Origin of the sequence: Paenibacillus tyrphae (assembly GCF_024158745.1) — a bacterium.
GTDB classification, from domain to species: domain Bacteria; phylum Bacillota; class Bacilli; order Paenibacillales; family NBRC-103111; genus Paenibacillus_G; species Paenibacillus_G tyrfis_A.
Genome location: NZ_JAMZAW010000027.1, coordinates 57,672 through 102,771 on the forward strand (window position 1 = coordinate 57,672; position 45,100 = coordinate 102,771).

Consider the following 45,100-nt stretch of genomic DNA (forward strand, 5'->3'; position numbering starts at 1 on the left):
TGCGCTTTGCCAAGTCCCGTGAAATCGAAGGACGGATCTTGTCTGCTACGGTGCGTCGAAACGGCACAGGCAAGTACTTCGTTTCGATCCTGTGTGAAGTAGACATCCAGCCGCTTCCTCACGTTGATACCGCCATCGGCATAGACCTCGGCATCAAGTCGTTTGCCGTTTGCAGCAGCGGAGAAAACGCTCTGAGTCCCAAGCACCTGCGCACCTACGAAAAGCAACTTGCGTTTTGGCAGCGACGTTTGTCTCGTCGACTGAAAGGTGGATCGGGCTATCTAAAAGCGAAGCAAAAAGTCGCTCGCATGCATGAGCGAATCGCTAACGCTCGGCAAGACTTTCTACATCAGCTCTCAACCAAGTGGATCCGTGAAAACCAAACGATCTGTCTGGAAGATTTGCAGGTTCTAAGTCTAATGAAAAATCACAAGTTAGCAAAGTCCATTGCCGAAGCAAGCTGGTCAACCCTTCGCACGATGCTGGAATATAAAGCAACGTGGTATGGTCGCACGATCAGCATGGTCGCCAAAAACTATCCAAGCAGTCAGCTTTGTCATGTATGCCAATCGCGCAACCCCGAAGTGAAAAATCTAAACTTGCGAGCGTGGACCTGTTCAGAATGCGGGACGCACCATGACCGTGACCACAATGCCAGCATGAACATCTTGCAAGAAGGACTGCGTTTGTTGGCGAAGGCCAACTGAACTGCGGGAACCGCAGGGATCGCTTGCTCAAGAAGAGAAGGATGCTTCTCTGTTCGCAAGAATCCCCCACCTCAGTGCCATTAGCGCAGGTGGTGGGAGTGTTCAATTTGACGTTATTCCCTAATAGGAGAGAAACTTAGGGAAAGCATTAGGGGAGAATGCGGATTTCGAAAGTACCACTCGCATATTTGAGAAGACGATCGTAGATTCGGAGCTTTTCTTGATCGCTATCGATGTGATTCATCGTATGAAAGAGGACTTCAAACAATTGGATCGGACCGATGACTTCGTTGCCTACGTATCTGCTGCGGATGGCGTTAGCGGAGACAATGAAAAACGCCGTTGGCCGTTTCTGCAACGGTTAGCGTCTTTAGGGCACGACACAGATAGAGGGGATGAGTCGATTAGACGGCTTGTAAAAGCCAAAGAGGGCATCAATTTTAATAGTGTTGCAACTGATTCTGGCGTAAGCAAAGCAACACTCTATAACAATCCTGAGATACGTGTGCGCATTGAATCGCTTCGTTAGCAGCAAGCTCAAGTGCCGACACCAAAACAAATTAAGCGAGAGATGGATGAAAACAACAAGGACGCCATCATTGCGTCGTTAAAACGAAAGATGAAGAAGCTCGAAGAAGAAAATAAAAAGTTGCGAGAACAACTTAAGTTTTCCTATGCGGAGGTCTATCAAAAGATTTGAGGGAATGTCTGTTAGCTTATTCAGCTAACGGGCAGCTTAGTTTAAGATCATACTCGGTGAACCGTATCACAAGTTGTGGTAAAGCAGAAAGTTGAGTTGAGAGTAGAAGCCGCAATGTTAAAAATTGCAGATTGTTGTTTAAGTTACGGGAGTCGACACACGTTGAATGCTACGTGAGGATTGAAAGGCTGAAAGATTGATGAATAAAGGGATGCAGGCGATTCGCAAAGCTAATAATTTAGTGCGATCCTAATAAAAGCTGAGGTATATGTGATGCCAAAAAACGATAATATGCTGGCAATCCTATGGATGCTGAATTCGGGTAAAATGACCGCAAAACAAATATCCGAAAAGTTAGAAATAAATATAAGGACAGTCTATCGGTATATTGATGCGCTAGGTGCCAGTGGAGTGCCTATAATATCCGACACTGGTCATAATGGCGGGTATAGCTTGTTGAATAATTTTATCAGAGCACCTCTGCTATTTGATATTGAAGAAAAAAAAGCACTTCTTCATGCTGCTGTTTTTGCAAAAGAAGCCGGATACCCTTTGAGTGAGGCATTAGGTAATGCGACATCCAAATTGAAAATGTATTCGAATCAGGAACAGGAAAGTGTTCTCAGCCGTCATTTAGCCGGATTTGAAGTTATAAACCGTATGGGAGACCCTTCTATTCAGCCAGTATTGGCGGAATTGGAGCAAGCTGTAGCAAACGAATTCTCTGTAGAAATTGATTATCGCACACGCCGTGATGATCAACCCAAGACTAGGGTGATAGATCCCTATGGAATGGTTTACTGGAACAATAAATGGTATATTGTTGCATTTTGCCACCTGAGAAATGAGATCCGCAGCTTTCGGGTAGAACGGATTTTACAAATCAAGCGTACTCAAAACATATTTAAGCGTTCCGAAGCTTTTTTGGCCCGGGAATTTTTTTTGCGAAATCTATTACCTGATTTAGTCGGCAAGGACGGGTTAATTGCTTTAATTATCGAAGGTAGGTCAGAGGCGTTGGATGACTTATGCCTGCATTGGTTTTTGGGGCATCATCTGAAAGAGCGTACATCAAATCAAGCAATCTTTTTACTTGAGGAAAAATCAATTCATACCTATGTTCCTTATTTTCTCTTATCCTACGGGAAATCCATTCAAGTAATCGAACCACAGAGTTTGAAGGAAAAACTTGTTGGTGTTGTGTCGGAGTTAATGGAATATTATCAACTTTAATAGCTTCACTGACAGCGGATGTCAGTGAAGTCATTTTATAATGATGATAATCATTGATTACCGATGGATGGTTGGTATCACTTGATGAATTGTAAAATAAGGAGAACTTGCAAATGAATAATACGGTATATCTTTATGTGTTTGACACAATGGCAGACTGGGAAATAGGCTACTTAACTGCCGAACTGAACTCGGGAAGATATTATAAAAAGGGGCTGGCCCCATCAAAAATAGTTACCGTGGGAATTGATAAGACTCCAGTAACTACAATGGGCGGATTGAAAATACTGCCTGACATCAAATTGGATGAGTGCAGCATTGAAAGATCAGATCTATTGATTTTACCCGGTGGAGATACATGGACAGAAACCATTCACCACCCCCTCTTAAAAATCGCTGAGAGGTGTTTAAGGGAAGGTATATGGGTTGCAGCGATTTGTGGTGCTACAATGGGACTTGCCCAGACAGGATTGCTGAATTCACGTGGGCATACAAGCAATGATCTGGAATACCTTAAAATGATCTGTCCCACTTATACAGGAGAAAAGTATTACAAAATGGAGTCTGCTGTAACTGATGGAAAACTGATCACAGCATCTGGAATAGCTCCGTTGGAATTTTCTGCACACATCTTGAAAGCTTTGGATGTGTTTTCTCCAAAAACATTAGACGCCTGGTATAGCCTTAATAAGACTAGTGATTCTAAATATTACTATGAGTTGATGAATTCAATACAATGAAGGTATCAGCATTTAAGGAGGAGTAAAAATGACTGAAAGCATAAAAGATATGGGAGTGTCAGGTAAATATACAAGAATGGAACACCCAACGGCTTTACATCTATTACACCATTTATAACAGTGAAGAATCCTTCTGAAGCAATAGAGTTCTATAAAACTGTTTTCAATGCAAGGGTTAAGGATATTACTGAATATCCTGATGGAAATGGGAAAAAAATAATTGTTCATGCGGAATTAGATTTTGGAAATGGTTTTTTACAGGTGGGAGCAGCGAATCCGACTTATAAATTGGCCTTGCCGCCAGATGAAGACAATGCGTGTTATTCTTTAGGAATTTACGTAATTAATGTTGACCAGGTATTTGAAAATGCGGTAGCAAGAGGAGCAAAAGTAAGGGAACCGGTTGCAAGCTTTGTTTCAGGTGATCGATTCGGAAGTATATTGGATCCTTTTGGAGTAAGATGGTCTATTATGACTAGGATTGAGGATTTGTCAGAAGAAGAAAGTAGTCGTAGGGTAGCTGAATGGGCCAAAAGCTTTAGTGGAGAATAAATGCAATAACTGTATTAAATAGTTGGCGAAAATAGAAACTTCAAAATTTTGAGGTTGAAAGCTTACTGTTGACCAATACCAATGTAAAGGAGAATTACTATGACCAAAGAATTATGGATCAATCTTCCAGTCAAAGACCTGAGCAAGTAAAAAGAGTTTTTCAGCAAAATCGGTTTCTCGCTTCATCCGCGTCATATGAACAGCAGTGAGATGGCCGGCCTAGTCTAGTCATAGGCGATAAAAAGGTGATGGTGATGCTTTTTCCAGAGTCCGCTTTCAAAGGTTTTGCGGGAAATGAGATTGCCGATACAACGAAGGGAACCGAGGTGTTGTTTTCCATTGATGCGGCAAGCCCGGAAGAAGTAGATGAAATGGTACGCAAGGCTGTTAACGCGGGTGGTACTGTATATGGAGAGCCCGGATACAAGGACGTGTGGATGTACGGTGCCGGATTCGCCGATTTGGACGGCCATCGATGGAATGTGTTGTATATGGATATGGACAAGATGCCACATGAGTAACAATGTGACTTAAAATATTCGTTCCACAGGAATTCTAACGGAGTACGATAGTTAAGCATAAAGGGTTCCACATATTAGTCATGTATAATATGTGGAACCCTTTATTATATCTGACTTTCCTAAATCTAGGTCTTGATAAACTCGGGAAATAAAGTATTAGACTGGCAACGCCCCGCTAAGCGAACGGGCAGTTTAATGAAACTTTCTAATTAATTGAATCGTATAATATTTAATTTGTTTGTGCCAGAACAACCAATTCTGGTAGGTTGCGAATGATTGTCGAGACTTTTCTTAATTAAGCAGGCGGTAAGTCGGATGTAAAGTACTATAGAATTGACTGATCATGAAATTACACTCATACAAACTTTACTGGGCAATTTCACATAATCAAAAAATGTAGGGGGAGCTGAATGAAGACAAAGCGCGAGCACTTGGAGGCCTTTTTGACCTCTATTCGTGAGCAGAATGCTGTTAACGGTGCATTTTTAATCGCAGATCAAGGAGAAGTGTTGCTGAAGCAGACGATTGGACTGGCGGACTTTCGAAACGGTCGAATGCTTACTGTGGACTCTGTTTTTGAGCTGGCGTCACTTTCGAAGCCTATAACTGCCTTAGGGATTGTACTCCTATGGCAGAGCGGTAAGGTTGAACTTGATGATTTGGTGACGGCATGGATATCCAATTTTCCTTATTCGGATATTACGATACGACATTTGTTGGGGCATACATCCGGGCTGCCGGATTACATGGAATTGTTTTCTGAGCATTGGGACCGTTCTATCATCGCCACGAATCAAGACGTGTTAAACATGTTGATTCGGTATAAGCCTGAGTTGTTGTTCCCGTCTAACACTGGATGGATGTACAGCAATACAGGGTACGTCATACTGGCTTTATTAATTGAACGAATTTCTGGACAGACGTTTGCGGGTTTTTTAAAGGATCAACTCTTCGTACCCTTAGGAATGAACCAAACGAGAGTATACAATCGGCGCAGCGAAGAAGAGGAGATTCCCGACTACGCCTACGGTTTTGTCTATTCCTTTGACGAGGCGGCTTTTGTATTACCCGATACTCTGAAGGAACTGGATTATGTACGGTATTTAGACGGAATTCAAGGTGACGGCACAGTGAACAGTACTCTGAATGATCTTCTGAAGTTAGATCAGGCTTTGTACAGGGACGATTTCCTGGATGTTTCGTTACGTGAAGAGTTGTTTACACCAGTATTGATGAACAGCGATCAACCCTTCGAGTATGGATTGGGATGGATTATTGAGAGAAAAGAGGGAATTGGTCGCGTCGTAAGCCATAACGGAGGATGGCCGGGCTATGCTACCATCATGAAACGATATATTGATCAAGACATGACGCTTATTGTTTTGTTAAACACGGAGAAAGACCTTCAGTATAACCAGCAAGTGGTTGATGCGATGGAGCATATCCTGTGCGGTGAGGATTACGAGATTCCGCTGCCCTCGGCAGAGAGAATCATCGCTAAAGTCGATTCCTCTGTATACAAGCGTTATGCTGGGAGGTACCGGTTCAACAATGAATTGGCGGGGCAAGTTATATTCGCTGATGTAGTCGTGGAGGACGACCGGCTTTATATGCGACTCAATAACGGTATGCCTCTCGCAATGTATCCCCTGAACGACACTCGCTTTTTCTTTCGTGAGGACTTAGCGGAAGTGGAATTTGTGGGGGAAGAGAACGGAAGAGTTCAGTATTTATACTTTGGCAGCAATGATGAGATGGAACGGGCCGATCGCGAGACCTGACTAAGACCGTCGTTATGCTAATCGTTGAATATAATGATTAAACTAACGGAGTACTATATTTGAATGATAACAGCGGCAGTCTAAGACTTTATTTATCAAGTCTTGGTCCGCCGCTGCTTCGTTTTATGGATCAGTCTAAAACTTATTATTCAAAAGCTGACGATTTTTCAATTTTAAAATCGCATTAAATCAACGACTCCAGTCTAATACTTTATTTTCACCGAACACCAGTGCATGGTGTGGGGAATCCTTTTTTTGTTCGCTTAATGAAAGGGTACCTCCCACTGTATAAGCCAAGCAGTTTGGTAAAGCGAGAATGTTTTAGATAAATTGAGGAATGGGTTTACGACTCCTCTTATTTCTAGAAGGCAATAAGGCGTATGTTGTCGAATAACTCATAGACCACATTGTAAGGAGCGAAATACAGTGACCTTGATAAGAACTTTTACTGAGGGTGACGAAATCATCGGATTTTATTTGCTGAAGAAAGCCGATGTAAAGCAAACCAATTCAACACCTCCGAAAGATTATTTTGATTTGGTCTTGGCTGATACTAGTGGAGAAATCCCAGCGAAGCTCTGGGATGTTTCTCCTGTCGATAAAGAGACATACTTCCCAATGATGCTGGTGAAGGTGCAGGGACTTGTTCAAATGTATCGTGAAAAGCCTCAGATGAAGATTAACCGAATTCGGAAGGTAACGGAAGAGGATGGGTATAAGTTGACAGACTTTATCAGATCAGCACCGATTCAACCGGTTGATCTGGTACATATGATCAAGCAAACTGCGGCGAGCATTCAGAACAGCGAAGTTAGAAGCGTGGTAGAGTTCTGTATCTGCAAGGTAGAAGAGAGGCTTATGCATTATCCGGCTGCTAAGGGAATGCATCATGCTTACTATGCGGGGTTAGCTTATCATATTTGTCGGATGCTTGAGCTCGGTGAATTTGTGGCAAAGCAGCGCCCTTTCCTTAATCTCGATCTAATCAAAGCCGGCATTCTACTGCACGACATAGCGAAACCTGAGGAGATGAATGCTGAGCTTGGGATTGTGACGGATTATAGCTTTAAAGGGAAGCTGCTGGGACATATTTCATTAGCGGCAAACTGGATTATTGAAGCTGCTATTGCTTTGGGTATGGATATCTCGGATGAGAAAATCGTTATACTCCAACACTTGGTTCTTTCTCATCACAATCTCGGGGAATGGGGCAGCCCGGTGCAGCCGCAAATACCTGAGGCCGTAGCGTTGCATTATATCGATACACTGGATGCAAAGCTTCAGGCTGTTGAGGATGCATTGGATTCGATGCCTGATTCGGAGGAATGGACGCAGCCACTAAGGATCATTGAGAATAAACAAATTTACCGGATGAGAATATAAAGTTTTTTAAAATTAGAGAAGTGATTGACATATTTTTGGAAAATCATCGTTTTTGATTCATGGATAACATGAAGTCCACTATTAAGGAAGGGCGTGCCTTTCGTGAAGAAGCTACCGTCTACAGAGGCCGATACGAGGTCAAAACAAAAGAACAACGCCGGGAATGATCGGAGCAGAACCATCGAGCAAACCATGGACCTTCACTCCATACAGCAAAGGGGCATGCTTTCTTCCGGTTCCTCCTTGACGCGGAATGTCGCTTACCTGCAGCGAACTTTTGGCAACCGGCATACAGCACAGCTATTAAAGGCTGCGACAGAAGGACATCGCAACGGCGCCAACTCCGGAGCATCTCATTCCAATGCATCACAGACGGACACCATACAAAGACTCGTAACGTATAAGGGAGCCCTTGCCAAGCTGGACGAGGAGGACGATGATTTCAAAAACCTTCCCCCCGATCAACAAACAAAAGTTCGGGACCAGCATGAGGACCGCACCCGAACTTACGATTATGCGGATCAGGCTTCTTTTTATGCCCATGTTGGCGGAGATACCGACCCTGCCAAAGCGCCGAAAATCAAGGCCGTAGATCCCAAAAATCTGGAAAAAGCCAAGCGTAGGAAAAACCGGACAGCTTTCTACCGAAATCACAAGAAAATCGGCGCCGTCACCGATAATGCCCATTTCAACAAGCCTGAAAACAAGGGAATGCTGCCCGTCTTTTATCCAATGTCCCATGAAGGCCTGGATGAAAAATCAGTGCAATGGACCAGGAACCCGATGACCGATCAATATGAACTGTTTAGGAGCAACGATCTCACCGCATCCCAAGAACAGGAACTGGACGAAATGTCGTTAACCGTCATTGAGGAGAAAAAAAGCGGTAAAGTTCACTGGACCGCCCACGCCGGTTCCAATCCGGTTTCCAGCTTCACCGATACGGATATCAAGAGTCGCCCTTCCGGCAAGCGTAAATCGGAATATGGAGGAGCAACGCTAGAAGATTTCGCTCAAGATTCCATTGGAACTTCCAGTGCGCACCTTACGGATCGGAATAACCACTACAAGAAAAAGAAGACTAAGAAAGCGCCTCAAGCGACCCGTGGCCATCAACAAGCCTATGAAGATACCATCACGAAACCAAGCGAGAAGACAAGATTGATCTTGGGGTCGGGCGAGAAGCAAGTTTTCAAGGCGAGCAAAAGCAAAAAAATTCGCACAACCGACCAAGAACAGGAACCACTTCCAAGTGGAACGATTCCATCTGCCATGAGTCCGGAGCAGTATGATATAGGGCAGCATGGCAGACGTACGCAATTTGAAACGCCGACCCGTAAAGAGAAAGGGGTATATTTCGAGGTCAATGAACTTACTTTGGACTCCGGTACGACCGAAGGCGGGCTGGACATTCCAGGCAAAAAATATTATGCCTCCGCTTCCCAGGATCGTAAGACTTCAAAGGCCGCCTCATTCGATCAATATGCTCCGGTTTACAGTGAAAAAGAAGATGCCGGCGGTTGGAATGATTATACCGACGAAAACAAAATCGATCCGGACGATTTGCCTCAGCAGCATTTTTTCGCAAGCGACGAGGAAGTGGACTTTTCCGATTCCGACACGGAACCGGGAACACCTCAATTTTTGCCGGAATTTGAAGAAGAAATAGACTTTTTTTCACCTGGCGAGCTCCAGCTTGGTCGTGCGTTAGGACAGACCTGGCAAGGTCATGACGATTGGATTGTTAGCGAATATCTGGCAAATACCACGGCAGGCTTTAAATATAAGTTGACCCGAACCCGGTTTGCCTAAAGGGTGGAACGGCCTTGGCTTGTAAAATAGCCATCGATATAGCAAAAGAAAAGAGCGAGGTTCGCGGTCAGGTTTTCCACGAGCGCTCGCTCTTTTTGCTACGTTAAGGTGAAAATTGTTATTGTTTCTTCAATGAACCGCTGCTCCCGTCTGCCAATTCGACAAGCCTTCGGATGCCTTCTCTCAATAGCTGCTCATTCAGATAGGAATAGCTGAGGCGTATCCATGATTTGTACTCCTTGAGCGGATCGCAAATCGCTCCGGGCACAAAGGTGATGGATTGCTTGATGCATGTACTGAGCAAACGTTCAATCTCCACCGATTCCGGCAGCTTCACCCATAAGTTGAATCCACCTGCAGGGGAGTTCCACTGCCAGTCGGTAGCGGACAATTCCTGTTCAACGATATCCTTGCGGACCGCAAGGGCAATGCGAAGCTTCTCCATATGCTGCTGCAGCCGCTCGGAGAAAAAATAATGCAGAAAAATTTTCTGATTCACCAAAGGCGTCCCGCTGTCCGACAACATTTTGGCTTTTATCAGGTAGTTCATGATGGAAGGGCGGCACGCAACGATGGCGATGCCGAGGCCGGGAGCGATATATTTGCTGAAGCTGCGAAGATAAATGACCCATCCTGCCGTATCGTAAGCAAAAAGAGGCAGTGGCGGCTCTTCGCCAAAATAAATGTCGCGGTAAGGATCGTCCTCTAGTAGCAGACATTGATACCGCTCGGCAAGCTCAACGAGCCTTTTCCTTTGTTCGGCGGATACGATATAGCCTGTTGGACTTTGAAAGGTGGGATTGAGATAAAACAGCCGCGGCTTGTAGGCTTGCATCAGCTTCTCCACCTGCTCCAGATCGTAGCCGTACGGGTGGATCTCGACCGGAACGATAGCTGCGCCTTGTCTTCTGAAAATATCAATCGCCGTGCTGTAGGTAGGACGCTCCAGCATAACGGCATCTCTCGGCTTAACCAGCGCTCTTGCCACCAAATCCATGGCCTCCTGCGATCCGCAAGTGATCAACAATTCGTCTGCAGACAAGTGAAACCGATGGCAGTCGGTAAAGTAACGGCACAACGCATCCCGCAGCTCCTCGTCTCCTTGTGCGGTAAAGTAGGTGCCGAGCATTTTGGGATACAAACCGAACACTTGCTTCACATATTCCGAAAAATAAAGATTTGGGAGCAGGTTCGGGTCGAGCAGCGATTTTGACAGTACATATTCGGCTTGCACCTGATGGATTTCAGAAAGATGGCTTTCATGCACGTAAGCGGAAATGATCGGATCATGCAGCGAATCTACAGGAAGACTGCTGTCTGGTCTCACATAATAGCCGGATTTATCCTTCGCTTCAACGATCCGATTTTCCTTCAGTAGCTGATAGGCTTTATAGACCGTCAGTCGATGCACATTGAATTCCGTCGCCAGCGAGCGGATGGAGGGGAGCTTCTCATGCGGCTTCCATTCACCGCGACGGATCCGATCCAAAATATAATCATAGATTTGTTCAAACAGTTTGCCTGCATGTCCGCTTGAAACAACTGTTTTTTTCATAGGTTTTGCCCCCAGGCCCATTATCCCGCAAATAAGCAATTACGCGCGTGCCTCTATTATACAGGAAACTCCTGCCTTCTGTTCTAGTCCATTCGATCTGTTCTATTCACCTTCGTTTAGAATGGGAAAAAAGGAGGTTCTGATCAAGTCCACCGGAAAATCCGCGTAGCACAAGAAAGAAGGTTTTGAGTATGAACAGAAACACTTTACTAACGGGTATCACCTATTGTTTGATTCCTGTGCTGGCGTGGGGAGGCATGTTTCCCGTCATGCAAGTTGCCTTGAAGGTTCTCGATCCGTTCTATTTCACAACGATTCGCTACATATGGGCTGGCCTCATTCTTCTGGGAATGCTGATCGTTTTCGAAGGGAAGGACGCTCTCCGATTGGAGGGGAAATCGTGGAAGCTACTATTTTTTGGCACTGCAGGGTTTTCGGGCTTCGGCTTCCTTACCTTTGTCGGACAACAGCTCAGCGGACCGTCAGGCGCAATCATTGCCTCCGTTATCATGGCGTTAATGCCACTAATGACGACGTGCGTAAATTGGGCTTTGAATAAAAGTAAACCCAAGCTGTCTACTTTTATTTCAATTTTCATTGCGCTTTTAGGCGCGCTGTTGGTCATAACGAATGGAGATCCCTCCTTAATCGTTCAAGCCAAAGATCACATTGGCGCCAGTCTGCTGATTATGCTCGGTGCTCTATGCTGGGTCGTTTATACGATGGGTGCTAGTCAATTTGCAGGCTGGTCGCCACTTCGCTACACCGCTTTGACAACATGCTTCGGATCCTTGATGAATATTTTAATCGTGCTGTCGGCAACGGTTTTCGGAGCCTTGACGATGCCAAGCGCGGAGAGGATTGGAAGCGCAGGGTCGGAACTGCTGTATATGATTCTGATCGCAGGCGTACTTGCCGTGTTCACATGGAACGTCGGCAATAAAATTTTGAAGCCGGAGAACGGTATGCTATTTATGAACATCGTCCCTGTTACGACAGTCACGATCAGTGCCCTCCAGGGCGTTGAAGTCGGTAGGTTGCAGTTGGTAGGGACCCTCATCGTGATCGTCGCGCTGGTGATGAATAATTTGATTCAGAGACAGAGGAAAGAAGCAGGTGAATATGCGAAATGACCATTCTTGAGTATTATCGGAAAGTGCTGAACGGAGAATTGGAGCAATCCCCCGTTGAGCGCCTTATGGGACTGAAGTTAATTAGCGTAGAAGAGGGCGAGGCCACGTATGAAATGCAGGCTTCGGAACAACACGCGAATCCGCAAGGCACATGCAACGGCGGCATCATCGGCATTCTTGCCGACATGGCCATGGGTATTGCCTACGGTTCCTCCTTGCAACAGGGCGAAACCTTCACTACGATCGAGATGAAAGTAAACTTTTTTAGACCTGTGTGGAACGCCAAAATAATAGCCTATGCTACGCTGTACAAGTGTGGACAGACCATCGGGTTCGTCCAATGCAATATTACTGACGAGAACGGTAAACTCATCGCTCATGCCTCAAGCACTTGTATGACATTAAGGGGCGATAAGGCGCAAGGCAGGTAGGCCCGCGGGAAAAACACAAATGGTGCTAATTCAACTAAATTAGGAGTCTTAGTTGAAGGTGATTCGTTGGAAGACAGGCTTCGGTACATTGCGCCGAGGCTTTTTTCTTTTGAAAAATTACATAATGTAATTAAATGGGGAATTGGAATAAGGCTGTATGTGCGGTATATTAATGAGGTTGACACGACACCAAATGGTGACCTATAATCAAAATGTTACTAAATGGTGTCCAATTAGCAGTTAGTCATTTGGAAAGTTTGGAACCTGAATAAGTTTCACTTGCAACAATTACGAGGAGGTGGTGAAATTAACGGCTGTCCCTTGGCAATAATATTTAGGAGAGAGTGTTGTGAACGAGAACAACCCGTTGCGGGATGTGTTTGACGCAATTGCAGATCCAACTAGGCGCCGACTGATTCGTCTGTTAGCAGAGAAAGAGGAGATACCGCTTCATGAGTTGACGGCACAGTTTCAAATGGGCCGTACAGCGGTATCCAAGCATTTGACAATCCTTAAAGAGGCCGGGCTGGTCCTTGACCGAAAAGTCGGCAGAGAAACGCGATTTAGGCTTAATGCCTCTCCACTCAGAGAAATTCAAGATTGGGTGGCTTTCTATAGCAAGTTCTGGAGTGCGAATATGTTGCGCTTGAACCAACTATTAGAGGAGGAAGAAGAATGAGCTTAACATTATCCTTGGATTTTCAATACACGACATCGATTGAGAAGCTTTGGTCCGCCTTAACCGATTCAAGCAAGCTTGCCAAGTGGGTGGTCAATATCCACACCGGTCAGGCGATGGAGAATGATTTTAAGCCCGTCGTAGGACACCATTTTCAGTTTCGCACTCAGCCGACCGAATGGTGGGATGGGATTGTTGACGGCGAAGTGCTTATCGTGGACGCACCAAATCGGTTATCCTATACTTGGGCCAGCGGAGGAGAGAAGCACACGGTCACCTGGACGCTGCAGGACTTAGGGGACGGAAAGGTTAACCTTCATCTCGAACAAACCGGAATCTCCAATGCTCAAGCACTCAATGGAGCTAAGTATGGCTGGAGTAATTGGTGCGGCCAGCTTGAAAAGGTATTGGAACAATAACCGCATTCGGTGCTTTGAACCTTGCTTGACCCGAATCAACATAAGCCGGCTGCATGTAGTTTGCAGCCGGTTTATGTTGATTCGGACAAACTGACAAGCGCACGACGAATGATACAATGTGAATATGAGTAAAAATTAATACGATCGGAAGGATGTTAAGCATGAGCGAATCGAATCAGGAGTATATCGTAATCTCGGGTGCGAGGGAAAACAACCTCAAGAATGTATCCTTGCACATTCCCAAGCGGAAGATCACGATCTTCACCGGAGTATCCGGCTCCGGTAAGTCATCGATCGTTTTCGATACCATCGCCTCCGAATCCCAACGTCTGCTTAACGAAAACTTCAGCATGTTCGTCCGCAACTTTCTGCCGCGTTTTCCGCAACCGGATGCAGACGCGATCGAGAACCTGAGCATGGCTGTTATTGTGGATCAGAAGCGGTTGGGAGGCGGTTCCCATTCCACGATGGGCACGATTACCGATATTTCTCCCATACTCCGTCTTCTCTTCTCCAGAGTGGGTCAGCCCTATGTTGGACAAGCGCACATGTTCTCGTTTAACGATCCGCAAGGCATGTGTCCCAAGTGCAACGGGATCGGTCGCAGCCTGTGCGTCGACATGAGCAAGGCGCTAGACAAGTCAAAGTCGTTGAATGAAGGGGCAATCATGCTGCCGGGCTATACCGTGGACAGTTTTGATTGGACGATGATCGTGCAGTCGGGGCCCTTCGATCCCGACAAGAAGCTGAGCGATTATTCGGAGGAAGAACTGGAACAACTGCTGTACGGCAAGGCGAGGAAAGTGGCGACGCAGTTCGGCGGGAAGACAGTGAACATTACGGTGGAAGGCTGCATCGAGAAGTTCACCAACAAGTACATCAAGCGGGATGTGAAGACGATGTCTGAGCGTACACAACAAGCTGTTGCGCCGTACATCACCGAGGGTAGCTGCTCCAGCTGCCACGGGGCGAGACTCAGTCAGGCCGCGCTTAATTGCAGAATCAATGGACACAACATTGCGGAGCTCTCCTCCATGGAGGTCGGACATCTCATCCGCGTCATTCGGGAGATTGACGATCCTGTCGCCGCGCCTGTCGTTAAGTCGCTGACGGAGCGGCTGCAGCATCTGGTGGAGATCGGACTTGATTACTTGACGCTGGACCGTGAGACGGATACACTGTCCGGCGGCGAGTCGCAGCGCGTCAAGATGGTAAAGCACCTGAGCGGCAGTCTGGTGGATGCCACTTACATCTTCGATGAGCCCAGCGTTGGCTTGCACCCCCGTGATGTACACCGGTTAAATGGATTGCTTCAGAAGCTGCGCGACAAGGGCAATACCGTGATTGTCGTCGAGCATGATCCCGATGTGATCAAGGTGGCGGATCATATCGTCGACGTCGGGCCTCATGCCGGCAGCCGCGGCGGTACCATCGTATATGAAGGAAGCTTCCAAGGCCTGCTGGAGGCAGGTACGCTGACAGGTAACTATATGAAGCGGCCGCTCCAACTGAAGCACGATTGCAGGCAGCCGTCCGGCAAGCTGTCCATAAAGGATGCCACACTGCACAACCTGCGGAACGTGAGTGTAGATATTCCAACTGGAGTGCTGACAGTAGTTACGGGTGTCGCGGGCTCGGGCAAGAGTACGCTGATTAACGAAGTATTCCTCAGCCAGCATCCGGATGCGATTGTCATCGACCAATCGGCGGTAGGCGTGTCAACACGCTCGAATCCCGCGACCTACACGGGCATTATGGATGATGTACGCAAGGCGTTTGCTTCCGCGAACAAGGTGAGCCAAGGCTTGTTCAGCTTTAACTCCAAGGGGGCTTGCGAAAACTGCCAAGGGCTAGGTGTTGTGTATACAGACCTTGCATTCCTCGACAGCGTGAAGCTGCCGTGCGAAGTATGCGGAGGCAGACGGTTCAAGGAAGAGGTGCTCGCGTACAAGCTGAACGGCAAGTCAATTGCAGAAGTGCTGGAGATGACGGTGGAGCAGGCATTGGATTTTTTCCAGCTAAAGGAGGTTGTGCGCAAGCTCCAGGCGATGAGTGATGTGGGACTGAACTATATTACACTCGGCCAGCCGCTCAGCACGCTCTCGGGCGGGGAATGCCAGCGCATCAAGCTGGCAAGCGAGCTGCATAAGAAGGGGAGCATCTACGTGATGGACGAACCGACGACCGGCCTGCACATGTCAGATATCGGTCACCTTCTGGGGATCATGAATCGCCTCGTGGATGCCGGCAATACGGTGATCGTCATCGAGCACAACCTCGATGTGATCAGCCAAGCGGATTGGATCATCGATATGGGACCGGACGGAGGCAGCAAGGGCGGCCAGGTGGTGTTCGAGGGCACACCTTCGCAGATCATTCAGGCGGAGCAATCGATCACGGGAAGATACTTGGTGTAATGCATCAAATCCACTTTAGTATGCTCAGCCAGGGCTGCCAGCAGAATCGGCAGCCTTTCGCTTAAGCGTTTTCCTTAACGATCGCAAAGAGCGAACAATCCCTGTTCGTCATCGAACTACCGCCGTATCGTATTCCGCAGTGGCGAACGTTGGTTCGTCGTCTCGACGATGGGCATCATTTATGCTGCTCCGGCATCAACTACTAGCAATCTGTAATTATTGAACTTAACGAAAAAAAACGCTAAGCCTTCGGATGTCACCGACTTAGCGTTTTTTCTTATTCTAAGGCCAATGTTCGGGCGGCATAGCCCGGACCACTGATCATTCTTCCTGTTGTTTCAGCGGTCGTAATGAATTGATACTGTTTCTACAATAATCTGTCTGGCTTAACGGTCGCGAAAATCAGCGGCCTTTTGTATTATTGGGGTAGTCTTCCATCATGGCTGCGACTTCGAAAGGCAATTCTTACGAAAATGTAAGCGAGAAGATCAAAATGGTTAGACAAGAGTCATTCATTTGCATGAAAGTCTCGTTTATAATCCAGACATAACTAATTTATTAAGGAGCAGTCAGATGAAAAAGATTATAGTTTTCGCGTTGGTTATCGTTATTTTTGCAGGTATAGGATTTGGAGTAAAACGTTTTGTAGAAGGTCCATCTCAATCGGTCAATGGTATTGTAGTTATCGGCACAGAAAAAGATGCGAATAAAGTCAAGCAGTTGTATAAAGATAACACCAAACAAACGATCGACTACAAAATGAAATTGGTTACAACAAAAATAACCACTAAATTGTCAGAGCAAGATCAAAAAGAAACTGGTCAACAATTTGATACCCGAGAGATCAAGTATTCGGTTGTTAATCGATCCACAGCCGAGCAATTCGTCAAGAAGGGGATTATCAGAGCCAGAAAAGATCCTAACAGCTCGTCCATTATTTCAGAGCCTGTTACCAGCATAAAAGAACTATCTACTGGTCATAATCTGTTCTACTCTTTAAGTGATTTCGAAATGAAGAATGGTCAAATCGATTTGAACGGTCAGATGGTACCCGTACAATATGTTAAACATCAGGCATGGATCGGGTATAGACCAACGATGGACCTTGTTATTGTTAACGACCAAACTTACAACAAATTAACCGAAGCCGAGTCAATGATCACATTGATTCATTTTCAAAAGGGCAGTTTCGATTATAAGAATAAAGGTGAGACGAACAAGATTCTAAAGGAAATCGAGAACGTCTATGCAGGCAGCGAAGACAAAGTGAATTTTGTAGATGTGCAAGAATGAGCCGAATGTTGAAAGGACGGACGGAATGGAAATCGTACGGATGGAAAATGTAGATAAAAGTTATGGTGAAGGCAATAATAAGGTGTATGCCTTAAAAGGGATTAGTCTTTCTATTCAGCAAGGAGAGTTTGTCTCCATCGTAGGTGTTTCCGGCTCTGGAAAAAGTACACTCCTGCATATTTTAGGAGGGTTGGATCGGCCAAGTTCAGGACAAGTATTTATTGGGGATCATAATATTTATAATTATACAGATGATGAGCTTTCGATATTCAGAAGAAGAAAAGTCGGGTTTATATTTCAATTCTTTAATTTGATCCCCGTATTGAATGTTCAGGAAAATATCGCTTTGCCTACGTTATTGGATGATGAACCGGTAGATATGGCGTATTTGAATGAAATTATTGAAATCCTGGGGCTTCTTGAACGTAAGAATCACTTGCCTTCTGAATTATCTGGCGGTCAGCAGCAACGGGTTTCCATTGGCAGGGCGCTTATAAACCGGCCGCATTTGATTCTGGCCGATGAGCCCACAGGTAATCTGGATACGCGAAATACGAAGGAAGTCATGGATTTATTAAGATTAACGGCCAAAAAATACAATCAAACCATTGTATTGATTACGCATGATCTAACGATTGCATCGGCTTCTGACCGGATCATTACGATAGAAGACGGTAAAATCATTTCCGATCAACGGCAGCTGAGAAAAAGACATAGGCTGGAGGAGAATGATTTTGATCAGCAGCTATAAACAATTAAGCAGCAAATATTTAAAGGGGAATATCAAACGAACCATTTTGACCTTGGTCGGAATCGTACTCTCCGTAGCGTTAATTTCTACGATCGGCCTGTTTATGAAAGGATCACAGCTCTCCCAAATTGAGAGAATCAAGAAATTAAATGGAGTTTCTTTTCATGCCATCATTTCAAATTACGATGAAGCGATATTAAATAAAATCAGATATAATCCCCAAATTGCATCGTTTGGTTTGATGTCTCAGGGTGGCATCGTTCCGGTTGGAGACATTTCTGTGCAAATGAATTTCGCTGATCATCGCGCCTTGGGGTTTTTAACCTACAGTCTCAAGGATGGCAAATTACCGGCCAATGACCATGAAGCTGTTGTCGATTCGTGGGCGCTTGCTTATATCAAAAACGATCTTCAGATCGGCGGCTCCTTTGAATTGGATGGAAAAACATATCAACTGGTTGGTTTACTGGATAATCGCGAGTTTACACAGAAAAGCAAAATGGGCCGGTTATTAACATATAAAGCCGATTTTGCTCCTGGAGAAGGCAGGATATTAATTGAAATAAACCAGAAAGCGAACTTTAACGAGGTTTTAGAGGAAATAAAGTCACTTACTGAAGACAAAAATATTGTGATCAATGATGAATTGATCAGAGTTTTGAAACCGGAATCGAATCAATCGATTCTGGCCATGCTAGTCATCGTCGTCAGTATTGTGGTGATCGCGACGGTTGTTGTCATCTACAACGCCTTTCAAATTAGCGTCGTAGAGCGGATGAAGCAGTTCGGCTTGCTCCGAAGCATCGGCGCTACGCGAAAGCAAATTAGACAAATCGTTATAAGAGAAGCTGCCGTACTGGCTGTTATCGCCATACCGATCGGGATTGTATGCAGCTTATTGGCGCTTGCTGCTCTCCAATCCGTTTTCTTGATTTTATTAGAAGATGGCGCAGGTGTTTCGTTCTTTCATATCGATTGGCCAATTTTATTGATCAGTTCGATCATTACCCTGATGACCGTATTAGCGTCAAGTTATTACCCGGCCTTTTTTGCGGGCAGAATATCCCCATTGCTGGCAATCAGCAGCAGGTTATCAATTAAGAAAGAAACAATCACAAAACAAAAGAGTACCGCGCTGAGAAAGCCTGTATCTTTTCCCTTAAGCCTTGCCTTGAAAAACGTAAAAAGAAATAAAAATCGTTATACGATTACGATCCTATCCATCATTATAAGCAGTGTTTTGTTTATTACTTTCTCGTCTATAATGGATATCGCCTTTGCATCCAAATATGTGAACGATTCATCCACGAAATCGGATCTAACCATCGTTCTGAAACATGTTGGTCCTGATTCTTCAGTAGAAAGACAGCAAACCGGGGAACTATTGAAGTCGGTTGACAATGTATCCGAAGTTTACGAACAGGACTCCAGTATTAGAATCAATTTGAAGGATACGACTCAATCTCTCGCGACCGTTGCGAACATCCAGAAGACCGTTGGAACAAACCACGACATTACAATCGTTAATCACCTGGATGAGAATAAAGCTAAGGATGAATCAAAGCTTGTTATTAAAGTGCTTGTATATGGTTTTATTGCGGTCATTTCTTTGATTGGAAGTCTCAATATCCTCAATACGATTACGATCAGCATCATTATCAGACGAAAAGAACTGGCCGCGTTAAAATCCATTGGCATGTCACAAAGAGATTTGAAAAAAATGATCATCTATGAAGCGCTTATTTACGGATTTTCCGGAAGTTTGCAAGGGATCTTTTTCGGTTGTATACTTTCTTATATTATATATTTGGCTGCTTCCGGTATTCTGAAGATCCAATGGACAATCCCCTACGAGGCTTGTTTCATAACGTTTGTTTCCGCTTTGTTCATCAGTTACTTATCTGTTCTAGTTCCGCTGAGAAAAATCCAAAAAGATAATCTCATTGATGTTATCAGGGAACAATAATACCGAGGCCTGGCTATATTATATAGTCGGGCTGTTCTGATTTGTCCGTCGATGGCTGAATAGGGAAGAGGAAAAGGAGAGAACCTACTTGAATAAAATATTGCTTGTTGAAGATGATGAGGCTCTTGGTCTGGCCATTGAATTTTCATTGATTAATGAAGGTTATGAGGTGGTTAGAGCCTCTAGTGTAAAAGAAGCGAAACAGCAGTTTGATCGTCATACTTTTGATTTATCTATCCTGGATATCGGCCTTCCAGATGGAAATGGCTATGATTTATGTTTGCATTTCAAAAAACAAAACGATTCGTCCGTTATTTTCTTAACCGCCCTTGATGAAGAAGCAAATGTGGTGATGGGACTGGATATCGGCGGGGACGATTATATAACGAAACCTTTTCGAGTCAAGGAACTCATGTCCAGAGTGAAAGTGCAATTGCGGAAACAAGCGCGGCTGGATACTTCTTCAGCGATCTTAACATCTGAGAACATAAAAATCGATACGAGCCAAGTCAAAGTTTATAAAAATCATGAAAGCATTCCATTAACGAATTTAGAATATAAGCTTCTGCTAACATTCATGATGAACGCCCACAAAGCATTAAAAAGAGATGAAATCCTGCTAAAAATAACGGTAGGAGATGATGTTTTTTTTGATGAAAACACGTTATCTGTATACATTAAGCGTTTAAGAGACAAAGTTGAAGATGACCCCAAAAATCCGCAGTTTATCGTCACCCAAAGAGGATTGGGTTATCGGTGGAATAAAGATGTGAGCAGGGAGTAAGATGATGAAAATTACCGAATTCAAAGCTTATATGGCGATACTGGCTGTCCTAGTATCTCTGTTTACAATCTACCAGTTTATTGAACACCAACTGTTTTATGATCAATTGAAGACCGATTCTATTGCAGCCTGGGGCGAAATTACTGCCAGATTGGTTGAACAACATCCCGAGAATGAAGCGGAAATTATGAAAGTCTTAACAAGCCACTCGTCCGATTCAAGCAAGTATCAGGAAAAAGGAAGAGAGATCTTCAGACAGTATGGATTGTATGAAGATTTGGAGACGGAGCTTTTTCCCCTTTTAAATAACCATATTTTCGGCCATAATCAATCTATTTTGTGGGGATTGATTTGTTTCGGATTGATGTTGTTTGGGGCAACCTATATGCAATACAAGATGATCTTCAATAAAATTAAACAACTCGCTTCGGCGGCAAAAAAAATAATCGATGGAGATTACTCGGTTGTCATAAATGAAAATAAAGAAGGGGATCTCGCCAAACTGGCGGCTTCATTTCGATCCATGAAAGATATTATTAGAAAAAGCATGCAGGATCTGCTGGAAGAGAAAGAGTTTCTAGGAAAAATGCTGCAAGATATATCCCACCAATTAAAAACACCGCTTTCAACAATATCCATCTATAATGAAATGATGTTGAATGAAAATTTGCCCCGCCAGCAGCAAGTTCGACTATTGCAAAATAATGATGTTCAAATCTCCAGAATGAATGTCTTGATTCAAAATTTGTTGAAAATCGCGAAAATCGATGCCAGAGCCATATCATTCGATAAAGAACCAGTAAATTTGGTGGAGACCATAGAGGAAGTTTTGGAGCGTCTAGCAAGCATGATCAGTGATAATCATATGTCGGTTGATTGGGATGCGCCAGAAGAAGTAGTCGTTGTTCACGATAAAATGTGGATGCAAGAAGCTTTGTTGAACCTGCTGAAGAATGCGATCGAGCATTCCAAACCCGGCGGTAAAATCATGATTCAAGTCAAAGATACACCGATCTATACGGAACTGATGATTCAAGACTTTGGAGAAGGAATTGAAGCCGAGGAGCTGCCGTATATCTTTGATCGATTCTACAAAGCGAGCGGTTCTAAAAAACATAATTCGGTAGGAATTGGCTTGGCGCTTGCCAAAGCCATTATCGAAGCACATCAAGCCTTGATTAAAGTTGAGAGTGAGAAATATGCCTATACAAAATTTACGGTTACCTTCATAAAATTTTAACTTGAAAATTGAATTTTATTATATAGAAAGTTCCCCTAGAATTTAATTGGCACTTTTCGGTAAAATGGAAAAAACTGAAAGTAGTGATGTATCAATGTTAAACAAGGTGGTTATCATATTATGAATTATAACGAAGTTGTTAAACTCGCCGAAAAATATTTACTTCCATTAATATCAGAGTTGTACGGGTTGGAAGGTTACGAAACCAAGCCGGTTAAAGCACATACCAGGGGGCGTAATGTCGTATATACCTGTGAGAAAGAGGGCGCTGACGCAAAAATCCTCAGAATCGCTTTCTTACCTGACAGGAACCGAGAAGATTTTCTAGGAGAAGTTGAGTATGTCAGGTATTTATTCGAGCATGGAGGAAGTGTCTCGGATGTAGTCAGCTCCAGGAAGGGAAATCAGCTGGAAGAAATCACTCATAACAATCATACCTTTTTTATCTGCCTGTTTAAAAAGGCCAAGGGAAAAATGCTTGTAGAAAATCATTATCGGTACCGGGAAGGAGCTCCAATTACCGAATATTATTATAATTGCGGTAAAGTCCTGGGAAAACTGCACCAATTATCGAAAGAATATACACCTGTCCATCGCCGGTATAGTTTTTTCGACAAATACAATGCCGAATATATCGATAAACTGATACCTGATTCCCTTTCTCTGCTTAAGGAGAAGCTGGTACAACTCCTTCATACCTTAAAAGGATTTGACAGGAATCAGGAGACTTTCGGTATGATCCATTTTGATTATAACGATGGGAATTATTCGATAGATTTTGATACTGGGCAAATAACCGTATATGATTTTGATAATTCTTGTTTCGGTTGGTATATGTATGACCTAGCAGATCTCTGGACACACGGGGTGGGCTGGATAGCAGCTGAACCAGACGCCGGTAAACGCAAAAAGTTTATGGATGATTATTTTAAAACAGTCCTCGAGGGATACAGATCCGAGACCGGGATCGATAATACGATGTTGGATAAGTTGCCCTTATTTATCAATGCAACCCTCATGGAAAATATTGTAGATGCATTTGAGGTGATGCAGAATAATGGCGAAGAGCCGGAGTGTGACGAGGAGCTATCGTATCTCATAAAATGCCTGGAAGACGATATCCCGTATAAGGGATTTTTCCATGAAATTTACTCGTGTGAAGAACCCTTTGAGTATGAGGAACGAAATATTTAGTCTGAACGGAAATCAAAAAAAACCTGGACAGATTTACCAGGTTTTTTATATTGCACATAAACAGACACGATGATATAATCAGATTACGACTGTGTATATTTGAATGGGTAAAGTCATTTCATCTTACACTTTAAGTGTACCATGCCGGTAAGCTCTTGTCAAATGTTTTTTCTCATTTTAATGATTAGGAGAGATGTCGAATGAGTTCTTTGGTTCTCGGTTTTCAGGAAATGGAAAAAACACAGCTTTTGCTCGTTGGCGGAAAAGGGTTAAATTTAGGGGAATTATCAAAAATTGAAGGAATACAAGTACCAGAAGGATTTTGTGTTACAACCGTGGGATATCAACAAGCCGTCGAACAAAACGAAACGTATCATGCTTTGTTGGATCGACTATCCGTGCTAAAAGCAGAGGATCGAGATCAAATTGGCGAAATCAGCAGGAAGATTCGACAAATCATTATGGAAGCAGAAATTCCTTCCGATGTTGTGAAAGCAGTTGCTCACTATCTTTCCCAGTTTGGCGAGGAACATGCTTATGCAGTGCGTTCAAGTGCGACTGCTGAAGATTTACCACATGCCTCTTTTGCCGGTCAACAAGACACCTATTTAAATATCATCGGCAAGGAAGCGATCTTGCAGCATATCAGCAAATGTTGGGCTTCCCTATTTACGGATCGCGCGGTAATCTACCGTATGCAAAACGGATTCGACCACAGCCAAGTTTATTTATCCGTTATCGTTCAAAGGATGGTTTTCCCGCAGGCTTCTGGGATATTATTTACCGCTGATCCGATTACCTCCAACCGGAAGTTGCTATCAATCGATGCCAGTTTTGGACTTGGAGAAGCACTGGTCTCTGGCTTGGTATCTGCCGATTGTTATAAAGTACAGGAAGGGCACATCGTCGATAAGAGGATAGCAACCAAAAAATTGGCTATCTATGGACGAAAAGAAGGCGGAACAGAGACACGGCAGATCGATCCTGATCAGCAAAAGATTCAAACCCTTACTGAAGAACAAATTTTACAATTAGCACGTATCGGAAGACAGATCGAAGCTTATTTTGGTTACCCACAGGATATCGAATGGTGTTTGGCCCACGATACATTTTATATTGTCCAGAGTCGGCCAATCACGACTTTATACCCGATCCCTGAAGCGAATGATCAAGAAAATCACGTTTACGTATCTGTCGGTCATCAACAAATGATGACCGATCCCATGAAACCATTGGGATTGTCTTTTTATCTGTTACTAACTCCCGCGCCCATGCGTAAAGCCGGCGGAAGGTTGTTTGTTGATGTTTCACTTATGCTGGCTTCACCTTCCGGCAGGGAAACTTTAATAAATGTCCTGGGAAAAAACGATCCGCTCATAAAAGATGCATTGACGACCGTCATAGAGCGGGGAAGTTTTATAAAATCGATACCGGATGATAAGAAAGAACAGAGTTACGGTAAAAGCAATCAAGGTCCAGCGCCTGCGAATTATCAAACACTAAACGATTACGATCCGACAGTCGTTTCTGATTTGATTAAGCGAAGTGAATCATCGATCGAAGAGTTAAAACATAAGATCCAAACGAAATCAGGAGCGGATCTATTTGATTTTATCCTGGAAGATATCCAGGAATTAAGGAAGAGGAAGATATCTGATCCACAAAGCTTTGGTGTGATTATGACTGCTATGAATGCTTCATCATGGATCAATGAAAAAATGATGGAGTGGTTGGGTGAAAAAAACGCAGCAGATACGCTGTCTCAATCTGTACCAAACAATATCACTTCGGAAATGGGTCTGGCTCTAATGGATGTCGCAGATGTGATACGTCCTTATCCGGAAGTCATTAATTATTTACAACATGTAAAAGATGATCACTTTTTAGATGAACTGGTTAAATTTAATGGCGGACAGGAAACCCAAGAAGCGATCTGTGCTTATCTCAACAAATACGGAATGCGATGCGCCGGAGAAATCGATATTACCAGAACCCGTTGGAGCGAAAAACCAATTACACTTGTCCCCATGATTCTGGGTAACATCAAAAACTTTGAGCCTAATGCCGGAAAGCGGAAATTTGAGCAAGGGCGACAGGAAGCTTTGAAAAAAGAACAAGAGTTATTAGATCGATTGAAGCAGTTACCAGATGGCGAACAAAAAGCCAAGGAGACAAAACGAATGATCGACCTAGTCCGGAATCTCATTGGATATCGGGAATATCCAAAATATGGATATATTAATCGCTACTTCGTTTATAAGAAGGCTTTACTGAAAGAAGCCGAACAGCTCGTACTAGCGGGCGTTATTCATGAAAAAGATGATATATACTATCTCACTTTTGAAGAACTTCACGAACTCGTACGCACAAATAAACTAGATTACCAGATCATCAGCAAACGAAAAGACGAGTACAAATTATATGAAAAACTAACTCCGCCCCGTGTTATCACGTCTGATGGCGAAATCATTGCAGGCAAGTACAAACGAGAAAATCTCCCAGCTGAAGCTATTGTAGGTCTGCCTGTTTCTTCCGGAGTGATCGAGGGGCGAGCACGTGTCATCTTAAATATGGAAGATGCCGATCTGGAAGATGGAGATATTTTAGTCACCTCGTTTACTGACCCTAGCTGGACACCATTGTTTGTATCCATCAAAGGCTTAGTCACCGAAGTTGGCGGACTGATGACCCATGGAGCAGTTATCGCACGTGAATATGGCTTGCCAGCAGTTGTCGGAGTGGAGAATGCTACTAAGCTGATCAAAGACGGACAAAGAATCCGGCTGAATGGAACAGAAGGGTATATCGAAGTATTGTAATGGCTGAATACGTCAAGTAAGTTATAAAAAAATACTATTTATCATCCGAAGCCCATATGTTTCTGTCGCGAGGCAACGACAAAAACATATGGGCTTAAACGCTTTGCGACACAAACGTTATCGCAACCTTAATCTAAAAACCTCTATGCAACAAACTCCAGCACCTTCCAGGTACATCGGATTCAAACATTTCAATGCTTCCTGTATCGGCCATTGTCACGTAGCAGGTTCTTCCATCATGTCCCCCAAATGTAAGGTTGGTACAGTTTTTGCCAATAAGGAAAATTTCACTTAGTAAAAGACCTTCAGGGGATATCTTCGCCACCACACCTTTGCCAGGGCGAGTAACAAACAAATTGCCTGCCACATCACAGCGCATTCCATCAAGTTCAAAATCCCGAAACTCTACCAATAAGCGTTTATTACTCAATTCATAAGTACTTGACAGATCATATACCCATATTCTTCTTTGCAATGATTCATTTACATATAATTTTTTACCGTCAGGACTAACTTCAATTCCATTCGTCGTTCCCATATTCCTTTCTAATAAATGCGTGTCTCCGTTTGTTTGAATACGCCACAATTGTCCCTTATTTTGTTGGGTCCAGTTGGGGTCACTAGCGAATAAAACACCTTGTTCGGTTATCGCTAAATCATTAGGCTGGTTCATTGCAGGGTCGTGAGCATGCACACTGATCTCTTTCGTTTCAAGGTTAACGGCGAATATATTATGTTTTTTATAATCTGCAATGTACATAGTTCCATTAGGGTCAATACGTGTCCCGCATCCGATACTGCCCGTAGGCAATTCAATAAAGACACTGCTTTTTCCATTTGGGGTTACTTTGCCAACCGTGCCATCTCTTTGAAAATTAACGGCGTAAATATTCCCGTTTTTATCGCATGAAGGACCTTCTATTTTTCGTGTAAATCCATCCGTTAAAATTTTGCTCTTAAATAACTCAAATCGCATGGTTAAAATCTCCTTTCCTGAATAAAAGGATTCACTTAGTATGTTTATTTTCCGCTAGTCAAAAAAGTACGTTTAATGCAAAAAAAACGGATTTGTCGGGTGACAAGAACTTGACTCATTCCCGATGAGTCTATGTGACCTAAAATCCTCTCGGCTTTGGGAGCGGGGGGCGTCCCCAATGACCGCCCTGGATTCCTCCATCGCCGATACGGAAAGTGCAATGCCTTGTCATATTGCCGGCCCTCATTGGTACTAATAGAGCAGTTCTAATCATATTCTTATAAAAGAAAAAAATAGGGAGGGGGTAAAGTTAAGTTGATAAAAGTTAAGGTTAGTTTAAGGCCCATGGTAAATAAGCTCAATTTACCTACTGTTTTGAAAACAACTATACTTCCGGGTGATTCAATGAAAGTTTATTTATTGCAACCCAAGTAGGAGAGATCTTTTACATACGAAACGGAGTTATAAGAACTTTTTTTAATATTAGCCCGCGAATCTTAAAGCTAGGTCTTTCTAGTGGTGGATATGATGAACGGGGATTGCTAGGGCTGGCATTTCATCCCAAGTTCTATTATAACGGTTTATTTTATCTGCATTATTCAGTAGCTGGAACCCAAGGTCCAGGAGCTTTTCCAGGTGCTCCTCCTGAATCTTTTAAGCCTAACCCTTGTGATTCTAGAACCTTAAACCTAAAGTGGATAAATAGAGAAATTCAATACGATCATATTGATACAGTTGAAGAATGTATTCTACACCCGAATGGTCGACCTCAAAAACGGCGGACATTGCTTAATATAAGAAGACCATTTTTAAACCATAATGGTGTCAATAGCTTAAACTTTTCACCTGAAACAGGAAATCTTATTTTGACAACCGGAGATGGTGGATCAGGCTATGACCCATTTAATTTAAGCCAAGATGATATGGAAATCGCAGGTAAAATCATCGAAATTGATGTAGGTAAGAATACATTTATCGATAATCCACCCGTAGTTACACGTTTTAATGAGTTACCCGTACCTATTCAGGAAACGCTTACGGTAATTGCCAAAGGAGTTCGTAATATAACGGGCATTTCATTTCAAAGATTTTATAATCAGTATATCAAATATGCAGGCAATGTCGGACAGGATCTCGTAGAGTCGATTTTTTCGTTCATTCATTATAAACCAATACCGGTTACTCTGCTTATTCACGCTTCTTTAATGAAATCTGAACCAGACCACGAAGGATTTATTAACTTTGGCTGGCGAGGGTGGGAAGGTGCCTTTCCTACTTCGACAATAACAGGCTGCTCTGCAAATCCGACTTTGAATGAGAAAACAATTGCTTATTACGATGAAGCAGTAAAAACTTCCGTGAGGCGTCTTCAGCCTCTAACTAGTTATTTTCATGAAGATCGCCGAACCGATAAGTTTGGAGCAACTGCACTTACAGGAGTCCAGCCATATATGGGAAATGAAATCCCCGAATTAAGGGGAAACGTTGTGTTTACCGATCTGGCTCGAAAAAAAGAATCTCAACTTCCGGTTCGAGGGGCTTTAGCTTATACCAGGGTAAGAACAGATTGTAAACTAAATGATTTTAGTGTTATTGAAACCGATTATAATTTTGGTTCTCAATCAGCTTATTATGTTAGTTTGGGAACAAATCTGAATCAAACCAAACTATATTTAGGGGTTTATGGCTCCATGAAAGTGACTGATTTTAACCAAGGTACCGTTTTTGAAATTGTTCCATGATGAATAACGATTAAATTATACTCGTTTTTCCAATACTGGGACAATGTTCTTGCCGCGAGCGGCACAAACATTGTCCCGTTTTCAATTTTGAGCTTTCCCAGCCCATTAACATAAAGGACAACCCCCTGTTCATATTACTTATGAATGTGTGAATAAACTGCGATGAGGGGTGAAGGAGTCCTTTGCAATCCATACTTTTTCATCGCATATCCGCATCTGGTGTCCGCGTTTCAAAACCTCATAAATTTGTAAACCAACTATTCTTACGGCCCGGCTTATTCTAAAGGTAGAGTGCTGCATATTGATAAAGCCAGCCGCTTTTTCTATCGAGCGAGGAGGGAGCTTCGTTTTGAATAAATGGAAGGCTTGTCTGGAACTCGTTCGTCTCCCCAACTTATTTACAGCAATGGCCGATATTATGGCGGGCGGATGGATTGCTTACGTCAGTTGGCAAAATTTTCAGATCGGTGCTCTGCTTTCCTTGATCATTTCAAGCGCTTGTTTATATGCAATGGGTGTAGCGTTTATTATATGGATCACACTCTCGATAAAGTGGAACGTCCCGAAAGGCCGTTGCCTTCCGGGCGCATAAACCGCTCATTTGCGCTAACGTTAATTTGCATGTTGGGAATATGCGGACTCGGTATCGCGTATTTCGTCGGCTGGGCCAGTTTCATGATAGCTTGCACGTTGGTTGTATGCATCTATCTGTATAACGGCTTTCTAAAAAACGATCATCTTTTCGGGCCGGTAAATATGGGAATATGCCGCGGTTTAAATTTATTGCTGGGCATCAGCCTGATCCCTTCGCAATTATCGGCCTTTTGGTGGATGTCCCTAGTCCCTTTTGTGTATATTGCCATGGTCACGGCTTTGTCAAAGGGAGAAGTAGGGGAGGCTCTTTATCCGAAACGTGTCTGGACGATGAGCGTGACGATTCCTGTTTGTTCGATTGCGGTCATATTCTTTGGCGGCCGGGAGACGCTTTTCGTAACCCTTATCGCCGTTTTCCTTTTCCTAGTCTGGACGTTTAGAGGGATGTATGCTTCCATCAAGCTTCCGAATGCCATACATATTCGCAAAGCGGTGGGAACTTGCATTATCGGCTTGCCTCTTTTGAATGCTGCGATCGCCACGTCAATTGGGGGAATGGCGGCATGGCTGACCGTAGCTATTTTCATGCTGTTAAGTTACGCTTGGTCCCGCGCATTTTCCGTTACATAAAGGAGGGGGAATATGAAAAAACAACATGTGCTTGTGCTCGACATCGTCAGCTTGTGTCCCGAGCATTTGCAAGATGCAGAGTTGTTACCCAATATTCGTCAGCTTCTAGATGAGGGCCATCATATTAAAGTGAATCCCGTTTTTCCGGCGGTCACCGGGACGGTTCAAGCAACATACATAACGGGAAAACCTCCCGCGGAACATGGGATTATTTGCAACGGTCTTCCGGACCGAGATTATAAAGAAATTACGATGTGGAATCAAACGATGGTTCCTATCCAGGGCGAAAAACTGTGGGAAACGTTGAAGAAGGCGGACGCAGAGGCGAAGACCGCAATCTTTTTTGGCAATTTAGCAAATTGAGCTCGGCTGATTATGTCGTAACCCCTGCGCCAATCCATTTGGAGAATCGCATGATCCAGTGGTACGCTTCCAAACCGAACGGGTTATATTCGCAGCTCCGCGAAAAGCTTGGGGATTTTGATTTACGAACGTTTTGGGGACCTCTGGCATCCTGCCAATCCAGCGATTGGATCCTGAAGGCAGCTATAGATGTGTTGGAGAATTATAGACCCAAATTGTCACTCGTTTACTTGCCGAACCTCGACTACAATGCGCAAAGATTTGGACCCGATAGCGTACAAGCGAAGCAATCGTTAAAGGAGATTGACGGGCTGATCGGATATTTGGTGGAAGAGCTGAAACGCCGGCGGCTTTATGAAGATACGAGGATCGTTTTACTGTCGGAGTATGCCTTCAAACCGGTTCGGCGCCCGATTTATATTAACCGATTTCTGCGAAAGCTGGGATATCAGGTTGTTGACAGGGTAGAAGAAATGGAATTTATCAATATGGAGAACTCCAGGGCTTTTGCCCTTGCGGATCACCAGTTGGCTCATGTCTATATCACACATTCCGACGATATCCCCGAAGTGAAAGGGGTTTTACAAGAATTGCCGGGCATCGCCGAGGTTTGGGGAGAGGACGAGAAAAAGCAACATCGCATCGATCACGAACGGTCCGGCGAATTAATAGCCATAGCGGAGCCTGATAGCTGGTTCGTTTATTATTGGTGGTTAGAGGATGAGCGAGCGCCTGAATTTGCTCACACCGTGGATATTCACCGAAAGCCCGGTTACGATCCGGTCGAGTTGTTCGTCAATCCGAAAACGTACCGTATTCCTCTACAGCCGGAGCTGATTCAAGGATCGCATGGATTGCCGGTAAGAGGAGAAAACGATCAAATCTCGATGATTGTAAGCGGTCGAGATATGGATTTGCCGCAAGAATTGGATGCCACGGAAGTCCACGATCTTCTGTTGCGGCTTTGTTTAAGCTAAGAGACGAGGAGTGAGGATGATGAAATTTTTTGACCCGCATATTCATTGTTATTCCCGCACGACCGACGACTACGAGCGGATGAGCTTATCCGGTGTGCAGGCGGTTATCGAGCCCTCTTTCTGGCTTGGAAGCGAACGCCGCTATCCGGAGTCGTACTTCGATTATTTCCGGCATATCCTCGAATTTGAACCGAAACGGGCAAAGGAGTACGGGATTGATCATTTCAGCTGCGTGGCGATGAATCCGAAAGAGGCAAACAACCTGGAACTCGCACATCGGGTGATTGACGGCCTGCCGGAGTATTATCGGCATGAACGCTGTCTGGCCGTAGGCGAAGTCGGGTTCGATCTGATCACAGATGCGGAAGAAGAAATTATGCGGCGCCAGCTCCTCATGGCAAAAGAAATGAATATGCTTGTCATGGTGCATACCCCCCATCGCAATAAAAGAGAAGGCACCGAGCGTACAATCAGAGTATTAAAGGAAGTCAAACTCGATCCTGATCAAGTTTTGATCGACCATAATAACCTCGAGACGATTGACCTCTCGATGGCTTACGGGGGATGGAGCGGTATGACGATATATCCGACCAAGGTTTCCCCCGAGACCGCGATCGAAATATTCGATCGGTACGGGACGGAGCGTATGCTGATTAATTCCGCAGCCGATTGGGGTCCGGCCAACCCGCTTAGTATCGTGAAAACAGCCCTTGAAATGAGAAAGAAAGAGTACGAGGAAGATGTGATCCAACAATTGGTATGGGATAATCCGATCCGCTTTTACAGCCAGTCGGGCAAGCTGCGATTGGGACAATGGATCAAGGAGAAGCAGGGATGAGCGACGTTAGGAAACCAATGACCGGCAAAGAGTATTTGGACAGTCTACGCGATGACAGGGAAATTTGGCTAAACGGTCAGCGTGTAAAGAATATTGTGAACCATCCGGCTTTCCGAAATTCCGCGCGTTCCGTTGCACGGCTTTATGATGCATTGCATGACCCCAAGTATCACGATGTATTAACAACACCTGTCGATATCCCGGGAGGCAGCTACACCCATCGCTTTTTTAAAGTTAGCCGAAACACGGAGGAATTGTTAGCGTCACGCGAGGCAATAGCCGCTTGGGCGCGCCTTACCTACGGCTGGATGGGTCGGACCCCGGATTACAAGGGCGCTTTTCTTGGAACTCTCGGCGGCAACCCGGAGTTCTATGCCCCTTTTGAGAATAACGCCCGCCGGTGGTACGGGGAAGCGCAGAGGAAGGTATTATTTATCAACCACGCCCTCATCAATCCGCCGGTGGATAGAAACAAACCGGTGCATGCCGTGTCCGATGTTTTTATCAACGTAGAAAAGGAAACCGATGCCGGGATCATTGTCAGCGGCGCTAAAATGGTGGCAACAGGATCCGCACTGACCAATTGCCATTTTGTCGCTCATAACGGAACGTTGCCCGTTCAAAAAGAGGAATTTGCTCTCGCTTTCTTCGCCGCCCACGATACGCCGGGAGTGAAGATGATTTGCCGCCCTTCCTATGAACTCCATTCCGCCGTATTAGGCAGCCCGTTCGATAACCCGCTTTCAAGCCGTCTGGATGAGAATGATGCTGTTCTTATTTTTGATAAAGCCTTGATTCCGTGGGAAAATATCCTTGTTTATCGAGATATTGAAAAAGCGAATGCTTTCTTCCCGCGTTCCGGGTTCGTTAATTTGTTTATTTTTCACGGATGTACCCGTCTGGCAGTCAAGCTTGACTTTATCGCCGGCCTGCTGTTAAAAGCCGTTGAATCTTCGGGAACCGGCGATTTCCGCGGGGTCAAAGCAAAAGTCGGTGAAATGATTGCCTGGCGAAATATGTTCTGGGCCCTAAGTACCGCAATGGCTAAAGATCCGAATCCGGGTCCTAATGGAACGGTTTTGCCGAATGTCGAACACGGAACGGCTTACAGAGTGTTTTCTCCCATGGCCTGGACGCGTATAAAAGAAATTATCGAAGACGTGGTGGGAGGAGGGCTCATCGTACAGCCTTCCAGTTCGGCGGATTTTAAAAATCCGGAGCTTCGTCCTTATCTGGAGCGATTTTACCGCGGCTCGGGCGGGTATGACAGTATGGAGAAGATTAAGCTGAATAAATTGCTCTGGGACGCTATCGGGAGCGAATTTGGCGGCCGGCATGGGCTATACGAACGAAATTATACCGGCAATTTTGAAGATATCCGTATTCATGCACTGATGGAAGCTGTAAACAGCGGGTCGGCCGAGGCGTTCAAGAGCATGGTGGAGCAGTGCATGAGCGATTATGACCTTGATGGTTGGACGGACTCGACCTGGATCGATCCGCACGATGTCAATCTGGTGCAAAGATAAGAATGGTCCCAAACCAAAAGAACGCTAATCGTAATCGGATCAGCGTTCTTTTTCTTGTGCAGCCTGCCCAGAGGCACGCTGCATAGTAAGAAGGCATCCGTTCGGGTGCATTTGGCTTTCGCTCTATAGATGATACGCTGAACCATACCGCAAGTAACGGCAAGTTTTTTTGTGGTGTGTATTATGATACAGTAGTTGTAGGGCTCGTAAGGGCGTTCATTTCATAGTTTTTGGTGAAATGCGGATTTCATAAAAAGGAGAAAAGAGGGATAGAAATGTCGTATATTGTAAATTTTAAAAATGTGTCCACGGTTGGTTTAGAGTCTTCACCTGTAGCAGAAGCGCTTGCCGGTTTACGTGCCAATGAAGCCCGTTACTTTATGAACAAGTACAAGCACGAATTTACGGTTGTACCAGCTAGTGAAAGTCAGGAGACACTTGATTATGTGAACCGAATTTTGAAAGAGCGTGATATTGAGTTTGCGGCCAAACCTTTAGAAACGTCGCGTTTTCAAGTTGAAAATATTAAATTTGCTTACGTCTTTTATGAGGATGGTCTTGGGATCAATGTCATGTATACGATTGATGACCCTAAGAAGCGGGCCGTTGGTTTTAAGCTTTCTGAGGGGATGGAGGTACCGCAGGAATTAGAAGGGAAGTTTAAGTTTGCTAGGCAGAAGTCTGCATTAGCTGGAACAATTCGGGGCTCGTTTTTTGTAATCAAAGGAGAATATTAAGGTAAGGAAAATCGCCATTGGAGGAATCGCGCTGCGAGGAATGGTAGCGCTAGTAAGCGCTAACGGGCACGATAGTTGAACAAAGCGAGATCAAAAGAAAGGGCCATCCCGCAAAAGGATGGCCCTAAAACTTGCCCAAAATTAAGCTTTTGCAAACGATTCCTTTTTGTGGTGCCGAGCCGCATTAATCTAACTCGGCAGGTACGCTTGCCTCTTCCAGCGAAGGTATAAGAAACTTGGTCTCGATTGGCGATGACATGACGATGAGGATTGTGTAGGTCCCGTATTTATCGCATTGATTTCCGAACTCTTCGAGAGATCGTGTGGACTCAGTCATTACTTTCAATAAATAGTTGTGTTCTCCGCTTATACGGTGACATTCGATGACATCGGGAGATGAGCGGCAAAAATCAAGGAATGCATGACACTCCCTTGTACGAAACAGAATGTAGGCCGTTGCGCCTTTTCCGATTTTTTCAGGGGAAATCATGGTGCGGTACTCCTCAATGATTCCTTTTTCCTCCATACGCTTTACTCTCTCCGTTACTGCGGGTTGCGATAACCCGACACACTTGCCTAATTCCGTCATTGAAATTCTTGCCTGGCTTTGAAGATAATATAGGATTTGCTTATCAATATGGTCCATCGAAATCGGCTCCTTTAATTTTAAGGATTTCCCCATCAACTAACTCGTTTTTCTTTGTTTTAGGGTAGATATAACTTGAATGCTTTATGTAAATTACTCAACTTAATAATTATAATAAACTCACAATAGTAAAGTAATCAAGGCTTTAACTATTGAGGAAGGATGATGAAAGTTGAGTAAGAATTTGGATACAAGCCTGGATGAAGTTATCGAGCGTACTCTTGCCGATAATCGGCTGGTTGGCGCCGTGGTTAAGGTGGCGGTAGACGGAGTGCTGGTTTATAACGGTGCTGCCGGTTTTGCCGACCGTGAGAGGAACAATCCGATGCAAGAAAATGCCTTGTTCAGGCTTGCCTCCGTATCGAAACCGATCGTTTCAACGGCTGCCTTGGTACTCGTATCGCAAGGCCGGCTCCAACTAGACGACCGCGTTGATCGATGGCTTCCATACTTTCAGCCGCGTTTGCAAAATGGCGATATCGCGGAGCTCACGATTCGGCATTTAATGACGCACACGGCGGGGCTGACTTACCGTTTCTTTCAGGAAGAGAACGGCCCTTATCACCGTGCAGGGGTGTCGGATGGAATGGATCAGGCCGGTATCACACTGGAAGAGAACCTGCGCCGTATTGCCTCCGTTCCGCTCCTTTACACGCCAGGCACTCAGTGGAAATATTCGATCGCGACAGATGTGCTGGGCGCCGTTATCGCCAAGGTTACTGAAATGCCGCTTCAAGAAGCCGTTCATTCCTTGGTGCTGAAACCGCTTGGCATGAATGACACCGGGTTTACTGCCGTTGACCCGGAGCGGCTGACCACTGCTTATGCCAATGATGTTCCTGTGCCGCGGCCTATGTATGATCCCGACAGCTTGGCATTCGTGGAAGGCACGGCGGGCTTCCGGCTTGCCCCTAGCCGGGCGCTTGACGAATCGGCTTTTCCTTCCGGCGGGGCCGGCATGGTCGGAAGCGCCCATGACTTTTTACGGCTGCTGGAAACCTTGCGCAAGGGAGGAACGCCGCTTCTGCCTGAGCGGCTGGTTCGCGAAATGACGACTAACCAGATCGGCGATCTGCCGATGGCTTATTGGCCGGGCAGAGGCTTCGGTCTAGGATTTACGCTGCTTAAGGATCCTGTCGCCGCAGGCACGCCGGAATCGCCGGGCACCTGGCGGATGGGCGGGACTTACGGCCATTCGTGGTTCGTTGATCCTGAGCGGAAGCTCAGCGTTGTGGCATTTACCAATACCGCGCTGGAAGGCATGTCGGGCCAATTTACCGTCGATCTCTGCAAAGCCGTTTACGACGGAATCAAGCAATAGAGAATGCGTTTAAGAGCCTAGTACGGTATGATCCGGACCAGGCTCTTTTATACAGGGAGTGGAGAGGTTGGTTCAATTCAGTTCTGTTCAAAAGACCGTGAACCCTATATTTTTCATTGCATTGGGTTTATTTGGCGTATACACCATTGAATTTGGCGTTGTCGGGATACTGCCGGCAATCATTGAACGCTACAGCATCAGTACATCTCAGGCCGGGATGCTCGTTGGCGCGTTTGCGATTGTCATCGCGTTGTTTGGTCCCTTTATGGTATTGCTGCTTTCCAAACTTAACCGCAAAAATGTGTTGATGACATGTCTATTCATTTTTGCCGGGAGCAGTTTATTGTCAGCTTACGCTCCGAATTTTTATGTTTTGCTGGCGCTTCGCATGATTCCGGCTTTGTTCCATCCCGTCTATTTTTCTTTGGCTTTTGTCACGGCTACTTCACTGTATGCTAAGGAAAAAGCGACGCAAGCTTCCGCCAAAGCATTTGTCGGGACTAGTATGGGCATGGTACTTGGAATTCCGATAACAACCTATATCCAGCATCAATTCTCTTTCGAGGCCGCTTTTCTATTCTGTACCCTTGTCAACATCGCTGCTGGGATCAGGATCGCCATTATGCTTCCGAAAACGCCGAGAGTGGAGAAAGTAACTTATGGGAAGCAGCTCGGTATATTGCGTAAAATCCCCCTCTGGATCAATATTGGCGCTGCGACTTTTATATTTGCGGCAATGTTTTCAGTCTATAGTTATTCTGCCGAATATTTGGAACAAGTGATGGGGATGAACGGAGAGACCGTCAGTGTCATGCTTGTCGTATTTGGCATCGGGGGGGTGGCCGGCAACTTGCTCGCAGGGAGACTGATTGGAATCCATATGGCGAGAACGACTGTGTTCCAACCGATCGTATTAGCGCTCTCTTACTTTTTGCTTTACTTAGGAGAAACGTCATCTATAGTACCTATTATTTTGATCATGGTCTTGTGGGGAGCGATTCATACCAGCGGACTCATTATAACGCAGATATGGTTAACATCCGAGGCTCCCGAAGCGCCTGAATTTGCTACTGGACTGTATATTTCTTTCATCAATCTTGGCGTGTTCATCGGTTCGGCGGCAGGCGGGATGTTTATTGATTTTTTAGGCGTGAAAGGGACCATATGGAGCGGCTTGCTGTTTATTGTGTTGGCCCTTGCTTGTATTGTAATAAAAATTTTTTTCTTTAACTCAAAAGGTATAAAGGCAAAATTGCAGGTGCCCTGAAATTTCGCCTTGGATATGATACGCCGAACCGTAGCAAGAAAGTAACGAGTTTTCTTATTTATTATTTGGTCATTTATAGGATGTTGCAATGTAGAAGCGGGTATGTTAAGATCGTGCTGACACTTAACGATTGGAGTTGAAGAGGATAATGTAATATTTCTTCTCAATAAAAAATAAAGCAGAATTTGTTTTATTTTTTATTGGCAGGAAAGTTACCTTATTCTTTTCACTCAAAAAATATATCCTTTTAATACCCTGCACCGGGTTGGATGTGCTGTATTTTTTGAGCTACAAGAAAGGTAACTTTCTTGTAGCTCTATTTTATTTTGGCAAAGGATTGACGAAAGCTTGTTCAAATTGATATTGAGCATTCTCCGACCATCCTTTTTGTGGAGCATGACAGCGAGTTATTATGGAACTGAAAGAGAAGAACCATTTCCAGGAGGATGAAAGCGATGAAGATTGAGGTCGTAGATGATTTTGTGAACCGGTTCCTGTTAGGTGAAGCGGTTCACACAAAAACAAATCGGTTGCCGGAGGTTTACCAATCTATCGACAGATGCACGTAGCGATCCGTCTGCAAACGTATGCGCTTTTTCTGTATAGTTGGTTAATGACGTGTCAAAGCGCCAACTGACGGTTGCTTTTTTACGTTTTCTCCGGCGGTAAGGAGAAGACATGGGACTAACCTCGAAATATGAAACGATTCGGCGAATGTTGTCCGACTTCAAGCAGCCCGAGTATCGGTATGCTCAGATTATGGATGCGATTTTCAAGCAAAACGTCGGCGAATACGAACGGATGACCATATTGCCCAAATTTTTGCGCGACGAGTTGACCCGGACGCTTGGTCCGAACGTCTGCAGCATCGTTCCGGTAAAGGAACTCACGTCAAAACAGGTCAGCAAGGTGCTGTTTGGCATTGCGGGCGACGAACACGTGGAGGCCGTACGACTTACTTATGAGCAGGGATGGAAATCGTATTGTATTTCCACGCAGTGCGGCTGCGGATTCGGGTGCAGGTTTTGCGCCACCGGTACCATCGGCCTGAAACGAAATCTGACCGCCGACGAAATTACCGACCAATTGCTGCACTTTCGCTTGAACGGCCACGCCTTGGATAGCGTCTCATTCATGGGCATGGGGGAGGCGCTCGCCAACCCGCATATTTTTGATGCAATCACGATTTTGACCGACCCGCATCTCTTTGGTTTAGGACATCGACGAATTACGATTTCCACCATCGGCCTGCTGCCGGGGATCGACAAGCTGACACGGGAGTTTCCGCAGGTCAATCTGACCTTCTCGCTGCATTCGCCGTTCGACGATCAGCGAAGCGAGCTGATGCCGATCAACGACCGATACCCCGTCCGCGACGTGCTGAAGGCATTGGATCATCATATCCGGCATACAGGGAGAAAGGTGTATATTGCGTATATTCTTCTTCGAGGAGTCAACGACTCGACGGCACATGCGGAAGCAGTTGCCGAGTTGTTGAGGGGAAGGGGACCTGGGGAACATCTCTACCACGTTAACCTGATTCCATTCAATTCGTCCGAAGTTACGCCAGACAGCTATCAGCAATCTGATCCCCATCGGATTAAAGCGTTTGTTCGGATTTTGAAGTCAAAGGGGATCAGCGTCACGGTCCGAACTCAATTCGGATCGGACATTAACGCGGCATGCGGTCAGCTATACCGTTCCGAATAATCGATGCGGAAATAAATTTATTACCGGACGCAGCGGGTCTGCGACTGGAAAGAGAAACGGCTGCCATGAAGAGGGCAGCCGTTTTGGTTTGCGCCACGCATGGCGATTAACCAGGCGGTGAAATTCCGCAAGGGTGTCACTTTAAGAACTTGCGAATGTATCGAAAGGACAATTAGGAATAACAAACAACTGCATGAGCGGATTCTTGATTCAGAGGATTCGCTCTTTTTCATGCAAAAGGAATTGACAAAATGTCGGGTGACAAGACAATGCCTAATGTACCCATGATGGGTCATAGTGCTTCTGGTTGTTTTCCGGACCAAAAAAAATAAGAAAAGAACCGAACCTTTTTCCGATACAGTGACAATATAGTGATAGTGTGTAAGCTGCTTACTCAGGAGTACCCTCCGGCCATTAAACTCATTACAACAAACCGATAGAAAAAGATGACGAGGATCAAATCGCAGCAATTTCACGGTAATGAAAGCTGGGATTTATCCGTCCGGTCCGAAGGAGGGAGGTGAAAATGTCGTTGGGTTTGCGATTTCAGCGCTTGATGCACAAGCAAGGTGTAATAGCTATGGGCTTTTTGGCGCCGAGCGTGCTTGGCTTCTCCCTATTTTACTTAATCCCGTTTGTGATAGGCATTGTGTATTCGTTTATGGATAAGACGAGCGGAGGCGTGTTCGTCGGCTTGGCTAATTATGAGACGGTGCTGGGCAGCGGCTCGTTTCGCAAGGCGGCATTGAACACATTGTGGTTTACAGCCGTTAGTGTGCCTCTTCTCATCGTAGTATCACTGGTTCTGGCGTTGCTATTGAATAGAAATGTATATTTCCGACGCTGGATACGGACAGCTTATATTTTGCCGCTCGTCGTGCCGGTCGCCTCCGTGGTGATGATTTGGCAAATTATATTCGACTGGAACGGTTCGCTTAATGCGTGGCTTTATGGTCTGGGCTGGGGGCGGATCGACTGGATGAAGTCAGAATGGGCAAGAGCTGTGCTGCTAATTGTTTATTTGTGGAAGTACGTCGGCTACAATATGATCCTGTTTCTGGCGGGATTGCAGGGCATTCCGAAGGATTATTATGAAACGGCCGACCTGGAAGGCGCCGGACCTGTTCGGAAGCTGTTCAACATTACGCTCGTCTATTTGACCCCAACGATGTTCTTTGTCGTTCTGATATCGATTATTAACTCGTTCCGTATTTTCCGAGAAACGTACTTGATTGCCGGAAACTATCCGCACGATAGCATTTATATGCTGCAGCACTATATGAACAATATGTTTATATCTTTGGATGTACAAAAGCTAACCGCGGCGGCCGTTCTTATGGTCATTTGCATACTCGCCATCGTCTCCGGCATGCTCTCGCTTGAACGGTGGTTCAGGCGATTCATGGAATGAAGGGGGAGGGAGATGAACGTTTTTCATAAAACTGCACGGTCGCTGTTTCTTATAGCGACTGCGTTGATCATGATGTTGCCGCTGGTCATTCCGGTCACGAATTCGCTTATGAGCGAGAAGGAGATCGCAAGCAATTACGGCTTCATTGGCAAAATGCTGGACGCAGGATCAGGCGCCAGTGACATATTTGTTAATTTAAAGCTCATACCTGACTGGGTATCGTTCGAACAGTACGGGAAAATACTGCTGGAGACGCCGATCTTCTTGAACATGTTCTGGAACTCTGTGTTGCTGGTTGTACCGATCATAGCAGGACAGGCCGTTGTCGGAGCGCTTGCCGCATACGCTTTTGCCATGCTGCGATATCGGGGAAGGGAAGCGTTGTTCATGGTATATTTGATGGCTATGCTAATGCCTTTTCAGGTAACGCTTGTCCCAAACTATATCATCGCTGACATCCTGGGGCTTGGAAACAGTGCCGGCGCTATTATCTTACCAGGCATTTTTTCCGCATTCGCAGTGTTCATGCTGCGCCAGTTCATGCTTTCCGTTCCGTATGCTTATGTCGAGGCGGCCATTATGGACGGTGCATCGCATCCATTCATTTTCTCCAGAATCATCGTCCCATTGTTAAAGCCGGGGATCGCGGCACTCGTCATTTTGCTGTTCGTGGATTACTGGAATATGGTGGAGCAGCCATTGATTTTTCTCGATGATGCCTTTAAACAGCCGCTATCGCTGTATTTATCGCGCATTCAAAAGGAGGCTGTAGGGGTCGGCTTCGCCGCATCGGTCATGTATATGTCGCCGATTGTCCTCTTGTTTCTGTATGCGGAGTCTTATTTCGTACAAGGTGTTCAGCTTTCCGGTATTAAGGGGTAAGGGGGAATGGTGTGTGGAACCGGGCGATGAAAAACAAACACTTGCAGGTCACCAAAAAATGCTCCGGCTGCTCATCATTGTATTTATGAGCGTACTGCTGATTCTTACGTTATACAGCAATACGCTATGGACGATGAATCTCCCCAGAGTTTGGACGGAGACCGGGAGACAAGGCCAGCTTGTTCAAAACTTTCGGGCCAGCGGAACGCTGCGGCCTGCCAACGAGATCGAGCTTTCAAGCACCCAGGGATGGACTGTAAGCAGCGTCCTCATTAAAGCAGGAGACCTGGTAAAGAAGGATCAAGTGCTGGTCACTTATGAAAATCGGGCCGCCGATAGCCTTCTGCAGGATGAGCAAGCGATGCTCGCACAGATGAGGCTAGAGCTGGAGGGGCCGAAGGAGCGTTACGTCGAAGCGATAAAAAACGACGACGATTCGGGTAAGCGCACCGCCAAACGGGAGATCGAGATCGCGCAGCTGAAAATCGGCGTTCAAGAGAGAAAGATAAGCAACTTACAGCAGAATATTGAAACCAATCGGCAAATCGTCGCGCCATTCGACGGCGTAGTCGCCAAGGTCAATGCAGTCCAGGGCATGCCATCTGCAAAAGATAGCTTCGATGTGCGTCTATCCAACACGAGCTTGGGGTACCAGGCTGCATTCCTGCTTCCCATCTCAGCCACCGAACAGCTGAAGCCCGGCGATAAGCTTAACGTGAACGTAAAAAGCCGCAACGTCACCAAACGAGTGGAAGGTACGGTTGCGGCAGTGGAATATTCCGATGCTAATGTCGGAGCAGCCTCTCCTATGTCACCGATTGAAGGAGGTGAGCAGCAGAAGGCAACGGCCACCAGGACCAGTCGCCTGCTTGTGACGGTGCACGGAGAAGAACTGCAAGGTGGCGAGCAAGCAAGTGTACATTTAACCGTTACATCGGCTGAAAAGGGCGGCATGCTCGTGTCGAACAAGGCGATCCGTCATGCGAGCGGTAGCCCATACGTTTACGTGGTGGAGGAGAAAAAAGGGGCGCTTGGCAACACCTACCACCTCCGCAAGACGGAGATTGAAACAGGCGATGCGAATGACAGCGAAACCGTCGTGCTAGCCGGTGCATCTCCGAATCAAGCAATCGTCGTCGAAAGCAGTGAACCGTTAGTGGATGGGCAGAGAGTCAGAATGAAGTAGAGCATATCCATACTAGAGTTTTTTGAACTCGCCATAATAAACGAAAGAAGGGTTTCTTTTGAAAAAATGGTTGACAGTACTCAGTTGCGCAGTACTAGCGATTTCCTCAACAGCATGCTCCAGCGGGAGCGATAAAACTACGAATAATGATACCAAGGAGCGCAAAAAAGTTGTCCTATCCGTGTATGAGGCGAGCGATTTCTACAAGCAGGCGAAGATGAAATTCGAGGAAAAGCATCCGGATCTGATGATTGAAATAAAGGAGTATGCAGCGGAAGGCGGGAGTGAGGAGGGGAAGCTTGAGAAATATGTTCAAACCACGAATACGCAGCTTCTTTCCGGTAAGGGAGCCGATTTGATCGATCTGGACGTGAGCGGGCTGCAAGTCGGGAAATACGTCAACAAAAACGCGCTCGTCAACCTGAATGAATTTATGAACAACGATAAGTCGTTCGATTCGAACCGCTATTATATGAACATTTTTGAACATGTCAAAATGAACGGCGGCCTTTACGCTCTGCCAACACGATTTTTTCTCGATACATTGGCCGGGGATTCCGGAGGCATCAAGAAAGCAGGAGTCCAAATTGACGATAAAGATTGGACGTGGAGTCAGTTCGCGAAAGCCGGAAAGCTGCTGAATAGCAAGGAGGGTCGCTATGCGATGGGAAATACGCCTCCTGAGCAAATGCTCGGCTATCTCGTTGCGGACAATTATTCGACACTGGTCGATACGTCCAAACGCAAAGCCGACTTTTTGTCGCCGTTCTTTACCGACCTGCTTAAGCAGGTGAAGACGATGTATGACGACAAAGTGATTACAGCGAGCCCGGTCAATTTCGGGGATGCTTATTTTTATCCATCTCTACTCATTTCACCGGAGGATTATTTTACAGGGCCTGCGCAATTTTTTGAGCAAGGAAAAGTGTATTCGAAGCCGCATGTGAACGGTCAGAAGTCGGGAGTTTCGTTCCAGGGGAACAAGTCGATCGCTATGAACGCGAACTCGAAGGTTAAGCCGGAAGCTTGGGAGTTCATCAAGTTCCTGCTGTCCGAAGACGTTCAAGCACAGCCACGGCTGCAAGGGTTCTCCGTGAACAAGTCGGTCAATGAGAAGATATTGGGGGAATTGGCCGCTAAAGGCTCGGCGGCGACTTACTCAGGGACAGAAGTTCCTGTATCTGCTGAGGGCATTCAAGCGCTGAAGCAAATGATTGCGGGCGCGAATATTTACATTACGGACGACGGCAAGATTCAATCTATTATAGCTGAAGAAGCCAAGGCATATTTCAGCGGACAGAAATCAGCCGATGACGTAGCCAAGTTGATCCAGAACCGTGTTACGACTTATATCAACGAATAAATCCCACAAGCTCACAAAGAAAGGAAGATTTTCAATGAAAAAATGGATGACATTCTCCCTGCTTGTTGTATTTACAGCCACGATGACGGGTTGTTTTGGAACCGAACAAGGCACGATGCCAAGCAAGGAATCAAGCAAGATGATCGATGGGCAACAAACACAAACCCAAGCGTCTACAACACAATCGTCCCCTGCGTCCCAATCGCCGAAGCCTGATACTGCTGCGGTTGCAGACGGCAAGTCTGAAACAAAGCTTTTATTTTCCGAACAACTGGAAATTTTGATTCCAAAAGAGTTCAAAGAAAAATCAAACAAAACAGGGGAGGTTATCTATAAGGATAAGAGCGAAGAAGTGACGATTAGGGTCCACCATGATCCCGAACAATCGACAACGGCTCGAGATATGGATCCACGTTTGCTGCAGAAGCTTGCTGCCATTATGAAAGAAAATTATACAGACGCCAAGCTGCTCCGTGAGGAAGTGATTAAAGTGAATGGCAAGCAGCTTATTGTTGTCGAAGCGGATTCTAAAGATAAATACGCCCTGAGATCGTGGGGATTTTTAAACGGAGAGTTTTTGGAAATCGAAATCACTTGCCCGGTAAAGAAGAAAGCGGAGTGGCAAGCCGTTGCAAACGATATCGTGAATTCGATCAAGATGAAGTAGCAGTCGCGTCACCAGCCACTTTCGCAGAAAGTGGTTTTGTTTTGTCTGAAGATAAAGGCGATTCAATGACTTAATAAGCCGAAAGTAGTTCTAGAAGGCAATAAGGCGTATGTTGTCGAATAACTCATAAACCACATTTGTAAGGAGCGAC

At 45.2% G+C, this 45,100-nt stretch carries 36 protein-coding genes and 4 pseudogenes (1 of these 40 running past the window's edge); 37 read left to right on the plus strand and 3 right to left on the minus strand.

The genetic code is table 11. The features are described from left to right. From NI000_RS30185 to NI000_RS30225, 9 genes and pseudogenes are all read left to right on the plus strand, one after another. Nucleotides 1-707 carry the 3' portion of a transposase gene (locus NI000_RS30185; RefSeq protein WP_253415102.1) on the plus strand. The gene continues 301 nt to the left of window position 1, outside the view, so only the last 707 of its 1,008 coding nucleotides appear in the window; its start codon lies beyond the left edge, outside the window; the stop codon is at nt 705-707. Between the two features lie 394 nt (nt 708-1,101). Beyond that, a pseudogene (locus NI000_RS30190) lies at nt 1,102-1,407 on the plus strand (DUF6262 family protein); the annotation flags it as partial. 273 nt (nt 1,408-1,680) lie between these two features. Continuing rightward, entirely contained in the window at nt 1,681-2,640 is a 960-nt protein-coding gene (locus tag NI000_RS30195; RefSeq protein WP_253415069.1) for a helix-turn-helix transcriptional regulator, read from the plus strand. Nucleotides 2,641-2,753: 113 nt separating this feature from the next. Continuing rightward, entirely contained in the window at nt 2,754-3,380 is a 627-nt protein-coding gene (locus tag NI000_RS30200; RefSeq protein WP_253415070.1) for a type 1 glutamine amidotransferase family protein, read from the plus strand. A 28-nt stretch (nt 3,381-3,408) separates the two neighbouring features. Continuing rightward, nucleotides 3,409-3,932 (plus strand): annotated as a pseudogene (locus tag NI000_RS30205) (VOC family protein). A gap of 245 nt (nt 3,933-4,177) precedes the next feature. Then, complete coding sequence (locus tag NI000_RS30210; RefSeq protein WP_309247947.1) at nt 4,178-4,453, plus strand: hypothetical protein; 276 nt, start codon at nt 4,178-4,180, stop codon at nt 4,451-4,453. 410 nt (nt 4,454-4,863) lie between these two features. Further along, complete coding sequence (locus tag NI000_RS30215) at nt 4,864-6,234, plus strand: serine hydrolase (protein ID WP_253415071.1); 1,371 nt, start codon at nt 4,864-4,866, stop codon at nt 6,232-6,234. A gap of 426 nt (nt 6,235-6,660) precedes the next feature. Next, nucleotides 6,661-7,617 carry a 3'-5' exoribonuclease YhaM family protein gene (locus NI000_RS30220; protein WP_253415072.1) on the plus strand — a complete coding sequence of 319 codons (957 nt, stop codon included), beginning with the start codon at nt 6,661-6,663 and terminating at the stop codon, nt 7,615-7,617. Nucleotides 7,618-7,719: 102 nt separating this feature from the next. Continuing rightward, nucleotides 7,720-9,429, plus strand: coding sequence for a hypothetical protein (locus NI000_RS30225; protein WP_253415073.1), 1,710 nt, complete (start codon nt 7,720-7,722; stop codon nt 9,427-9,429). Nucleotides 9,430-9,547: 118 nt separating this feature from the next. Here NI000_RS30225 and NI000_RS30230 read toward each other — a convergent pair whose 3' ends face one another. After that, the gene (locus NI000_RS30230; RefSeq protein WP_253415074.1) at nt 9,548-10,984 is read right to left on the minus strand and encodes an aminotransferase-like domain-containing protein; all 1,437 of its coding nucleotides are present in this window, start codon (nt 10,982-10,984) and stop codon (nt 9,548-9,550) included. A 191-nt stretch (nt 10,985-11,175) separates the two neighbouring features. On the opposite strand from NI000_RS30230, the gene NI000_RS30235 reads away from it, so the two are divergent. The 13 genes from NI000_RS30235 to ppsA all read left to right on the plus strand — a co-directional run bounded on the left by NI000_RS30235 (nt 11,176) and on the right by ppsA (nt 26,110). After that, nucleotides 11,176-12,117 (plus strand): DMT family transporter, encoded by a 942-nt coding sequence (locus NI000_RS30235; protein WP_253415075.1) that lies wholly within the window; start codon nt 11,176-11,178, stop codon nt 12,115-12,117. Beyond that, the gene (locus NI000_RS30240) at nt 12,114-12,548 is read left to right on the plus strand and encodes a PaaI family thioesterase (RefSeq protein ID WP_253415076.1); all 435 of its coding nucleotides are present in this window, start codon (nt 12,114-12,116) and stop codon (nt 12,546-12,548) included. Before NI000_RS30235 ends, NI000_RS30240 begins: the two co-directional genes overlap by 4 nt. Before the next feature lie 349 nt (nt 12,549-12,897). Then, nucleotides 12,898-13,227, plus strand: coding sequence for an ArsR/SmtB family transcription factor (locus NI000_RS30245; protein WP_253415077.1), 330 nt, complete (start codon nt 12,898-12,900; stop codon nt 13,225-13,227). Beyond that, on the plus strand, nt 13,224-13,646 hold the full coding sequence (locus tag NI000_RS30250) for an SRPBCC family protein (protein ID WP_253415078.1): 423 nt from the start codon (nt 13,224-13,226) through the stop codon (nt 13,644-13,646). Before NI000_RS30245 ends, NI000_RS30250 begins: the two co-directional genes overlap by 4 nt. Before the next feature lie 161 nt (nt 13,647-13,807). Next, nucleotides 13,808-16,063, plus strand: coding sequence for an ATP-binding cassette domain-containing protein (locus NI000_RS30255; RefSeq protein ID WP_253415079.1), 2,256 nt, complete (start codon nt 13,808-13,810; stop codon nt 16,061-16,063). An 80-nt stretch (nt 16,064-16,143) separates the two neighbouring features. Further along, the gene (locus NI000_RS37230; protein WP_375541019.1) at nt 16,144-16,269 is read left to right on the plus strand and encodes a hypothetical protein; all 126 of its coding nucleotides are present in this window, start codon (nt 16,144-16,146) and stop codon (nt 16,267-16,269) included. Nucleotides 16,270-16,636: 367 nt separating this feature from the next. Continuing rightward, the gene (locus NI000_RS30260) at nt 16,637-17,356 is read left to right on the plus strand and encodes a lipoprotein BA_5634 family protein (protein WP_253415080.1); all 720 of its coding nucleotides are present in this window, start codon (nt 16,637-16,639) and stop codon (nt 17,354-17,356) included. Nucleotides 17,357-17,381: 25 nt separating this feature from the next. After that, the gene (locus NI000_RS30265; protein WP_253415081.1) at nt 17,382-18,107 is read left to right on the plus strand and encodes an ABC transporter ATP-binding protein; all 726 of its coding nucleotides are present in this window, start codon (nt 17,382-17,384) and stop codon (nt 18,105-18,107) included. Next, the gene (locus NI000_RS30270) at nt 18,091-20,073 is read left to right on the plus strand and encodes an ABC transporter permease (protein ID WP_253415082.1); all 1,983 of its coding nucleotides are present in this window, start codon (nt 18,091-18,093) and stop codon (nt 20,071-20,073) included. The genes NI000_RS30265 and NI000_RS30270 overlap by 17 nt, the downstream gene beginning before the upstream one ends. 88 nt (nt 20,074-20,161) lie before the next feature. Next, nucleotides 20,162-20,857 (plus strand): response regulator transcription factor, encoded by a 696-nt coding sequence (locus NI000_RS30275; protein ID WP_253415083.1) that lies wholly within the window; start codon nt 20,162-20,164, stop codon nt 20,855-20,857. A 4-nt stretch (nt 20,858-20,861) separates the two neighbouring features. Then, nucleotides 20,862-22,097, plus strand: coding sequence for a HAMP domain-containing sensor histidine kinase (locus tag NI000_RS30280; RefSeq protein WP_253415103.1), 1,236 nt, complete (start codon nt 20,862-20,864; stop codon nt 22,095-22,097). A 120-nt stretch (nt 22,098-22,217) separates the two neighbouring features. Then, nucleotides 22,218-23,291 (plus strand): phosphotransferase enzyme family protein, encoded by a 1,074-nt coding sequence (locus tag NI000_RS30285; protein WP_253415084.1) that lies wholly within the window; start codon nt 22,218-22,220, stop codon nt 23,289-23,291. A 200-nt stretch (nt 23,292-23,491) separates the two neighbouring features. Next, complete coding sequence (ppsA, locus tag NI000_RS30290) at nt 23,492-26,110, plus strand: phosphoenolpyruvate synthase (RefSeq protein ID WP_253415085.1); 2,619 nt, start codon at nt 23,492-23,494, stop codon at nt 26,108-26,110. A gap of 133 nt (nt 26,111-26,243) precedes the next feature. On the opposite strand, the gene NI000_RS30295 is transcribed toward ppsA, so the two are convergent. Continuing rightward, on the minus strand, nt 26,244-27,086 hold the full coding sequence (locus tag NI000_RS30295) for an SMP-30/gluconolactonase/LRE family protein (RefSeq protein ID WP_253415086.1): 843 nt from the start codon (nt 27,084-27,086) through the stop codon (nt 26,244-26,246). Nucleotides 27,087-27,401: 315 nt separating this feature from the next. On the opposite strand from NI000_RS30295, the pseudogene NI000_RS30300 reads away from it, so the two are divergent. From NI000_RS30300 to NI000_RS30330, 7 genes and pseudogenes are all read left to right on the plus strand, one after another. Beyond that, nucleotides 27,402-28,828 (plus strand): annotated as a pseudogene (locus tag NI000_RS30300) (PQQ-dependent sugar dehydrogenase). Nucleotides 28,829-29,177: 349 nt separating this feature from the next. Next, entirely contained in the window at nt 29,178-29,420 is a 243-nt protein-coding gene (locus NI000_RS30305) for a hypothetical protein (protein ID WP_253415087.1), read from the plus strand. Beyond that, nucleotides 29,360-30,052 carry a UbiA family prenyltransferase gene (locus NI000_RS30310; RefSeq protein WP_253415088.1) on the plus strand — a complete coding sequence of 231 codons (693 nt, stop codon included), beginning with the start codon at nt 29,360-29,362 and terminating at the stop codon, nt 30,050-30,052. Before NI000_RS30305 ends, NI000_RS30310 begins: the two co-directional genes overlap by 61 nt. A gap of 12 nt (nt 30,053-30,064) precedes the next feature. Next, nucleotides 30,065-31,392, plus strand: a pseudogene (locus NI000_RS30315) (alkaline phosphatase family protein). A gap of 19 nt (nt 31,393-31,411) precedes the next feature. Beyond that, nucleotides 31,412-32,230: a TatD family hydrolase gene (locus tag NI000_RS30320; RefSeq protein WP_253415089.1), complete on the plus strand. Its 819-nt coding sequence runs from the start codon at nt 31,412-31,414 to the stop codon at nt 32,228-32,230. Beyond that, on the plus strand, nt 32,227-33,759 hold the full coding sequence (locus NI000_RS30325; protein ID WP_253415090.1) for a 4-hydroxyphenylacetate 3-hydroxylase N-terminal domain-containing protein: 1,533 nt from the start codon (nt 32,227-32,229) through the stop codon (nt 33,757-33,759). The genes NI000_RS30320 and NI000_RS30325 overlap by 4 nt, the downstream gene beginning before the upstream one ends. Nucleotides 33,760-34,034: 275 nt before the next feature. Then, nucleotides 34,035-34,496: a phage tail protein gene (locus NI000_RS30330; protein WP_253415091.1), complete on the plus strand. Its 462-nt coding sequence runs from the start codon at nt 34,035-34,037 to the stop codon at nt 34,494-34,496. 184 nt (nt 34,497-34,680) lie between these two features. On the opposite strand, the gene NI000_RS30335 is transcribed toward NI000_RS30330, so the two are convergent. Next, nucleotides 34,681-35,142 (minus strand): Lrp/AsnC family transcriptional regulator, encoded by a 462-nt coding sequence (locus NI000_RS30335; protein WP_253415092.1) that lies wholly within the window; start codon nt 35,140-35,142, stop codon nt 34,681-34,683. Nucleotides 35,143-35,314: 172 nt separating this feature from the next. Between NI000_RS30335 and NI000_RS30340 the strand changes: the two genes are divergently transcribed. From NI000_RS30340 to NI000_RS30375, 8 genes are all read left to right on the plus strand, one after another. Further along, on the plus strand, nt 35,315-36,463 hold the full coding sequence (locus NI000_RS30340; protein ID WP_253415093.1) for a serine hydrolase domain-containing protein: 1,149 nt from the start codon (nt 35,315-35,317) through the stop codon (nt 36,461-36,463). 67 nt (nt 36,464-36,530) lie between these two features. Continuing rightward, on the plus strand, nt 36,531-37,730 hold the full coding sequence (locus tag NI000_RS30345; protein WP_253415094.1) for an MFS transporter: 1,200 nt from the start codon (nt 36,531-36,533) through the stop codon (nt 37,728-37,730). A gap of 678 nt (nt 37,731-38,408) precedes the next feature. After that, nucleotides 38,409-39,440, plus strand: coding sequence for a Cfr family 23S rRNA (adenine(2503)-C(8))-methyltransferase (locus tag NI000_RS30350; protein ID WP_253415095.1), 1,032 nt, complete (start codon nt 38,409-38,411; stop codon nt 39,438-39,440). Between the two features lie 526 nt (nt 39,441-39,966). Then, complete coding sequence (locus tag NI000_RS30355) at nt 39,967-40,851, plus strand: carbohydrate ABC transporter permease (protein WP_253415096.1); 885 nt, start codon at nt 39,967-39,969, stop codon at nt 40,849-40,851. Nucleotides 40,852-40,863: 12 nt separating this feature from the next. Further along, entirely contained in the window at nt 40,864-41,733 is an 870-nt protein-coding gene (locus NI000_RS30360; protein ID WP_253415097.1) for a carbohydrate ABC transporter permease, read from the plus strand. 13 nt (nt 41,734-41,746) lie between these two features. Further along, entirely contained in the window at nt 41,747-42,919 is a 1,173-nt protein-coding gene (locus tag NI000_RS30365) for an efflux RND transporter periplasmic adaptor subunit (RefSeq protein WP_253415098.1), read from the plus strand. Between the two features lie 181 nt (nt 42,920-43,100). Next, complete coding sequence (locus NI000_RS30370; RefSeq protein WP_253415099.1) at nt 43,101-44,282, plus strand: ABC transporter substrate-binding protein; 1,182 nt, start codon at nt 43,101-43,103, stop codon at nt 44,280-44,282. Between the two features lie 34 nt (nt 44,283-44,316). Next, nucleotides 44,317-44,949, plus strand: coding sequence for a hypothetical protein (locus tag NI000_RS30375; protein WP_253415100.1), 633 nt, complete (start codon nt 44,317-44,319; stop codon nt 44,947-44,949). The last annotated feature ends 151 nt before the right edge of the window (nt 44,950-45,100 follow it).

Excerpts from the sequence above, each read along its gene's own strand:
- NI000_RS30195 (WP_253415069.1), top strand. The coding sequence starts at position 1,681 with ATGCCAAAAAACGATAATATGCTGGCAATCCTATGGATGCTGAATTCG.
- NI000_RS30200 (WP_253415070.1), top strand. The coding sequence starts at position 2,754 with ATGAATAATACGGTATATCTTTATGTGTTTGACACAATGGCAGACTGG.
- NI000_RS30215 (WP_253415071.1), top strand. The coding sequence starts at position 4,864 with ATGAAGACAAAGCGCGAGCACTTGGAGGCCTTTTTGACCTCTATTCGT.
- NI000_RS30230 (WP_253415074.1), bottom strand. The coding sequence starts at position 10,984 with ATGAAAAAAACAGTTGTTTCAAGCGGACATGCAGGCAAACTGTTTGAA.
- NI000_RS30235 (WP_253415075.1), top strand. The coding sequence starts at position 11,176 with ATGAACAGAAACACTTTACTAACGGGTATCACCTATTGTTTGATTCCT.
- NI000_RS30240 (WP_253415076.1), top strand. The coding sequence starts at position 12,114 with ATGACCATTCTTGAGTATTATCGGAAAGTGCTGAACGGAGAATTGGAG.
- NI000_RS30250 (WP_253415078.1), top strand. The coding sequence starts at position 13,224 with ATGAGCTTAACATTATCCTTGGATTTTCAATACACGACATCGATTGAG.
- NI000_RS30255 (WP_253415079.1), top strand. The coding sequence starts at position 13,808 with ATGAGCGAATCGAATCAGGAGTATATCGTAATCTCGGGTGCGAGGGAA.
- NI000_RS30260 (WP_253415080.1), top strand. The coding sequence starts at position 16,637 with ATGAAAAAGATTATAGTTTTCGCGTTGGTTATCGTTATTTTTGCAGGT.
- NI000_RS30265 (WP_253415081.1), top strand. The coding sequence starts at position 17,382 with ATGGAAATCGTACGGATGGAAAATGTAGATAAAAGTTATGGTGAAGGC.
- NI000_RS30280 (WP_253415103.1), top strand. The coding sequence starts at position 20,862 with ATGAAAATTACCGAATTCAAAGCTTATATGGCGATACTGGCTGTCCTA.
- NI000_RS30285 (WP_253415084.1), top strand. The coding sequence starts at position 22,218 with ATGAATTATAACGAAGTTGTTAAACTCGCCGAAAAATATTTACTTCCA.
- ppsA (WP_253415085.1), top strand. The coding sequence starts at position 23,492 with ATGAGTTCTTTGGTTCTCGGTTTTCAGGAAATGGAAAAAACACAGCTT.
- NI000_RS30295 (WP_253415086.1), bottom strand. The coding sequence starts at position 27,086 with ATGCGATTTGAGTTATTTAAGAGCAAAATTTTAACGGATGGATTTACA.
- NI000_RS30310 (WP_253415088.1), top strand. The coding sequence starts at position 29,360 with ATGGATCACACTCTCGATAAAGTGGAACGTCCCGAAAGGCCGTTGCCT.
- NI000_RS30320 (WP_253415089.1), top strand. The coding sequence starts at position 31,412 with ATGAAATTTTTTGACCCGCATATTCATTGTTATTCCCGCACGACCGAC.
- NI000_RS30325 (WP_253415090.1), top strand. The coding sequence starts at position 32,227 with ATGAGCGACGTTAGGAAACCAATGACCGGCAAAGAGTATTTGGACAGT.
- NI000_RS30330 (WP_253415091.1), top strand. The coding sequence starts at position 34,035 with ATGTCGTATATTGTAAATTTTAAAAATGTGTCCACGGTTGGTTTAGAG.
- NI000_RS30335 (WP_253415092.1), bottom strand. The coding sequence starts at position 35,142 with ATGGACCATATTGATAAGCAAATCCTATATTATCTTCAAAGCCAGGCA.
- NI000_RS30350 (WP_253415095.1), top strand. The coding sequence starts at position 38,409 with ATGGGACTAACCTCGAAATATGAAACGATTCGGCGAATGTTGTCCGAC.
- NI000_RS30355 (WP_253415096.1), top strand. The coding sequence starts at position 39,967 with ATGTCGTTGGGTTTGCGATTTCAGCGCTTGATGCACAAGCAAGGTGTA.
- NI000_RS30360 (WP_253415097.1), top strand. The coding sequence starts at position 40,864 with ATGAACGTTTTTCATAAAACTGCACGGTCGCTGTTTCTTATAGCGACT.
- NI000_RS30375 (WP_253415100.1), top strand. The coding sequence starts at position 44,317 with ATGAAAAAATGGATGACATTCTCCCTGCTTGTTGTATTTACAGCCACG.